Genomic DNA, 46,380 nt, shown 5'->3' on the forward strand with positions numbered 1-46,380 from the left:
TCATCAAAGGAAAGTAATGACGCATTTTTTAGATCTTCATGGAATTTATTTTTTACTTCTTGTATGAAGTGTTTATCGTACAAAAGGCAGTTGATTTCATGATTAATATATAAACTTCTCATATCAAAATTAGCAGTTCCAATATCACAAATATGATCGTCTACTATAATGATTTTTGCGTGAAAAAATCCTTGTTGAAAAGCGTAAATATTACAACCAGCTTGTATTAACTTTCGGCAATATGGGAATTTTGCTTCTCTAACGAGGGCGTGATCGGCCTTTTGTGGAACGAGAATAGTTATTTGAACCCCACGTTTTCGTGCGTTTAATAATGCGTTCATAATTTTTTTTCCAGGAATGAAATAGGGTGTACCGATAAAGATTTCTTTTTTCGCGCTTTCGATTAATTGTAAAAATGTATTTTGTAAATAGGCACCATCAGTAGGGATAAAACGATGTAGAACGGTCCCTGGTTGTTGCTTAGGAAAATAAAGAGATGCATCTAATAAATTTTGGCCTGTATCGTCGAGCCAATCATGTAAAAATTGTTTTTGTAAATCTTGTATCCCTTCTCCTGTAAGACGTAAATGATAATCTCGCCATAATCCTAACTTTTGATTATGCCCTAAATATTCCTCGCCAATATTAAATCCACCAATATAGCCAATTTCCCCGTCAATAACTATAATTTTTCTATGATTTCTTTGATTTGCAGAAAAGAAAGGAAAAGGAAATTTTACTTTGTGACAAAATGAAAAAGAGACACCATGCTTTTGTAGCGAGTAAATCGCTTCTTTTGATAAATAATGACTGCCAAACCGGTCGAGTAAAAGTCTTACTTCAATTCCTTCTTGTGCTTTATCGATAAGTAACTTTAAAAACTTACGACTTATCTCATCATTTTTTACAATAAAAAATAAAACGTGCACATGGTGTTTAGCTTGTTTTATATCAGTAAATAGGGTGTCATACAAATCTTTTCCGTATGTATAAAGGTGAAAATCACTTTGACGTAAAGGGAAAGAACGAGAACGTACACGCTTTAAATGAACAACTCTCCCATATGAAAGGTCGATTGTAATCCAGAGAGCGCTACCTATTAACAAGAGAGATAAGAAGAACATAAGTAAATTCCCTCCTTCACGGTCTTTTCACCATCAGTTTTTTACAAATCAAAATTTCACTTTACCCCGCTATTTGCGGGTAGTAAGCCTCCTACCTCAAAATTAGGCTTACTCAAAGGAGTCAGGCGGGAGGCAACAGCCCGTAAAAGCCCGATTGGTGTGGGCTAATAATCAGGAGGGCATAAACAGCTCCCTACTGATTAAAGTTTCACTTTATAGTTTCACCCAAATAAACAGCTTTATTAAAAAATATGTTGTTGTATAACAAAAAACTGTTGACTGAATGCTCACTCATTATATAATGAAGGTAGGGGATAAAATTCAGAAAATTATATGTTTTTGAAGATTCTAAAAAAGAAAGAGGGCTTACAAAGAGAGGGGTAGCATAAAAATGAATAGCTTACTGATCATTAATTGGCTGGCTGCCATTGCTGTTATTGCTTATGCGGGATATTTGTTTGTATATCTTATACGAACGAGGATGGCCTACATACAATTAGGAAAAAAGATTGAATTTGACCGTCGTTTTAAAGAGCGTTGGGATCTTCTTAAGGTCAATGTTTTCGGTCAGAAAAAGCTGCTGAAAGATAAAAAGAGCGGCATCATTCACGTTATGTTCTTTTACGGATTTATTCTTGTCCAATTTGGAGCAATTGACTTCGTTTGGAAAGGGCTCGCACCAGGATCACATCTTCCACTTGGACCACTATACCCTGCATTTACATTCTTCCAGGAAATTGTCACACTTGTTATTTTAATTGCAGTCTTTTGGGCTTTCCATAGACGCTATGTTGAAAAGCTTGTTCGTTTAAAACGTAATTTCAAATCAGGTCTTGTTCTTATCTTTATTGGTGGCTTAATGATTTCTGTGCTACTTGGTAATGGGATGGGAATTATATGGCACGGTGAGGAGCTTTCATGGAGTGAACCAATCGCTTCTGCAATCGCTTACGTTTTCTCAGGGATAAATGAAACCGTAGCCATTTCTGTGTTCTATTTCTCTTGGTGGGTGCATTTACTAATCTTGTTAACATTTTTAGTGTATGTTCCACAATCAAAACATGCGCATTTAATTGCTGGACCAGTTAACGTGTTTTTTGGTCGTCTTTCAAATCCGGGAAAACTTGAAAAAATCGATTTTGAAGATGAAACACAAGAAACATTCGGTGTTGGTAAAATTGAAGACTTTAGACAAAATCAGCTCGTTGATTTATATGCTTGCGTAGAATGTGGCCGTTGTACAAATATGTGTCCGGCAACAGGAACAGGCAAAATGTTATCACCGATGGATTTAATTTTAAAACTTCGTGATCATTTAACTGATAAAGGAGCAGCGGTAACATCAAAAGCACCGTGGGTTCCAGTTGTTGCTTTTAATAATACACAAGGAAATCAGTTAGCGATGATGGCAGCTGGAAAAGGACAACAAGAATCAGCAGCTACAGCACTCGCTTACGATCCGAGCTTAATCGGAGATGTTATTACAGAAGAAGAGATTTGGGCATGTACAACGTGCCGTAACTGTGAAGATCAGTGTCCAGTTATGAATGAACATGTTGATAAAATTATTGATTTACGCCGCTATCTCGTTTTAACAGAAGGGAAAATGGATGCAGAGGCGCAGCGTGCAATGACTAATATCGAGCGTCAAGGTAATCCGTGGGGACTGAATCGTAAAGAGCGTGAAACATGGCGTCAAGGTGATGATGAAGTAACAGTTCCAACTGTAAAAGAGAAATCAAAAGCAGGCGAAGAGTTTGAATACTTATTCTGGGTTGGATCAATGGGTTCGTATGACAACCGCAGTCAGAAGATTGCGATATCATTTGCGAAGCTAATGAACGAAGCAGACATTTCATTCGCAATTCTTGGTAATAAGGAAAAGAACTCTGGTGATACACCGCGCCGCCTCGGAAACGAATTTGTATTCCAAGAGATGGCAACGAAAAACATTGAAGAATTTGAAAAAGCAGGAGTGAAGAAAATCGTTACGATTGACCCTCATGCTTATAACACTTTTAAAAATGAGTACCCGGACTTCGGCTTACAAGCAGAAGTCTATCATCATACAGAATTACTAGCCCAGTGGGTGAAGGAAGGACGTTTAAAACCTGTCCATTCTATTGAAGAAACAGTTACGTACCATGATTCCTGTTACTTAGGAAGATACAACGAAGTATATGAGGCACCGCGCGATATTCTAAAAGCAATTCCAGGTGTAAACTTTGTAGAAATGGCGCGTAACCGTGAAACGGGAATGTGCTGTGGTGCAGGTGGCGGCTTAATGTGGATGGAAGAAACGGCTGGTTCTCGTATTAACGTTGCTCGTACAGAACAAGCGCTGGCTGTACAACCGTCAATTATCGGTACAGGATGCCCATATTGCTTAACGATGATTAGTGACGGTACGAAAGCGAAAGAAGTTGAAGAAACGGTTCAAACTCTGGACGTAACAGAGATTTTAGAACGCTCAGTTATCGGACAGAAGAAAGAAGCAATCTAGTTTGTGGGAATGTATACAACTTTAGAAAGAGGTGCAATTATTGCACCTCTTCTCAACGTAGGAATACCGAGCGAGCGCTCGGCGTTAAAAAAAGAAATGGGGGAAAGAAACATGAGTAAAACAGTTATTTTAAGTGCTGCAAGAACACCGGTTGGGAAATTTGGAGGGACTTTAAAAGACGTGAAAGCAACGGAACTTGGAGGAATCGCAATTAAGGCAGCGCTTGAAAGGGCGAATATTTCCGCGAGTGATGTTGAAGAAGTTATATTTGGAACGGTTATCCAAGGAGGACAAGGACAAATTCCATCACGCCAAGCAGCAAGAGCGGCTGGAATTCCTTGGGAAGTGCAGACAGAAACAGTGAATAAAGTTTGTGCATCAGGGCTTCGCGCAGTTACTTTAGCGGATCAAATTATTCGTACTGGTGACCAATCACTGATTGTAGCTGGTGGAATGGAATCGATGAGTAACAGTCCTTACATTTTACGAGGAGCAAGATGGGGATACAGAATGGGTAATAACGAAGTTATCGATTTAAACGTTGCAGACGGTTTAACATGCGCATTTTCAGGTATACACATGGGTGTTTATGGAGGGGAAGTTGCAAAAGAAGACGGGATCTCTCGCGAAGCACAAGATGAATGGGCATATCGTAGCCATCAACGTGCGGTTTCAGCACATAAGGAAGGTCGTTTTGAAGAGGAGATTGTACCAGTAACAATTCAGCAAAGAAAAAGCGATCCTATCGTCGTGGCTAAGGATGAGGCGCCACGCGAGGATACAACGATTGAAAAATTAGCAAAATTAAAGCCTGTATTTGATAAGACGTCAGCGGTGACAGCTGGTAATGCTCCTGGACTAAATGATGGCGGTGCGGCGCTTGTATTAATGAGCGAGGACAGAGCGAAGCAAGAGGGAAGAAAGCCATTAGCGACAATTTTGGCGCATACAGCAATTGCGGTAGAATCGAAGGATTTCCCAAGAACGCCAGGTTATGCAATTAATGAATTGCTGAAAAAGACAGGTAAGACAATTGAAGAAATTGATCTATTTGAAATCAATGAGGCATTTGCGGCGGTAGCAATTGCAAGTACTGAAATTGCAGGGATTGATCCGGAAAAATTGAATGTAAATGGCGGTGCTGTAGCAATGGGGCATCCAATTGGAGCGAGCGGAGCACGTATTATCGTTACACTTATCCATGCACTGAAGCAGCGCGGCGGCGGAATTGGAATTGCTTCTATTTGTAGCGGTGGCGGTCAAGGTGATGCAGTGATGATTGAGGTTCATTAATTTACGTTCAGGAAATTTTGGGTTTATTAACAACTTATATTAAGGGGGAAGAAAGAATGGGTGTACAAAAAATAGTTGTAATTGGTGCAGGACAAATGGGTTCAGGTATCGCACAAGTGTGTGCAATGGCAGGCTATGATGTGAAAGTGCAAGATTTAAAGCAAGAGCAGTTAGACCGAGGGCTAGCTGTTATTTCGAAAAATTTAGCCCGTCAAGTAGAAAAAGGCCGTATGAAGGAAGAAGAGAAAGAAGCGACTTTAAATCGTCTTACATGGACGCTCGATCTAAATAGTGTCAAAGAAGCGGATCTTGTTATTGAAGCAGCTGTTGAGAAAATGGATATTAAAAAGAAAATTTTTGCGAATCTAGATGAAATCGCTCCAGAACACGCAATTTTAGCGACGAATACGTCATCGTTACCAATTACGGAAATTGCAGCGGTAACGAAACGTCCTGAGAAAGTAATCGGCATGCACTTTATGAATCCAGTTCCAGTTATGAAACTCGTTGAAATTATTCGTGGTTTAGCTACAGATGATGCAGTGTACGAAACGATTGAGGATATTACGAAAAAAATCGGGAAAGTGCCAGTGGAAGTAAATGATTTCCCAGGGTTTGTATCGAACCGTATTTTATTACCAATGATTAACGAAGCAATCTATACGTTATATGAAGGTGTAGCAACGAAAGAAGCGATTGATGAAGTAATGAAGCTCGGTATGAATCATCCGATGGGGCCTTTGACACTCGCTGATTTTATCGGTTTAGATACGTGTTTATACATTATGGAAGTGTTGCATGAAGGATTAGGAGATAGTAAATATCGCCCATGTCCATTATTACGCAAGTATGTGAATGCAGGATGGTTAGGACGTAAAACGGGTCGTGGTTTCTACGTTTACGAATAAAGTCCTCCCTTTATTAAAATAGTGGTCTTACCAGATTGTTAAAAAGATATATAGCAAACGGAGGCGAAGTACATGAATTTTCACTTTACTGAAGAGCAACAAATGATGAGGAAAATGGTTCGAGATTTTGCGCAGAAGGAAATAGCTCCCTTTGTTCCTAGTATGGAACAAGGGGTGTTCCCGAAAGAGATTTTGCAAAAGATGGGTGAGCTTGGACTAATGGGTATTCCAGCGCCTGCAAAATATGGCGGGGCAGAAATGGATTTTATTTCTTACATTCTAGCAATTGAGGAAATTTCAAAGGTAAGTGCAACGGTTGGTGTAATTTTAGCTGTACATACGTCAGTTGGAATGAATCCGATTTTATACTTCGGAACAGAAGAACAGAAGCAGAAATATGTTTCTAAATTGGCGACTGGTGAGTATTTAGGCGCATTTGCTCTAACAGAACCAAATGCAGGATCAGATGCAGGTAGTTTGAAATCAAGAGCTGTAAAAAAAGACGATCACTACATCATTAATGGATCGAAAGTATTTATTACGAATGGCGGCGAAGCAAGTACATACATTGTATTCGCTTCTACAAATCCAGAGGCGGGGAAAAGTGGCATTTCTGCATTTATAGTAGAGAAAGATACGCCAGGCTTAATCATCGGAAAAGATGAGCATAAGATGGGTCTTCTTGGTTCTCGTACAGTGCAACTTACGTTTGAAGATATGAAAGTACCGGCCGAGAATTTACTTGGTGAAGAAGGACAAGGATTTAAGGTGGCGATGGCGAATTTAGATGTTGGGCGAATTGGAATCGGAGCGCAGGCATTAGGAATCGCGGAAGCGGCGCTTGCATGTGCGATTGATTATGCGAAAGAGCGCGAGCAATTCGGTAAGCCAATTGCGGCGCAGCAAGGAATCGGATTCAAACTTGCAGATATGGCGACTAGCGTAGAAGCAGCGCGATTACTTGTATACAGAGCGGCATCGCTAAGAGCGCAAGGATTACCATGCGGTAAAGAAGCTTCTATTGCGAAATTATTTGCTTCTAAGACGGCTGTTGAAGTTGCAATTGAAGCGGTGCAAGTATTTGGCGGTTACGGTTATACAAAAGATTATCCAGTAGAAAGATTTTTCCGTGATGCGAAGATCACGCAAATATATGAAGGAACGAGCGAAATACAAAAGCTTGTAATTAGTCGAGCTTTATAAAAAGACGAGGGGGAGACGGGAATGCATTTTAAATTATCAGAAGAACATGAAATGATAAGAAAAATGGTTCGGGATTTTGCAAGAAATGAAGTAGCACCGACGGCGGCAGAGCGTGATGAGGAAGAGCGATTTGATCGCGCTTTATTTGATCAAATGGCAGAGCTTGGTTTAACCGGCATTCCGTGGCCTGAAGAGTATGGTGGAATTGGAAGCGATTACTTAGCGTATGTAATTGCCATTGAAGAATTATCTCGCGTATGTGCTTCTACAGGCGTAACATTGTCTGCACATACTTCACTTGCTGGTTGGCCAATTTTTAAATTTGGAACGGAAGAGCAAAAGCAAAAGTTTTTACGACCAATGGCAGAAGGAAAGAAAATTGGCGCATACGGTTTAACGGAACCAAGTTCCGGTTCAGATGCTGGCGGAATGAGGACAACTGCGAAACGAGATGGAGACCATTACATTTTAAATGGATCGAAAATCTTTATTACAAATGGTGGCATTGCTGATATTTATGTTGTTTTTGCATTAACAGACCCTGAATCGAAGCAGCGCGGTACGAGCGCATTCATCGTGGAGAGCGATACGCCGGGATTTTCAGTTGGGAAAAAAGAGAGCAAGCTAGGGATTCGCTCTTCGCCGACTACTGAAATTATGTTTGAAGACTGCCGCATTCCTGTAGAGAATTTACTAGGGGAAGAGGGGCAAGGATTTAAGGTAGCGATGCAAACGTTAGACGGCGGTCGTAATGGTATTGCGGCGCAAGCGGTTGGTATTGCACAATCAGCCTTAGATGCTTCTGTAGAATATGCAAGAGAGCGTCATCAGTTCGGTAAGCCAATTGCGGCGCAGCAAGGGATTGGCTTTAAACTTGCAGATATGGCAACGGATGTAGAGGCGGCGCGTCTTTTAACATATCAAGCGGCTTGGCTTGAATCTGAAGGGCTTCCGTACGGGAAAGAGTCAGCGATGTCAAAAGTATTTGCAGGTGATACAGCGATGAAGGTAACGACTGAAGCAGTACAAGTATTTGGTGGTTATGGTTATACGAAAGATTATCCAGTAGAGCGTTACATGCGCGATGCAAAGATTACACAGATATATGAGGGAACGCAAGAGATTCAAAGACTTGTAATTTCTCGTATGTTAACGAAATAGGAACGAAAGCGTAGGTATTTTCCTACGCTTTTTCCTTCCAAAAATAATAGAGAGAGGTGAAGGGGATGGTTAAACATAATGTACATGCATCAGTGAAAGATGAAAAATTAGTTGCGTTAAGGCGTGAACAAATGATTAAAGGTGCGGTGCAACTGTTTAAGCAAAAAGGGTTCCCACGTACAACAACGAGAGAAATTGCGAAGGCGGCTGGGTTTAGTATTGGAACACTTTATGAGTACATTCGTACAAAAGATGATGTTTTATATTTAGTTTGTGATAGTATATATGAACATGTAAAAGAGCGGTTAGAGGAAGTAGTGTGTACAGAGAAGGGAAGTATAGAAAGTTTAAAGATAGCAATAACGAATTATTTTAAAGTGATGGATGAATTGCAAGAAGAAGTATTAATTATGTATCAAGAGGTACGTTTTTTACCGAAAGAATCACTCCCATATGTATTAGAAAAAGAGTTTCAAATGGTAGGAATGTTCGAGAATATTTTAGAACAGTGTACGGAAAATGGAACATTTACATTAAATAAAAAAGAAATACAGCTTCTTGCACATAATATTTTCATACAAGGACAAATGTGGGGATTTAGACGTTGGGCCCTGCAAAAACTGTATACGCTTGAAGAATATACAGAAATGCAAATTAGGTATGTATTGCAAGGGGCGCATATGCTTCCGAAATAAGGAATGGACAAATTATAATTTTATTACCATATTAAAGTTTCCCGTTTTTTTTGTAGCATATTTGTGCGACTTTTGTTTATAATGAATAGTATGGATTTTTTTAAGCAGACCGTTATATATAAGGTTATATTTGAAGAAAGGAAGTGCCGCATAAGTGAATTTTAAGCAATATTCACCAGAAGAGCTAAAAGAATGTTCAATGATTGAAGTTGTACATAGCGTTTTAGGGGATAAAAGACAAGCAACGACATTCAACGAGTTGGTTCAAGAAATCGCTCAAGTGCTGGGACTATCTCAAGAGCAAGTTAATGCGAAACTCGCACAATTTTATACAGATTTAAACATCGATGGACGTTTCATTAATTTAGGAGAAAATCGTTGGGGACTACGCAGCTGGTACCCATATGAGCAAATTGATGAAGAAATCTTACCTCAGCCAAAGCCGAAGAAGAAACGTAAAGTTGAAGAGGACGGTTTTGACGACTACATCGAAGAAGATGAAGATGAATTCGACGATGCAGACGGAAATGCAGACGAAGAAGATGATGTAGAAGATTTGGACAAGGTTCTTGAAGAAGAAGACGCAGATGACGAAGATGATGATCTTGATGATTTAGAAGAAGATGATGAAGAATTCGCAGAAGAAGAAATTGAGTACGATGAAGCTGAAGAAGAAGAGGAAGAGCTGTAGTTCTTGACTTTTCATTATCGTCCATGTAGAATCATTTTTGGGCTCTTTAAAACAGGACGATAATACTTTTAAAGTGTAAATATAAAAGAAAATTGCTCCCTACTTATTACTTTATGTGATGAGGGGAGCAATTTTCTTTTTTGTTTTTTGTTTAGAAAATAAAAAGAGTCTAACAATAAGATAGGTACAGTGTTATCTACATACGTTGCGCTTTGCAACGGTGATTATATAACAACAAGGTAGAAGGGAGTATTTTCATGACTAAGTATATTTTTGTAACAGGCGGTGTAGTATCGTCTTTAGGTAAAGGTATTACAGCAGCATCTCTTGGAAGACTTTTAAAAAATCGTGGTTTAAACGTAACTATTCAAAAGTTTGATCCATACATTAACGTAGACCCGGGGACTATGAGCCCATACCAACACGGTGAGGTATTCGTAACAGATGATGGTGCAGAAACGGACTTAGACCTTGGTCACTATGAGCGTTTTATCGACATCAACTTAAATAAATACAGCAACGTAACAACAGGTAAAATTTACTCTTCAGTTCTTCAAAAAGAGCGTCGTGGTGAATACTTAGGAGGAACAGTTCAGGTTATTCCTCACATTACTAACGAAATTAAAGAACGTGTATATCGTTCTGGTCGCGAAACAAACGCGGACGTTGTTATTACAGAAATCGGTGGAACTGTTGGTGATATCGAGTCTCTACCATTCTTAGAAGCAATTCGTCAAATTAAGAGCGACATCGGTCGTGACAATGTAATGTACATTCACTGTACGTTAATCCCGTACTTAAAAGCTGCGGGTGAAATGAAAACAAAACCAACACAACATAGCGTTAAAGAGCTTCGTAGCTTAGGTATTCAACCAAATATTATCGTTGTTCGTACAGAACTACCTGTTTCTCAGGACATGAAAGATAAGCTTGCATTATTCTGTGACATCGATACAAAAGCAGTTATCGAAGCACGCGATGCAGATACTTTATATGCGGTTCCATTATCTCTTCAAGAGCAAAACATGGATCAAATCGTTTGCGATCACTTGAAATTAGACAATCCTGCTGCAGATATGACAGAGTGGACTGCGCTAGTTAATAAAGTACGTAACCTTTCTAAGAAAACAAAAATCGCTCTTGTTGGTAAATACGTAGAACTTCAAGATGCATACATTTCTGTTGTAGAAGCACTTCGTCATGCAGGTTATTCATTCGACACAGATGTAGAAGTAAAATGGGTAAATGCTGAGCACGTAACAGCAGAGAACGTGAAAGAATTAGTTGGCGATACAGATGGTATCCTTGTACCAGGTGGCTTTGGCGATCGTGGTGTAGAAGGTAAAATCGTTGCAATTCAATATGCTCGTGAAAACAAAGTTCCGTTCTTAGGAATTTGCCTAGGTATGCAACTTGCATCAATCGAATTCGCACGTAACGTATTAGGATTAGAAGGAGCTAACTCTTCTGAAATTAATCCTGACACACCTTATGCAATTATCGATTTATTACCAGAACAAAAAGATGTAGAAGACTTAGGTGGTACACTTCGTCTTGGTCTATACCCATGTAAGCTTGCTGAAGAAACAAATGCTTACAATGCTTACAACGAGCCGGTTGTATATGAGCGTCATCGTCATCGTTATGAGTTCAACAATCAATTCCGTCCGGATATGGAAAAAGCAGGATTTGTATTCTCTGGTACAAGCCCAGACGGTCGTCTAGTTGAAATCATTGAATTAAAAGACCACCCTTGGTTCGTGGCAGCACAGTTCCATCCAGAACTTGTATCTCGTCCAAACCGTCCACAACCATTGTTCCATGACTTCGTAAGTGCTTCTATTACGAATAAAGAGAGCAAGTAATAAAAAAAAGCGCCTGAAATAGGGCGCTTTTTTTAATATTCGTTTAACATTTCATCAATTGTAAATTTCAATCCGTGATAAGCAAATAAAGCTACAATTAAACTTGGGAACCCGTAGCGGTTACCTTCATCATCTGGAATAAGGCCTTTTAACAGTTTTGTATCGATATGTACATCTGTGTATTGTTCCAGTGATTCCGTACCTTCTTGAATAGCCGAGATTCCAACAATAGATTGACCTTCTTCTTGAAATTTTTTTGCGATTTTTACAATTTCCTCATCCGTCGAAAAACGACTAATAAGAAGCACGCGGTCCGCAGAGGTTACAGCCGCTAGTTCGCCGTCTTCTATTAAACGTTTTGCTTGTTTCATTGGTTCAGCACCAAATAGTGCTTCAGCAACAACGCCCTCCATTTCATTTGTACCATGTAAATAAATGAAACCATCGCCAACTAGTGCTTGAGCAAGTAGACGAGCGCTATCTTCTATATTCATTTCCTCTTTTTGAGAAACTCTGGAGAAATAACCACTTAATTGAGTTGAAAAAATTTTTAACATAATGTTACTCCCTTCGTACGTGTTTGCCGGCTTTCATTATAATTTATTTTTTTAGAAAGGTGAAATCGTAGGTAGCGTAACGAAATAGTAAACGGTAAAATAAGAAAGAATAGGAAGGAATTTGGCAAAGAATAGCGAAAATAAATCGATAAGATATAAGAAGCTGTAAATCTTGTACTTACACAGAAAGGTTGGGAGTTATGGAAGGTAAAATTTTAATCGTTGATGATCAATATGGCATTCGTGTGTTATTACATGAAGTGTTCCAAAAAGAAGGTTATCAGACGTTCCAAGCAGCGAATGGATTTCAAGCTTTAGATATCGTGAAAAAAGATAATCCAGATTTAGTAGTGTTAGATATGAAAATCCCAGGTATGGATGGTATAGAGATTTTAAAACATGTAAAAGAAATTGATGAGAGTATTAAAGTGATTTTAATGACTGCTTATGGAGAATTGGATATGATTCAAGAAGCGAAAGATTTAGGAGCTTTAATGCACTTTGCTAAACCGTTTGATATTGATGAGATTCGTCAAGCAGTGAGAGATCAACTTGCTGTAGAGGCGTAAAAAATGAATTTTTTATAAAAAATATGGAAAAAAGCGTTTACATGGACTATTGAGCAGGTGAATACGGTTGAGTTTTTTAGTACAAGTTGTTATCCTAATGAGTGTAGAAAAAAGTCCGGTATACAGATATACATATTTTACCTTATTCTGGTCATACTACCAGCGATAAGAACTTATCGGATACAAAAAACGTTTTTTAGGAGGATTCACCATGCCTTTAGTTTCTATGAAAGAAATGCTAAACACAGCACTAGAAGGAAAATACGCAGTTGGTCAATTCAACATGAACAACTTAGAGTGGACTCAAGCTATCTTAGCTGCTGCGGAAGAAGAAAAATCTCCTGTAATCCTAGGTGTATCTGAGGGTGCAGCTCGTCATATGACTGGTTTCAAAACAGTTGTAGCTATGGTTAAAGCTTTAATCGAAGAAATGAACATCACTGTTCCTGTAGCGATTCACCTTGACCATGGTTCAAGCTTCGAAAAATGTAAAGAAGCAATCGATGCAGGTTTCACATCTGTAATGATCGACGCTTCTCACCACCCATTCGAAGAAAACGTTGAAACTACTAAAAAAGTAGTAGAATACGCACACGCTCGTAACGTATCTGTTGAAGCTGAGCTTGGAACAGTTGGCGGACAAGAAGACGACATCATCGCTGAAGGCGTAATTTACGCTGATCCAGCAGAGTGTAAACACCTTGTTGAAGCAACAGGTATCGATTGCCTAGCTCCAGCTTTAGGTTCTGTACACGGTCCTTACAAAGGTGAGCCTAACTTAGGATTCGCTGAAATGGAACAAGTGCGTGACTTCACTGGCGTACCTTTAGTATTACACGGTGGTACTGGTATCCCAACTGCTGATATCGTAAAAGCTATTTCTTTAGGTACTTCAAAAATCAACGTAAACACTGAGAACCAAATTGAGTTTACAAAAGCTGTTCGTGAAGTATTAAACAAAGACCAAGAAGTTTACGATCCTCGTAAATTTATTGGACCTGGCCGCGACGCTATTAAAGCAACTGTTGCTGGTAAAATGCGTGAGTTCGGTTCTAACGGTAAAGCGTAAGAATAAAATTCCGTTTTGGAAACCGTCTAGTCTTTTAGACGGTTTCCTTTCGTTGTATAATGAAAGCGTGAACAAGTCTAAAGATTTTATAAAATGAATTTTTAGCCTGCAAATATAGAAAATAATGTGCATAGTCCTATTAATAAATGTGATGAGTATCTGAGTTGGGGAATTTGATTCGATGAATAGTTAATCTTCATCTATTTGTACAGCAGGGGAGCTACAGGTGATGGTTTTCTACTTATTGAGTTTTAGGGTGGAAAGAGTGGTTGAGATTCTTAAGGGGAACCTTTTACTTCTTTTTATAAAGCAGTAGAAGATAAATACATTCACGAGAAGGGAGCTCAATATGGAAAAGTTGCTAATTGAAGGCGGAAGAGCTTTAAATGGAACAATTCGTGTGAGTGGTGCAAAGAACAGTGCTGTTGCATTAATTCCAGCGACAATTTTAGCAGATACTCCAGTAACTATCGGTGGCGTTCCTAATATTTCGGACGTGAAAATGTTAGGAGACTTACTAGAGGAAATTGGAGGGAAAGTAACTTATGGGCAGGAAGAAGAGATGGTAGTCGATCCTTCTAACATGGTTGCGATGCCTTTACCAAATGGAAAAGTGAAAAAATTGCGCGCCTCTTATTATTTAATGGGTGCAATGCTTGGCCGTTTTAAAAAAGCTGTTATTGGGCTTCCAGGTGGATGTCATTTAGGGCCACGACCGATTGATCAGCATATTAAAGGGTTTGAAGCGTTAGGGGCACATGTTACAAATGAACAAGGTGCCATTTATTTAAGAGCCGATGAATTGCGCGGGGCACGTATTTATTTAGATGTTGTTAGTGTAGGAGCTACAATCAATATTATGCTAGCGGCTGTACGAGCGAAAGGTAGAACTGTTATTGAAAATGCAGCGAAAGAACCGGAGATTATTGATGTAGCCACATTATTAACAAGTATGGGAGCGCGCATTAAAGGTGCTGGTACAGATGTAATCCGAATTGATGGTGTGGACTCCCTGCATGGTTGTCACCATACTATCATTCCAGATCGTATTGAAGCTGGTACGTATATGATTTTAGGAGCTGCATCAGGAGGAGAAGTAACAGTTGATAATGTTATTCCTCAGCATTTAGAGTCAGTAACTGCGAAGCTAAGAGAAGCTGGTGTCCAAGTTGAAACGAACGATGACCAAATTACAGTGAACGGTAATAGAAGGTTAAAAGTAGTTGATATAAAAACGCTTGTATATCCAGGTTTCCCAACAGATTTACAACAGCCGTTTACGACGCTTTTAACAAAGGCGCACGGGACGGGAGTTGTCACGGATACAATTTACGGCGCACGTTTCAAACATATTGATGAATTGCGTCGTATGAATGCGCAAATTAAAGTAGAAGGTCGTTCGGCAATTGTAACTGGTCCTGTTTTATTGCAAGGTGCAAAAGTGAAGGCAAGTGACTTACGAGCTGGGGCTTCCCTTGTTATTGCAGGGTTAATGGCGGATGGAATTACAGAAGTAACCGGACTTGAACATATTGATCGAGGCTATGAAAATATAGTAGACAAGCTTAAAGGGCTTGGTGCAAACATTTGGCGGGAACAAATGACAAATCAAGAGATTGAAGAAATGAAGAACGCTTAAAGTGATGATACTTCCGCAAGTGGGGAGCGAAGAATCACCACTTGCGGAAGTACACTTTATAGAAAAACACGGTTCACAAAATACGGCAGAAATATAAAGACTTAAAGGAGAGGGATTATCGTGGAAAGAAGTTTATCTATGGAGTTAGTACGTGTAACGGAGGCTGCAGCATTATCATCAGCGCGTTGGATGGGGCGCGGGAAAAAAGATGAGGCAGACGGTGCAGCAACATCAGCTATGCGTGATGTATTTGATACAGTTCCGATGAAAGGGACAGTTGTAATTGGCGAAGGTGAAATGGATGAAGCACCAATGCTGTATATCGGAGAGAAATTAGGTACAGGATATGGACCACGTGTAGACGTTGCAGTTGATCCTTTAGAGGGGACTAACATCGTAGCAGCTGGCGGATGGAATGCACTTGCTGTTATTGCAATTGCAGATCATGGTAATTTGTTGCATGCTCCTGACATGTACATGGATAAAATTGCGGTTGGCCCAGAAGCAGTTGGGGCAGTTGATATTAACGCACCTATTATCGATAACCTACGTGCCGTTGCGAAAGCGAAGAATAAAGATATTGAAGATGTTGTAGCGACAGTTTTAAATCGTCCACGTCATCAAGCAATTATCGAAGAAATTCGTAAGGCTGGTGCACGTATTAAGTTAATTAATGATGGAGATGTAGCTGGAGCAATCAATACAGCATTTGACCGTACAGGTGTAGATATTTTATTCGGTTCTGGTGGGGCTCCTGAAGGTGTACTAGCTGCGGTTGCGCTAAAATGCTTAGGTGGAGAAATTCAAGGAAAGCTCTTACCACAAGACGAAGCTGAATTAGAACGTTGTAAAAAAATGGGCATTGAAGATATAAATCGCATCCTTCGTATGGAAGACTTAGTAAAAGGTGACGATGCAATCTTTGCTGCAACAGGTGTAACAGACGGAGAACTATTACGCGGCGTTCAATTTAAAGGTAGCGTAGGAACAACACAATCCCTTGTTATGCGTGCGAAGTCAGGTACAGTACGCTTCGTAGACGGACGTCATAGCTTAAATAAAAAACCGAACTTGGTTATTAAATAAAAAGTGGAGGCAGCTCGTTCAGAATGGGAGGAAGAAGCGAATCTACCGACCATTCTAGCCGCCGAAACTAGATTAAATAAAAGTAGAAATGCCTCATCTATTCTTCCTTAAAATCAGGTGAGTAGAAAAAAGAAAGAAATATAAAGTGAAACTTTAATCAGTGGGGGGAGCTTCATCCCCCGCTGATTATTAACCTTCACCAATCGTGCTTTTACGGGCGGTTGATCTCCCGCCTAAATTCTGTACTTTATAGCCAGATTTTGAGGTGGGAGTCTTACAGCCCGTTCATGCAAAAAGCGAAGACAAATTTTCTTGTCTTCGCTTCTTGTATTTGTGTTTCAACGTATTGATTAAAACTAGACAAAAGGGTTACAATAGTGAATATTACCCTACTTGAACTTATTGCCTTTCATTATTAATTATTTGCCTTCCGTATTTTTTCCCTTTACCCATTTGAAAAGAGAATAACGTTAAAGTGTGGTGTCTGAATGAATTTGTCAATTGCAGCATTAGAAAACATGAAATTAAAAGAGTTATACGAGCTTGCGAAAGAATTTAAGATTTCGTATTACAGCAAGTTAACGAAAAAAGAGCTAATCTTTGCTATCTTAAAAGCTCGAGCAGAAAAAGAAGGTTTCTTTTTCATGGAAGGCGTATTAGAAATTATTCAATCAGAAGGATTTGGATTCCTACGTCCTATCAACTATTCTCCAAGCTCAGAAGATATTTATATCTCAGCTTCGCAAATTCGTCGCTTCGATTTACGTAATGGAGATAAGGTTTCTGGTAAAGTACGACCTCCGAAAGAAAATGAACGCTATTTTGGATTATTACAAGTTGAAGCTGTAAACGGTGATGATCCAGAATCAGCAAAAGAGCGTGTGCATTTCCCTGCATTAACACCGTTATACCCAGATCGCCAAATGAAATTGGAAACGGAAACGAAAAAGTTACCGACACGCATCATGGATTTAATCGCACCAGTTGGATTTGGACAACGTGGTTTAATTGTTGCGCCTCCAAAGGCTGGTAAAACAAGTCTGTTAAAAGAAATTGCACACAGTGTCACAACAAATCATCCGGAAGCAGAATTAATTGTACTTTTAATTGATGAGCGTCCAGAGGAAGTAACAGATATTGAACGTTCTGTTAAAGGTGACGTTGTAAGCTCTACTTTTGATGAAGTACCAGAAAATCATATTAAAGTAGCCGAGCTTGTATTAGAGCGTGCAATGCGTCTTGTGGAACATAAAAAAGATGTTGTCATTTTAATGGATAGTATTACCCGTTTAGCGCGTGCTTACAACCTTGTTATTCCGCCAAGTGGTAGAACATTATCCGGTGGTATCGATCCAGCTGCCTTCCATAGACCGAAGCGCTTCTTCGGAGCTGCGCGTAATATTGAAGAAGGCGGTAGCTTAACAATTTTAGCAACAGCCCTTGTTGATACAGGGTCTCGTATGGACGATGTAATTTACGAGGAGTTTAAAGGAACTGGAAATATGGAACTTCACTTAGATCGCTCATTAGCTGAGCGTCGTATCTTCCCAGCGATTGATATTCGTCGCTCTGGTACGCGTAAAGAAGACCTCTTAATTCCGAAAGAACATTTAGACAAATTATGGGGTATTCGTAAAACGATGCGTGATACACCAGACTTTGTTGAAAGTTTCTTACGTAAACTTCGTCAAACAAAGACAAATGAAGAATTTTTACAAAACATTGTTGCAGACTCAAAAAGGTATGTAACAACTAAGTAAAGGGAAAAGATTGGGACTCGCTTATTTCGTAGTAAGCGAGTTTTTTATGTTTTTTAAGGGAATATTAGAGAGAGTAATATATGGGAATAATTATGTTTTTTGAGATGGAAATCATATTTTGTATTAGAGCTGGGCGAGTCATCTCCACTTTTGATTAATATCCAGTTCCGGGGGCTAGCTCTTCGCATCTAAGAACCTTCCGCCCGAAAGGTAAAAAGCACCTTTAGGGCGAAAGAACCTTAGCTGGTCAGAGCTGAACGAGCCACCTCCACTTTCAGGTGTTATCTAGCTCCAGCGGCGAGAATGGTCGGTGGCTTCGCGTCTTCCTACGAGGCAAAAAGCGCCTCTGCGTCAGAAGCTCCATCCACCTTCCATTCTGAGCGAGCCGCTTGCGCTTTTAATTAATATCCAGCTCCAGCGGCTAGAATCTCCGGTCATTTCGCTCTCTCGCCTGAAGCAAAAAGCGCTTCATGCGAGAGAGCTTGAAGTGTCCTGGATTCTGAACGAGCCGCTTGTGCTTTTAATTTTTAAAAAGACAAAAACAGGTAGTTGCAAAATGGAGTTAGCCTTGTTATAATTTCATCATATGTGTTTCATCAATATAGTTGTGTGAGCAGCTGAAGATGAAAAACTCTGTTTCGAAAATGATTCAGGGCGGAAGGAGATGAAAAGAATGAAAGCAGGAATCCATCCAAATTACAATAAAGTTGTATTTATGGACACGAACACAGGCTTCAAATTCTTAAGCGGGTCTACTAAAGGCTCTAGCGAAACTGTTGAGTGGGAAGATGGTAACACTTATCCATTACTAAAAATTGAGATCAGTTCTGATTCTCACCCATTCTACACTGGACGTCAGAAGTTTGCTACTGCAGACGGACGTGTTGACCGCTTCAATAAGAAATACGGCATCAAGTAATAAAGAACATAAAACAGGCAAGTGTATGTATTCGCTTGTCTGTTTTTTTTGCAAAAATATTAAACCTTTACCCTACTTTGGATTAGGAAAGTAGATGAAAGGAGAGCTCAATGTACTTAATGAATCAAAATGGTTGGATTGAAGTGATTTGCGGGAGTATGTTTTCTGGAAAATCAGAAGAGCTCATCCGCCGTATACGCCGTACACAATTTGCGAAACAACATGCAATTGTATTTAAACCATGTATTGATAATCGTTATAGTGAAGAAGATGTTGTATCACATAATGGATTAAAGGTTAAAGCAGTTCCTGTTTCAGCTTCAAAAGATATATTTAACCATGTAACAGAAGAAATGGATGTTATTGCAATCGATGAGGTACAATTTTTTGATGGGGACATTGTGGAAGTGGTGCAAGTATTGGCAAATCGTGGCTATCGTGTCATTGTAGCTGGATTAGACCAAGATTTCCGTGGTCTACCATTTGGACAAGTTCCTCAGCTGATGGCGATTGCTGAACATGTAACTAAATTGCAGGCAGTTTGTTCTGCATGTGGATCTCCTGCAAGTCGTACGCAACGTTTAATCGATGGAGAACCAGCGGCATTTGATGATCCAATTATTTTAGTTGGGGCTTCAGAATCGTATGAACCACGTTGTCGTCATTGTCATGCAGTACCTACAAAACAAAGATAAATGAAACTCGCTATGTAGAGCGGGTTTTTTTCGAAAATAGATGAAGATTGGTGGCCAGCTCTTCGCACAGCTAAGAACTTTAGGCAGTCAGAGTTGAGCAAGCCGCTTGCGCTTTTAAATATATTATCTAGCTCCAGCGGCTAGAATCTCCGGCCATTTCACTCTCTCGCTCGAAGCAAAAAGCGCTTCAAGGTCGAGAGCTGAAAGTGTCCTGCGATTCTGAGCGAGCCGCTTGCGCTTTTAAATATTATCTAGCTCCGCCTCCTAGGTCCTTGAGTCTAAGAACCTCCCGCACGAGAAGACAAAAAGCGTCTTCTGTGCGAGAGAACCTTAGCCACTGGACCTAAGCAGTCGGCTCCGCTTTTAAATATAATTTGCGTTTTTTTGATTAAGTACCATATACTATTTGTATTAGATACTAGGATGTAGAGGTGAATGGTGTGTTAGATCGTTTGCAAGCTGTAGAAGATCGTTATGAGAAGTTAAATGAATTGTTAAGTGACCCAGAGGTTATTAGCGATACAAATAAGCTTCGTGAGTATTCAAAGGAACAATCTGATATGCAGGAAACGGTAGAGGTGTACCGTGAGTATAAAGATGTTCGTGAGCAATTACGAGATGCAAAAGCAATGTTAGAAGATAAGTTAGACGCTGAGATGCGTGAAATGGTTAAGGAAGAAGTTTCTGAATTAGAAGGACAAGAGAAAACATTATCAGAACGTCTGAAAATTTTACTTGTTCCTAAAGACCCTAATGATGATAAAAACGTTATCGTTGAGGTTCGTGGTGCAGCTGGTGGTGACGAGGCGGCTTTATTTGCCGGTGACTTATACCGTATGTATAGTCGTTACGCTGAGGTACAAGGTTGGAAAACTGAAATTATTGAGGCTAGCTATACAGAATTAGGTGGATATAAAGAGATTATCTTTATGATCAACGGTAAAGGTGCTTTCGCGAAACTGAAATTCGAAAATGGCGCTCACCGTGTACAACGTGTTCCTGAAACGGAATCTGGTGGACGTATTCATACATCTACAGCAACGGTAGCTGTGTTACCAGAGGCGGAAGAAGTAGAAATTAATATTCATGAAAAAGATGTTCGTGTTGATACGTTCGCTTCTAGTGGTCCTGGTGGACAAAGCGTTAATACAACGATGTCAGCGGTACGTTTAACGCATTTACCGACTGGTGTAGTTGTATCTTGTCAGGATGAGAAATCACAGATTAAGAATAAAGAAAAAGCAATGAAAGTATTACGTGCACGTGTTTATGATAAATTTAGACAAGAAGCACAAGCTGAGTACGATCAAAACCGTAAACAAGCTGTTGGTACGGGAGATCGTTCAGAGCGTATTCGTACGTATAACTTCCCGCAAAACCGTGTTACTGACCATCGAATCGGCTTAACGATTCAAAAGCTAGATCAAATCCTACAAGGTAAGTTAGATGATTTCATCAATGCCTTAGTGATGGAAGATCAGGCGCAAAAGATGGAGGCAGCTGAGTAATGCGTGTCTATGAAGCCCTGAAATGGGCTTCTTCTTTTTTACAAGAAAATGGACGAGATGAGAATGCGGGAGAAATTGTCCTTTGTCATGTATTAAAGACGAACAGAACAGGAATGCTCATGAATATGCGTGAAGAAATAACTGCGGAACAAGAGACAAGCTTTACGGAGTTTATCCACAAGCATGTAGAAGGTATTCCTATTCAATATATGATTGGTTATGAAATGTTTTATGGACGATCGTTCTTTGTGAATGAAGAAGTATTAATACCAAGGCCAGAAACAGAGGAACTTATAGTTGGGGTCCTAGAGAGAATTGAGCGTCATTTCGGTAATGAGGAGCTTCATGTAGCGGATATTGGCACAGGTAGTGGAGCGATTTCTATTACGCTCGCTTTAGAAAATAAAAATCTTCATGTGTATACGGTAGATATTGCACAGGAGTCGATTGAAGTTGCAAAAGAAAATGCAAAGGCTTTAGGAGCGGAAGTAACTTTCTATCACGGTGATTTACTGTCTCCGTTTTATGAAACTGGTCAGAAGTTAGATGTCGTTGTTTCAAATCCTCCGTATATACCGGAGGAAGATTGGCGTGGTCTTTCTACTGTTGTGAAAGAGCATGAGCCGAAAAGGGCGCTTGTTGGCGGTGAAGATGGACTAGATTTCTATCGTCGTTTTATGGAGGAATTGCCGAACGTATTAAAGAAAAAGGCGATTGTGGCGTTTGAAATTGGTGTGGGGCAAGGTGAAGATGTAAAAGCATTATTACAGCAAACTTTCCCGCACGCTCACGTTGAAGTTGTCTTTGATATTAATGGAAAAGATCGCATGGTATTTGCAGAGATGGAGTAAGGTTAAAACCTTACTCTATTTTTTTGAAAAAATTTATATAGATTTTGAATTTAATAGTTTAGAAAGAAGTAACTCTGTCCACACTGTTTCTAGAGGGGACGGTGGAGGAAATGAAAAAACAAGTTATTGCTTATTTTCTTTTATTATTAATTGGTGCACAGTTACTTGTGCAGTTTGGATATATGAAAGCTGATGCAAAAGGGCCTACTGTTATTCCGAAAGAGGCCGTTCGATTACGTATTTTAGCTAATAGTGATTCCGATAAAGATCAGGCATTAAAACGTAAAGTACGTGATGAAGTGAAAGCGCAAATCGATGGATGGGTAGCGGATTTAACGTCATTTGAAGAAGCTCAAAAAGTAATTCAAAATCATATTCCTGAAATTGAAAAGACAGTGGCGAATACGCTGAAAGGGGAAGGAAGTAAAGAGACTTTTCAAGTGAAATTCGGTAAGAATGTGAAGTTTCCTACAAAGGTATATGGGAATTTTATTTATCCAGCAGGGGAATATGAAGCGGTACTTATTACAATTGGAAAAGGTGAAGGTGCAAACTGGTGGTGTGTATTATTTCCACCGATGTGTTTCTTAGATTTTTCGAGTGGTACAGCTGTAAGGAAAGAAGAACATGTTGTGAAAGCTGAATCTCCTGAAGAAGAGCAGGTGGAACAATCAGATGAGGAATTAATGGATGTACCGGAGAAGAAAGATGATAAGGTGAAAGAAAAGAAGGTAGTAAAGATGGAAAAAGCTGAAAAAGTAACAGCACCTGAAAAGAAAGTAGTGACAAATGAAACACAAGTAGAAGAACAGCCTGTAAAAAAAATAGAAACAAAATCTGTGGAAAAAGTGGAGAAATCTGTGGAGCAAAAACAAGAAAAGCAAAATGAGTATGTAAAAGTAGAAGAGGAAGAAGAAAAACCAGAGGTTAAATTATTTATCGTCGAAGCTTTTACATCTTTATTCTCTAAATAGTACTATTAGTAAATCCCTCCTCATATATAAAAATGAGGAGGGATTTACTATGAAGAACGTGTATTTTGCTACGAAAGCAGATGTGGAAAGATTGCATTCTTTTTTCGGACAAGCTAATAAAAAAGATGATAAAATAAATGAGTTGTACGCGCAATTTATGATTTTGGAAGAGGCGGGAGAAATACGAGCTGTAATTGGATATGAACAAAGTGAAGGAGATGCACTTATTCGTTCTTGTTTATTCACACCTAATGTGGATAAGCAGACTTTCTTATATTTTTTTGAAATGTTTTTGCAGTATATGAAAGAAAAAGATATTCGACAATTGTACTTACTCACAAACCATCCACAATCTGCGACAATCTTTCAGTTCTTTAACTTTGTCATTATAGAGAAAGAGAAAGTTCCAGAGGGAATTCGACAATTAGAACACTTTTGTAAAAATATAAAAGAGCCAAATGCAATAATACTAAATTGTCAGCTATTCACAAAGTTATCCACGGATTAACAAGGTTTATCCACATTTTGTGGATAAACCTTGTTTGTCTTTTGGATAAATCTCATAGTAAACTAAAAATAGACAAGTATTTCATGGTAGAAAAGGACGTGGGAAAAAATGCATACAAATATGTGGGTTGTGGATAATGTTGTGGAAAGAAAAAAATATTATCCACAGTTAAAAGAAGCAGCGAGATTATTAAGAGAAAATGAAGCGGTAGCCTTCCCGACAGAAACGGTATATGGGTTAGGAGCAAACGCAATGGACGACGAAGCGATAGCGAAAATTTTTGCAGCGAAAGGGAGACCGAGTGATAATCCACTGATTGTCCACATAGGAACAAAATCTCAGTTAGATGGTATTGTAAGAGAAATTCCACCGGTTGCAGAAAAGTTAATGGAGCATTTTTGGCCAGGTCCATTAACAATCATTTTACCGAGAAAAGAAGGGATTTCAGAGAGGGTTACGGCGGGACTTAATACAGTTGGAGTGAGGATGCCAGATCATCCAGTAGCGCTCGCTCTTATTGAAGAAGCAAACGTGCCTGTTGCAGCACCGAGTGCGAATCGTTCTGGACGCCCAAGTCCAACATTAGCTTCTCATGTGTATGAAGATTTAAACGGGAAAATTGCTGGTATCGTTGATGGCGGGGCCACAGGAGTAGGCGTTGAATCAACTGTAATTGATTGTACGAGCGAAGTTCCGACGATTTTACGTCCTGGTGGGATTACGAAGGAACAATTGGAAGTAGTAATAGGAAATGTTTCTTTAGATCCAGCTTTAAAGGATGAGAAAGAAAAACCGAAATCGCCGGGAATGAAATATACACATTATGCACCGAAAGCACCACTTAGTATTGTTGAAGGATCCCGTGAGTTTATTCAGCGTATTGTGGATGAGAAAAAGAAAGAAGGATTTAAAGTAGGTGTATTAACGACCGAAGAGTATCAACATGTATATAGTGCTGATGTTGTATTATCTTGTGGTATGCGAAGTGATTTAGCTAGCGTTGCGACTAAATTATATGATGTGCTTAGAACGTTTGATGCAAGTGAAGTAGATATTATCTTTAGTGAATCATTCCCGAATGAAGGAATAGGAAATGCAATTATGAATCGTTTAACAAAAGCAGCGGGACATCATATTATTACTGAATGATAATGTACCTTTAGCAAACAGAATATTTCTCCTCGGATAAGCATATTGTGAAGTAGCACGTCCGAGGGGGGACATGAATGACGCTTGAACAGCTAATACCTTTAATAATTATGGCATTCGCCCTAGGGATGGATGCATTTTCAGTGAGCCTCGGTATGGGGATGGTAACGTTAAAGTTAAGACAAATCCTTTATATCGGTATGACGATAGGGATATTTCATATTATTATGCCGTTTATTGGAATGGTACTAGGACGTTTTCTATCAGAGAGGTATGGGGATGTCGCGAATTTCGCGGGGGCTATTTTATTAATTGGACTAGGGTTCTATATTGTATATTCGTCTATTTTAGAAGGTGAAGAGACTAGAACTGCTCCAATTGGAATTAGTTTATTTGTATTTGCATTTGGTGTCAGTATAGATAGTTTTTCAGTAGGTCTTAGTCTTGGGATTTATGGTGCGCAGACGATTATTACGATATTACTATTTGGATTTGTAAGCATGTTATTGGCATGGATTGGCTTATTAATTGGTAGACATGCGAAAGGTATGCTTGGTACATATGGTGAAATAGTAGGTGGTATCATTCTAGTTGGATTTGGATTATATATCCTTTTTCCTATATAATTTTATGTAGGAAGGAATTATGAACAAGTTATGGGGATGGTATGTTAAGTTTTTAACCTTCTTTCCTCGATGGCTAAGAAGACTTATAATTTTGGGTATTATTTTGCGAATTTCGATGTTAGGTTGGATTAAATTAATTCGTGAATGGTAAGATGACTCCTTTCTGTGCATAGTTTTGTTTGTACTATATTGATCGCACTAAAAAATTGCAAATATAGAAAGGATGAGATGAATGACGAGATTGAAGCAAGTTTTTGGTATTATTATTAGTTTTTTTGTTTTTTGGTTTAGTATGCTCGGTGTACAAATGTTTGCCGAGTTTTTAGATATTGAGTCATTAAAATTTGTTGCAGGAAAAACGGAGGCAGCACGTACTTTTTATTCTCCATACCCGTTTTTAATTGTTTTTCTTATTACATTGCTTTCCTTATATTTCTTTGTAATAAAGCTTGGTAAATCTAAAAAAGAGAAATTACCTGCATTAGAGGAGAAGAAGGAAGAATTACAGTGAAAAAATCCCCCGCTAAAAGCGGGGGATTTTATATTTGGGTGATGGAGCTCTCTCGATCGAAGTGTCCTGCGATTCTGAGCGAGCCGCTTCTGCTTTTAGATATTATCTAGTTCCAGTGGCCAGCTCTTCGCATCTAAGAACCTCCCGCACTAAAGGTAAAAAGCACCTTTTGTGCGAGAGAACCTTAGCTGGTCAGAGCTAAACGGGCCCCTTCCACTTTTAGATGTATCCAGCTCCAGCGGCTAGAATGGTCGGTGGCTTCGCGTCTTCCTACGAGGCAAAAAGCGCCTCTACGTCAGAAGCTCCATCCCCCTCCCATTCTGAGCGAGCCGCTTCCGCTTTTAAACAGGCCTCACCAATTCAAATTGTTCTCCTAGTTTTGCGTAGTTGTGTCCTGCTAGGCGGCTTACTGGTTTTAGTCCTTCTGCGTGAATGCGACCGTTTTCGTATAAGTGTTCTGCGACGTGGAAGCGAACGACGCGGCCAATTAGTAGGTCGCAAGCTGGTGAGTCTTCAGTTCCGCCGAGTGGGATAGCACGTTCTAATACACATTCCATTCGAATGTTTGCTTCTTTCACCCCAGGTACTGAAATGACATCACTGTCGATCGGTGTTAGTTTTGCTAATTCGATTTCACTTTCATTAGGAGGTAGGTTAGCTGCTGTTTCGTTAATTGCTTCTACGTAAGATTCATCAGAAATATGTACGACAAATGCGCCTTTTTCGATTGCGTTTCGGGAAGTATCCTTTGGTTTTCCTTCTTTTCGTTGTACGGAAACTGAGATAAGTGGTGGATTGGCTGCGACGATATTGAAGTAGCTATAGGGTGCGCCGTTTAATACGCCGTCTTTTGTTACAGAAGTAACGAAAGCGACAGGGCGTGGAATGATACTTCCTGTAAGTAATTTGTAATTATCTTTTTCAGTTTGTTCGTTTGGATTAATTGATAGCATGTTTGTAATCCCCTTTCTGAATATGACGACTTATTGTTTGTTTACAAGATGTTAGTGGGAAACTCCTGCTGGAAATAATATTTTTTTAATGATGTAAAAAAGAGATTACCTCAATTATACTGAAGTAATCTCTTTTTAAGTAAACATCTTGAAATCGAGATAAATATTAAAGTAAAACGTATGCGCCAGGTCCGATTAAAGCTACTCCAATAGCGACAGCGATTAGCATTAAATTATACTCATATCCGTTTTGTGTTACCCAGTAACCATTTTTTCCGTGAACAGTGAAGATTGCCATTAACATCGTTCCAACGATAAATAGTGAACCAACTGCAGTGAAAATACCTGATGCGAATAAGAAACCACCTAATAATTCAGTTGCGCCAGCCATAAATGCCATGAATACACCAGGACGTAAACCGATTGACTCCATCCAGCCACCTGTTCCTTTTAAACCGTAACCACCGAACCAACCAAATAATTTTTGAGCACCATGACCCATGAATGTAATACCTATAATAAGACGAATAATAAGAAGACCGAAATCCATCATTTTTAAAAACCTCCTAAAAGTTATTAACTTATCTTATGTAAGTAATAATAAAATAGTTACTTACTTTAGTCAAGTGGATTTTGAAGAAATTATGAAAGAAATTTTACAAATTAACAACAAAAAATAAAATGTGGTAAAGACCTCTATACAAGTAAGTGAAAAAAAGAGAAAATATAAGTAGAAGTTAACTTCTTATTGTTATTCAGACAATCAGAATTGACTGGAATTTTGTGAGGCGCTACAATAAGAGTCTAGTAGTAATGGCATAATTTATTTCGAAAGCGTTTTTACAGTATAACATTCGAAGTATGAAGTCTTACGTGTATTTCGATCTTGAATAGAGATTGCCCTATAAACTTTTAGGTAAATTATAAGGAGGACTATCCTATGTTTAAAAAATTATTCGGTTTTGGTTCAAAAACAAATGAAGAAACAATCGTAGCTCCATTAACTGGAGCAGTGAAAAATATTGAAGAAGTACCAGATCCAGTATTCGCTGGTCGTATGATGGGTGACGGTGTTGCAATCGATCCTGCTGAAGGTGTAGTTGTATCTCCAGTTGATGGTGAAATCGTACAATTATTCCACACGAAACATGCTATTGGAATTAAAGCGAAAAACGGTACAGAAATTTTAATCCACGTTGGATTAGAAACTGTAAAAATGGAAGGTGAAGGTTTCGAAGCTCACGTTTCTGAAGGACAAGCTGTAAAAGCTGGAGATAAATTAATCTCATTCGACTTAGAATTAATTCGTGAAAAAGCGAAAAGTACAATTACTCCAATCGTTATTACAAACACAGATGCAGCTGAGTCTATTAAGACAACTGTAGGTGTAACAGCTACAAAAGGTTCAACAGAAGTAATGAAAGTTACAATGAAATAATTATTGTATGAAAGGAATCTGTTTCGTATGAAATGGATTCCTTATTTTGTTTTGTAGTGTGCTCATCATGTATGGTAAAATACTTTGGGCACTTGGAAATAGGGTTTCACATATATGTGGATAAGGCGCATTTTTCTTAGAAAAAATATAAGAGAAATGCGCCTTTCGTATATTCACATTTCTTTTGTTCTATTCTAATGTACGCTATGATAAATGGTAGGAAACAGAAAAAAAGGGGTGGGTTTAGATGAAACGAGTGTTATTTGTTTGCACTGGAAATACATGCCGTAGTCCGATGGCTGAGGCTTTGCTTCGTCATTACGGAGAAGGTAAATTTGAAGTGCAATCTGCTGGTGTTTTCGCCTATCCTGGAAGCGATGCGTCGGTACGTGCAAAGGAAGCTTTAGCTGAAAAGGGGATTGCAATCGATCATGCCGCGCAGCAGGTAAATGAAACTTTGGTTGATTGGGCGGATATTGTAGTAACAATGACGGAAAACCATAAGCAAATTGTACTTGGGCATTATCCGAGTGTTGAAAAGAAATTGGATACATTATATGGATTAGCTGAGGGTATAAGTAAGGATATTTCAGATCCATTTGGCGGATCGCTTTCTATTTATAAAGAAACGCTAGAAGAGATGGAAAAACTTGTACAAACTTTCCTGAAAAAACATTCAGAAGGTTAATGTTTCGTGTATAATACGATATTGGAGATCACTTCGTTCCATTAAGGAAGTGAGTGTGAAATGAAGATAATTGATTGAAACTTTGGAGGGGTAAAAATGAAAGTAGTAGTAGCATCTGATCACGGCGGTATGAATATCCGTAAAGAACTTGTAAGTTTATTAGAAGAATTAAATATTGAATATATTGATTTAGGTTGTGAATGTGAAGCTGGTTCTGTTGATTACCCTGATTTTGCGTTTCCAGCAGCAGAAATGGTCGCAAATGGTGAAGTAGATCGTGGTATTTTAGTTTGTGGGACAGGCATTGGCATGTCAATCGCGGCAAACAAAGTAAACGGTATTCGTTGTGCGTTAGTTCATGATACTTTTAGTGCGAAAGCGACGAGAGAGCATAATGACACTAACATGCTAGCTATGGGCGAGCGTGTAATTGGGGCTGGTCTAGCGCGTGATATCGCAAAAATTTGGTTAACAACTGACTATGAAGGTGGCCGTCACGAAAACCGCGTAGGAAAAATTAAAACGTACGAAACAAAGTAATAGATTCTAACTATAAATAGTATGAAATATAATTTGGTGAACCAACCTGTGAAAGGAAGAGGCGTAATGACAGAAATCGTAAAGGTAAGAGAACAGCTACAAATGTCGCTTTCTGATTTCCAAGAACAAGCCACGCTGCAAAGTGGCCAAATTTTTGTAGTGGGATGTAGCACGAGTGAAGTGCTAGGTGAAAGAATTGGAACATCAGGAACGATGGAAGTGGCAGAGGCGATTTTTTCTGAATTAAAACAATTTCACGAGCGAACAGGTATTGAATTGGCGTTTCAATGTTGCGAGCATTTAAATCGTGCTTTAGTAGTTGAGAGAGATGTAGCGATGAAATATCAATTTGAAATTGTAACAGTTACGCCTGTTAGATCAGCAGGTGGTGCATTAGCGACGTATGCGTATCACAATTTTAAAGATCCGGTAGTAATTGAGTTTATTAAAGCAGATGCAGGAATGGATATCGGCGATACATTTATCGGTATGCATTTAAAACATGTAGCTGTTCCGGTTCGTACAAGTGTGAAGGAAATAGGAAATGCGCATGTAACAATGGCGAAAACACGTGGAAAACTAATAGGTGGAGCACGTGCTGTTTATGCGGCAAATGAAGAAGTTATTCCTTGCCGTTAAACGTGAAAAATTATAAAGTCGCATAATAGCTTTATATCGAAAGATAAAAGGTATGTAGTCTGACTTTATAATAGAAGAAAGAAAAGACCGATTTCGGTCTTTTTTTTTCTTTTATGATATAGAAAGTCATGTTAGAATGTAGTTGAAAACATGAAGGTTCGAAAGAATTACAACCTGAATTTTCGTTTTTTCTGAATAAATGAGAAAAAACTATTGGGAATCGATGTAATTCGTTCAGAAAAGGGGGATTTTGGTGGATCATTTAAAACGTCAAGATGAAAAGGTATTTGCTGCAATTGAGGCAGAACTAGGAAGACAGCGTTCAAAGATTGAGTTAATTGCTTCGGAAAACTTCGTAAGTGAAGCGGTAATGGAAGCGCAAGGTTCTGTTTTAACGAATAAGTATGCTGAAGGATATCCTGGAAAACGTTACTATGGTGGCTGTGAGCACGTAGACGTAGTTGAAGATATCGCACGTGATCGCGCGAAAGAAATTTTTGGTGCAGAGCATGTAAATGTTCAACCACATTCTGGTGCACAAGCGAATATGGCAGTATACTTCACAATTTTAGAGCAAGGCGATACAGTACTTGGTATGAATTTATCTCATGGTGGTCACTTAACACACGGAAGCCCTGTTAACTTCAGTGGAGTACAATATAATTTCGTAGAATATGGCGTGGATGCTGAATCTCACCGTATTAATTACGATGATGTATTAGCAAAAGCGAAAGAACATAAACCAAAATTAATCGTTGCAGGTGCAAGTGCATATCCTCGTGTTATCGATTTCAAACGATTCCGCGAGATTGCAGATGAAGTGGGTGCATACTTTATGGTTGATATGGCACATATCGCTGGTTTAGTAGCTGCTGGTTTACATCCAAACCCAGTACCACATGCACATTTCGTTACAACGACAACACATAAAACATTACGTGGTCCACGTGGTGGTATGATTTTATGTGAAGAGCAATTTGCAAAACAAATTGATAAATCAATCTTCCCTGGTATCCAAGGTGGTCCACTTATGCACGTAATTGCTGCAAAAGCTGTTGCATTTGGTGAGACACTACAAGATGAGTTTAAAACATATGCACAAAATATCATTAATAATGCGAATCGCTTAGCTGAAGGCCTTCAAAAAGAAGGACTTACACTTGTTTCTGGTGGAACAGACAATCACTTAATCTTGATTGATGTTCGTAACTTAGAAATCACAGGTAAAGTAGCAGAGCACGTATTAGATGAAGTTGGTATTACAGTGAACAAAAATACAATTCCATTTGAAACAGCAAGCCCATTTGTAACAAGCGGCGTGCGTATCGGTACGGCAGCTGTAACATCTCGTGGTTTCGGTTTAGAAGAAATGGATGAAATTGCAGCACTAATTGCTTATACATTAAAAAATCATGAGAATGAAGTTGCATTAGAAGAAGCGCGTAAACGTGTAGAAGCGTTAACGAGCAAATTTCCAATGTATACAGATCTATAATAGATTGAAAAAGACTGCTGAAACGTAATTGTTTTAGTAGTCTTTTTTTGGACATATATTGTTTTTAAAGTATGTATACAAATGATGAATAAATTTTGGCGATATAATGAAGGATACACCTCCCATAATTGGTAAAGATACTAGATAGATTCATCACAAAATCATGATTTTTCCAAATTTGCCCTTGAATATTAGTAGCGTTTTCTTTACAATCGTAAATAGTGTAAAAAAGCGTGTAAACGCATGAATATCATCTAAAGGAGAGATTCACATGGGAAAACTGTATGTATTTGATCACCCGTTAATTCAACATAAGATTACATATATTCGCGATAAGAATACAGGTACGAAAGATTTTCGTGAATTAGTGGACGAAGTAGCAAGCTTAATGGCTTTCGAAATTACTCGCGACCTTCCACTTAAAGACATTGAAATTGAAACGCCTGTAAGCAAAGCGACAACAAAAGTGATCGCTGGTAAAAAACTTGGTTTAATTCCGATTTTACGTGCAGGTTTAGGAATGGTTGATGGAATTCTGAAATTAATTCCAGCAGCAAAAGTAGGACACGTTGGTTTATACCGTGACCCTGAAACATTGCAACCGGTAGAATACTATGTGAAACTTCCAACGGATGTAGAAGAGCGTGACTTTATCGTACTAGATCCAATGCTAGCAACAGGTGGTTCTGCAGCTGAAGCAATTAATTCTCTGAAAAAGCGCGGTGCAAAGCAAATTAAATTAATGTGTATCGTAGCTGCTCCAGAAGGAGTAAAAGTAGTACAAGAAGAGCATCCTGATGTTGATATTTATGTAGCGGCATTAGATGAGAAGCTAAATGACCATGGTTATGTAGTTCCAGGTCTTGGTGATGCTGGTGACCGTTTATTCGGAACGAAGTAAGACAACAGACGAGAGGGGAGTCCCCGCTCGTCTTTTTTTTTCGCCCTGAGTGTGCGGGGGAGGGGGAGATAAATATACAGGGTCTATACAACATAAGTTGCATACACATCACATATAATATAGAAGTCTTACGTCTTGGGAACACTATATTATGGAAGGAAAGCGCTATATCTTAAAAATATAATAGTGACAAACTTGTGAACATTTCCTTCTATTATAAAGAGAAAACTGTTAGAAATTGCATATCTCTAACCAGTATTTAGAAGGGGAACGTTTTCATTTTTGGGAGTAAATGACTAATACTCAAATTTTTTGATTTTTTACGATTTCTCGTTGACACTGTTAATACCCTATTGTATGCTAACAACGGGGATAGATGGTAGGGCTTTCAGTGACAAAAATACATCTATTCCGTGACGAAAATGTAAACTTTTTATTTTGTATAGAATTTATGCAGAAAAATGAGTTATTATTAACACATCGTGAATGAGGGCTACATATTGGAGGGATGAATCCTTGCAAAAAAACGATCGCAGCCATATAAAAGCATATGCTTTAATGTCAGGAATTCTTGCTCAGTTAGTCGGTTCTATTCTTATTGGAATCTTTGGTGGGCAATGGATTGATAATAAGGTTGGAACGTTTCCATTGTTTCTTATTATAGGGTTATTACTCGGTTTAGGAACAGGGATATACGCAATGATTCGACTCATTCGACATTACTATTCGGGAGAGCAATGATGATAGACGTACATGGACTTGTCCAAAGACAAAAGAAATATATGTACTACTTGCTTGCGCTTCTAGTGCTAGGATGGGGACTTACCTCTTACAAGGATGTATTTCTTGGGCTGATTATCGGAACGATTTTCAGTTTTCTTAGTTTGCGCATCATTGCACGTAGAACAGACAAGCTATTAGATCGCGTAACAAATGGAGAAAACGTGAAGTTTAAGGCAACAGCGGTAAGTACATATTCGAGATTCGCGACGATTGGGTTATTAATTTTATTTGCAGCCAAATATCAAGAGTTAATTGCGATGTGGGGCCTAGGTGTAGGATTGCTGACAGGATACCTTGTCATGATCATAGATTTTCTTTATTTAGAGTATAAGAGCAGGGAAGAGAGGTGAATTACTAGTGGAACACGGTAAATTAGTTAAATTTCTAGGTTTAACGTTCGATTTGTCATCAGTTATGATGGTTACTGTAGCAGCAGTTATTGTTTTCTTAATCGCTGTTATCGGAACTCGCAGTTTAGCTCTTCGCCCAACAGGAATGCAAAATTTCATGGAATGGGTATTTGACTTCGTGAAAGGGATTATCAATAGTACGATGGACTGGAAAACAGGTGGACGTTTCTTAACGCTTGGCGTTACGCTTATCATGTTTATCATCGTATCGAACTTCCTTGGTTTACCATTCATGTATTCAACAGTTGAGGCTGGCGAACATATTGCATGGTGGAGATCACCAACGTCTGATCCAGCAGTTACATTAACATTAGCCGTGATGGTAGTTACCCTCACCCATTATTATGGAATTAAGATGAAGGGTACGAAAGAATACGTTAAAGGTTATTTCCAACCTATGAAATTCTTATTCCCATTAAAGGTTATTGAGGAGTTTGCTAACACATTAACGTTAGGTCTTCGTTTGTTCGGTAACATTTATGCAGGTGAAATCCTGTTAGGATTACTTGCTAAGTTAGGCGGAGCATCATTCCTTGGAGCATTAGGTGCACTTGTACCAATGTTAGCATGGATGGGATTCAGCGTATTCGTTGGATCAATCCAGTCATTTATTTTCGTTATGTTAACGATGGTTTATATGGCTCATAAAGTAAGCCATGACCATTAATATAATTTAAGTAAGAAAAAATTTAATTTTTTATAATACAAAGGAGGACAAATTAAATGAGTTTAGGTGTAATCGCAGCTGCAATTGCAATTGGTTTATCAGCATTAGGTGCAGGTATTGGTAACGGTCTTATCGTATCACGTACAATCGAAGGTGTTGCTCGTCAACCAGAATTAAAAGGCGCACTTCAAACAATTATGTTCATCGGGGTTGCTTTAGTTGAGGCACTTCCAATCATCGGTGTAGTTATTGCTTTCATCGTAATGAACAAATAAGGGAGACTCCCCTTACATAGATGGCGAAGAGTGTTTTTTGAACTTTCTTCGCCATTGCTTTATGAACGAAACGTATGTCTTTTTTTTTCATATGATCAATTTAGATATTTTGAAGGGAGTGAATCCTTGTGCCAACTTTATTATTAGGGGCTGCCATTCCATTTGGAACGATTGCTTATACATTGTTCATTTTCTTACTTCTATTAGTAATGCTACGCAAATTTGCGTGGGGTCCTTTAATGGGAATTATGAAAGAACGTGAAGAGCATGTTACTAGTGAAATCGACGCTGCAGAAAGAAGTAACGCTGAAGCGAAGAAATTAGTAGAAGAACAACGTGAAATGTTAAAACAATCGCGTGTTGAAGCACAAGAGTTAATCGAAAGAGCGAAAAAACAAGCTGTAGATCAAAAAGATGTGATTGTTGCTGCTGCGAAAGAAGAAGCAGAATCAATTAAAGCATCTGCTGTACAAGAAATTCAACGCGAAAAAGAGCAAGCGATTGCTGCTTTACAAGAACAAGTCGCTTCTTTATCTGTTCAAATTGCTTCTAAAGTAATTGAAAAAGAGTTAAAAGAAGAAGATCAAGTGAAGTTAATTCGCGATTATATTAAAGAAGTAGGAGAAGCGCGATGAGCAATGGGATTGTAGCAAAACGTTATGCTGTCGCTCTTTTTAAAATTGCAAAAGAAAAACACGTATTAGAAATGTTTGAAGAGGAATTACGCCTTGTACAAAACGTTTATGTAAAGAACGGAGAACTACATAGCTTTTTAACGCAACCGAACATTTCAAAAGAGCAGAAGAAAACGTTTATTGCAAACGTATTCGGATCTGTTTCTGAATCTATTTTAAATACGTTATATATTTTAATTGATAACAAGCGCATTGAAATCTTACCTGAAATTGCAGATGAATATGTTGTTCTTGCTAATGAAGAACGTAACGTAGCGGATGCAACTGTATATTCTACTCGTCTTCTATCTGAAGAAGAGAAGCTTAACGTTGCAGAAGCATTTGCAAAGAGAACGGGAAAAGATGCAATTCGCGTGAAAAATGTTGTAGATGAAGATTTACTAGGCGGCATTAAAGTACGTATTGGAAATCGCATTTATGATGGAAGTTTACAAGGAAAATTAGCACGTATTCAACGTGAATTAATGAAGAATAGATAGGGGTGAAGCACATGAGCATCAGAGCTGAAGAAATTAGCGCACTGATAAAGCAACAAATCGAGAACTATCAGTCTGAAATCGAAGTTAGTGATGTTGGTACAGTTATCCAAGTTGGTGACGGTATCGCGCGTGCTCATGGTCTTGATAACGTTATGGCTGGTGAACTTGTAGAGTTCTCTAACGGCGTTATGGGGCTAGCACAAAACTTAGAAGAAAACAACGTAGGTATCATTATTTTAGGACCTTACACAGAAATTCGTGAAGGTGACGAAGTTCGTCGTACTGGTCGCATCATGCAAGTACCAGTAGGAAAAGAACTAATCGGTCGTGTTGTAAACCCATTAGGTCAACCAGTTGATGGTTTAGGCCCAATCAATACAACAAACACTCGTCCAATCGAAAGTCCAGCACCAGGTGTAATGGATCGTAAATCTGTTCATGAGCCACTTCAAACAGGTATTAAAGCGATCGATGCTCTTGTACCAATTGGCCGTGGTCAACGTGAGTTAATCATCGGTGACCGCCAAACAGGTAAAACAGCAGTTGCACTTGATACAATCATTAACCAAAAAGATGAAGATATGATTTGTATCTATGTAGCTATCGGACAAAAAGAATCAACTGTACGTAACGTAGTAGAAACACTACGTAAGCACGGTGCATTAGATTACACAATCGTTGTAACTGCATCAGCTTCTCAACCAGCTCCATTATTATACTTAGCTGCTTATGCTGGTGTAACAATGGGTGAAGAGTTCATGTACAATGGTAAACACGTATTAGTAGTATATGATGACTTATCAAAACAAGCAGCGGCTTACCGTGAGCTTTCATTACTATTACGTCGTCCTCCAGGTCGTGAAGCATATCCAGGGGATGTATTCTACTTACATTCTCGCTTATTAGAGCGTGCAGCAAAATTAAGTGATGCAAGAGGCGGCGGTTCTTTAACTGCACTACCTTTCATCGAAACACAAGCAGGGGACGTATCAGCTTACATCCCAACAAACGTAATCTCGATTACGGATGGACAAATCTTCTTACAATCTGACCTATTCTTCTCTGGCGTACGTCCAGCGATCGATGCGGGTACTTCTGTATCACGTGTAGGTGGATCTGCTCAGATTAAAGCGATGAGTAAAGTATCAGGTACACTTCGTCTTGACCTTGCATCTTACCGTGAGTTAGAAGCGTTCGCTCAGTTCGGTTCTGACCTTGATAAAGCAACACAAGCGAAACTAAACCGTGGTGCTCGTACAGTTGAGGTATTAAAACAAGGATTACACAAACCGTTACGTGTAGAGAAACAAGTTATCATTCTTTACGCTTTAACACGTGGATTCCTAGATGATATCCCAGTAGTAGATATCACTCGTTTCGAAGAAGAATTCCATGCTTGGTTAGATTCAAATGCGACTGACTTATTAGAAGAAATCCGCACAACTAAGAAACTTGCGGATGACGACAAATTTGCAGCAGCAATTAACGGATTTAAAAAAGTATTCGTAGCTTCTGAATAATAAAAGCGTAAGCGGCTCGTCAAGCTGCTGGAGCTAGATAATATATATAGGCATCTCAATTTCTGAGATTGCTGACGGTTATGTAAAGGAAAAGAGTAGGTGCACCTATTCTTTTCCTTCAATCATGAGCAAGAATATCTTGCAACGTAGATTAGGAAGAGGATTCTTACTAATCGTGCCAACTTCTGGAAAAAAGGTGGTGAAAACCTGTGGCATCTTTACGCGATATAAAAGCGAAGATTACCTCGACAAAGAAAACGAGCCAAATTACGAAAGCGATGGAGATGGTATCTGCATCTAAGTTAAACCGTGCAGAGCAAAATGCTAAATCTTTCGTTCCGTATATGGAAAAGATTCAAGAAGTAGTAGCGAGCATTGCGCAAGGAAGTAAAGGAATTAATCATCCAATGCTAAATGCGCGTCCTGTAAAGCGTACAGGATACATCGTTATTACATCTGATCGCGGACTAGCAGGTGGTTATAACAGTAACGTATTACGTACAGTTAGTAACGTGATTCGTGAACGTCATAATATGGATTCAAACCAATATTCAATTATTGTGCTTGGCCGACTAGGACGTGATTATTTAAAACGTCGCGGATTTAACATCATTGATGAAGTAGTTGGATTATCTGACCACCCATCATTTACTGATATTAAAGATCTTGCTTCTCGAGCAATTGCGATGTTCGCAGATGGTGCTTATGATGAGCTGTATATTTACTACAACCATTATGTAAGTAAAATTTCACAAGAAGTAACGGAAAATAAAATTTTACCGCTTACTGATGTGGCGTCTGACAAACCGACGACAGCTTATGAATTCGAACCTTCTGAAGAAGAAATTTTAAAAGTATTATTGCCACAATACGCAGAAAGCTTAGTGTACGGTGCATTACTAGACGGTAAAGCAAGTGAACACGCAGCGCGTATGACAGCAATGAAGAGTGCTACAGACAACGCAATGGAAGTTATCGATTCACTTACACTTTCATTCAACCGTGCACGTCAAGCAGCGATTACGCAAGAAATTACGGAAATCGTTGGTGGAGCAGCAGCGTTAGAATAGTAATAAAAAGCGTAGGTGGCTTGCTCAGAAGGGGTGAAATGACCGACCCTTCTAGCAACCGGAGCTAGATTCAATAAAAAGTGGAAGCGGCTCTTTTAGGAGAGTCGCGTACGCTATAAACTAATAAAAAATTAAAAGCCGACTTCTCTTAGAAAGCTGGCTAATTAAAAGAAAGCTAGGAGGGAACCCGATGAATAAAGGGCGCGTTACGCAAATCATGGGTCCGGTTGTAGACGTTAAGTTTGATGGCGGAAAGCTACCAGAAATCTACAACGCCCTTACGGTAAAACAAAGCAACGAAAACGGAGCAAGCATTAACTTAACATTTGAAGTTGCACTTCATTTAGGTGATGACACAGTTCGTACAGTTGCAATGTCTTCCACAGATGGACTTGTTCGTGGCACAGAAGTAGAAGATACTGGTAAAGCAATCTCTGTACCAGTTGGTGATGCAACACTTGGTCGTGTATTTAACGTATTAGGTGATGCAATTGACTTAGATGGTGAACTTCCTGCGGATGTACACCGTGATCCAATTCACCGTCAAGCACCTGCATTCGAAGAATTATCTACTAAAGTAGAAATTCTTGAAACTGGTATTAAAGTAGTAGACTTACTTGCTCCTTACATTAAGGGTGGTAAGATCGGTCTATTCGGTGGTGCCGGTGTAGGTAAAACAGTATTAATTCAGGAATTAATCAATAACATCGCACAAGAGCATGGTGGTATCTCTGTATTCGCTGGTGTAGGTGAGCGTACTCGTGAGGGTAATGACTTATACCATGAAATGAGCGATTCTGGCGTAATCAAGAAAACTGCGATGGTATTCGGACAAATGAATGAGCCACCTGGAGCACGTCAACGTGTTGCATTAACAGGTTTAACAATGGCTGAGCATTTCCGTGATGAGCAAGGACAAGACGTACTATTGTTCATCGATAACATCTTCCGTTTCACGCAAGCAGGTTCTGAAGTATCTGCCCTTCTTGGTCGTATGCCATCTGCGGTAGGTTACCAACCAACACTTGCAACAGAAATGGGTCAATTACAAGAGCGTATTACATCTACAAATAAAGGATCTATCACGTCTATCCAAGCGGTATATGTACCAGCCGATGACTATACGGATCCAGCACCAGCTACAACGTTCGCTCACTTAGATGCAACAACAAACTTAGAGCGTCGTTTAACACAAATGGGTATTTACCCAGCCGTAGATCCATTAGCATCTACATCTCGTGCACTTTCTCCAGAAATCGTAGGAGAAGAGCATTATGAAGTAGCTCGTCAAGTACAGCAAACTTTACAGCGTTATAAAGAGCTTCAAGATATCATCGCTATCTTAGGTATGGATGAGTTATCTGAAGAAGATAAGTTAGTTGTACATCGTGCTCGTCGTATTCAATTCTTCTTATCTCAAAACTTCCACGTAGCTGAGCAGTTTACAGGTCAAAAAGGTTCTTATGTACCTGTAAAAAATACAGTTAGTGGCTTCAAAGAAATTCTAGAAGGAAAATATGATGACCTTCCAGAAGATGCATTCCGCTTAGTAGGTAGCATTGAAGAAGTTATTGAAAACGCGAAGAAAATGATGGCGTAAGGCCTTAGGAGGGACGAATTATGAAGACATTTCCAGTCAGTATTGTAACTCCTGATGGACCGGTTTACGAAAAAGAAGTAGAAATGGTAAGCGTAAAAGCAGAGAGTGGGGAAATGGGGATCTTACCAGGTCACATTCCAACTGTTGCACCATTAAAAATTAGTGCGGTTCGTCTGAAAAATGGTGGGCACACTGATTATGTAGCAGTAAGTGGTGGCTTTATCGAAGTTCGTCCAGATAAAGTAACTATATTATCATCATCTGCTGAAGAAGCAAACCATATCGATATCCATCGTGCAAATGAATCGAAACGTCGCGCTGAGCAACGTATGCAAGATAAACAAGCACATGTTGACTTTAGACGTGCAGAAATGGCCTTGCAGCGTGCTGTGAACCGTTTAAACGTTTCCGATATGAAATAAAAATCCGTGAGGGCTTCGCCTTCACGGATTTTTTTGTTGTTTATGAATGAATTAACAAAAATGGTATAATTATGTTATTGCTTGTATAAGTAGAGAATATAGAGCAATTTATATTTTATAAAGGAGATGAACAAATGATCGGTGAAATGAAACAAGAAGCATTACATTCCTTGAAGGGGAAATGGGGCTTAGGTGTTGGATCGACGATTTTATATTTTATTTTAAGTTATGTTGTTTCAATGGCTGCAATGTTTATACTTTTAATTCCAGGACTTATTATATTTTTTTTAATTGTTAGCTTCGCTGGTTCAATTGAAAGGGAAACAATATCAATTGGAGCAGGTATTACCTTTGGGGTATTTTATTGTATCATGATACTTTTGAGTAACGCATCGTCTGGTATTACATCATACGGTTATACGAATGTATGTCTACAGATTAGTAAACGAGAAGGTGCTACAGTAGATCACTTATTCGAAGGATTTCGTGGTTTTAAAAGAATGATGAAAACAATGTGGGCAATGCTTGCGATTTTGTTATATACAGGTACATGGATTCCGATGTTGTTATTAGGCCTATTCGCATTTTTAGGTGAAGAAGGGAATACATCGTTTGCGATTGCTTTCTTCGTACTATTAGCTATTTCCATCGTTGGTATGACTGTGATGTATTTTTCATATTCGATGACGTATTATGTGATGGTTGAAAAACCAGAATATAGTGTTTCACAGGCGATGAAAGAAAGTAAGAACCTTATGAAGGGGCATAAACTAGATTTATTTCTTTTATGGCTTAGCTTCATAGGATGGGCTATCTTAGCGATTTTTACTCTTGGAATAGGATTTCTTTGGCTTAGTCCGTATATGGGTACAACGACATCTCATTTTTATCGCTATATTTCAAAAGATGAATTGCGGTAAGAACATGCTATACTAATAGAATTGTTACGTATAGGAGGCCAAGTATGATTAGTGATTTAAAAGGAGAAGCGCTGGACTCACTAGAAGGAAAATGGGGATTAGCTGTTGGGGCAACATTACTTATTTCGATTCTTATGTCAGCTTTTAGTTTTAGTATTGATTTCATTTTCTCTCAGGTTTGGGATTGGAAAGAAGTAAATAACTCACTTACAGTAGACGTTATTACAATATTTCTGGTAGGTCCATTAACGCTAGGTGGCTATTATTTAGCGCTACATTTTATTCGTGAAAAAGAAGCGCGTATTGGGCATATATTCAGATGGTTTACAGAAGGAAGTAAGTTTATAAAGTCATTTTTATTATATATAGTAGTAAACATTTATATTTTCTTATGGTGCTTACTATTTATTATTCCAGGTATTATTAAATCATTTTCTTATGCAATGACGTACTTTATAATAAATGATCATCCGGAGTATTCCATAAATCAAGCTATTACAGAAAGCCGTCGTATGATGGACGGACATAAAATGGAGTATTTCATTTTATGTTTAAGTTTTATTGGTTGGTTTATATTGAGTTGTATTACATTAGGGATTGGATTTTTATGGTTAATTCCATATTTTTATACTACGTCAGCAGCTTTTTACGAAGAGATTGCAGAAGAATATTACGAGAAAAAAATTCCAACACTATAAAGTGAAACTTTAATCAGTGGGGGGTATCCCACTGATTATTAGTTGAACCAATCGGGCATTTACGGGCAGTTGATCTCCCACCTAACTTCTTCGCTCCAGTCTAATTTTGAGGTGGGAATCTTACTGCCCGCAAATAGCGAGATAAAAACACCCAGTGAACTATTGGTTCATACTGGGTGTTTTTTGTAGAAATCTTATAAATTCTTTACTTGTTAGAGGTTTACTGAAATAGTAACCTTGCATGTATTTACAGTTATTTTTTTTCAAAAATTTAAGCTGTTTTTCTGTTTCAATTCCTTCAGCAACGACGGAGAGATTTAAAGTATTTGCCAGAGAAAGGATAGTGGAAACGATGGCTCTTTCTTCAGGTCGATGATCGGCTAGTTGTGTAAATTCTTTTGGTACTTTTAATGTATCGATAGGGAAAATTGATAAATAAGCAAGAGAAGAATAGCCGGTACCGAAGTCATCGATGGACGTTTGAATACCATATTCTTTTAATTGCTTTAGTCTAGATAATGTTTCTTTTTCATCAATCATCGCAATTCGTTCTGTTAGTTCAAGTGTTACATCTTTCGGGTCAATCTCAACGTCCTTTAGTATTCGTGAAATATTTTCGATTAATTGATTTTGTTGAAATTCTCTCGCTGATAAATTGACACTCATTTTTAAGTTTGTGTATCCAAAACTTTTCCATATTTTTAGTTGACGACAAGATTCTCTTAACACCCAATGTCCAAGCGGAACGACTTGTGGTGTCTCTTCTACAATTGGAATGAACTCGCATGGTGAAATGTCACCTAATAGTGGATGTTTCCAACGTATTAATGCTTCAGCACCGATAATTGTATTTGTTGTCGTATCAATTTGGGGTTGATAGACGAGATAAAATTCGTTGTTTACTAAAGCGAGTGGCAAGTCTTTTTCGATTCGAGCTTTTCGTTCCATTTTCTTATATAGTTCTTTCGTGTAAAGAGAGCTACGATTTTTCCCTTTATTTTTTGCTTCGTACATGGCCATATCGGCATGTTGCAAAATAGACAGTGGGTCTTCGCCTGCTTCAGGGTATATGGCAATCCCGATACTCGGTGAGATGTGTAAATGTTGATTTTCGATTTCAAATGGTTCGTTCATGGTCACTACAATCATATCAGCTATCCTTTGTACATCTGTTCTTTTGTTATAATTTTCGATAAGGATTGTGAACTCATCCCCAGCTAGTCGAGCAAGTTTCATATTCTGTGTCGATATTCGTTCGAGCCTTTTTGCTACTGCAATTAATAGGAGATCCCCTACTCGGTGACCGAGGGTATCATTAATAACTTTAAAGCGATCTAGGTCGATAAACATAACAGCAAAAGGTCTTTTCGATATTTTTGCTTGTGCAATCGCTTTTTCTAAATGTTGATGAAATGAACGACGATTTGCAAGCTCCGTTAAAGTATCATGATATGCTAGGAAGTTAATTTGTTCTTGTTGTTGTTTACTTTCCGTAATATCTTTAATCATTAAATAGACCCCAGAAATATGCTCCTTTAGAAAGATGGGAACAGCCGTAACATGCAAATAGTAAATATCTTTATTTTTATGATATGCCCGTATTTCTAAAGAAATAGAGTTCCCTTTTTTTACGTGATGGAAGGCATTAATGATTTCTTCCAAATCTTCTTCATACATAAGTGAATAGTATGGTTGGTTTAATAATTCATTCGTTTGATAACCGAGTAAAGTAGTTCCAGCGTTGTTCACATTTAGAAAATTACCATACAAATCTAATGTGAAAATTGGATCTGGATGATGCTCGTATAAAGATTTAAACATTTGTTGGTTATGATATAACTCATTTTTTTGTTCTACTAAATCTTCTGTACGTAGTTCAATTTGTTTCTCGAGTTCCGAGTTGAATTGCATTTGTGCTAGCAATAATATTTTATTTTGTCTTCGGACTAACATATGGCGTATGAGAACGAAGGCGAAGGTTACCATCAGTCCAATTACTAAGATAGGTGCAAAAACATTTTCGACCAATATAAAAACAATAAGCATCACTACAGAAATATAAGGTAATGATAATCGGATGGATTCACCCAATCGAGGTGTTAGTAATACTTGTTCTTGTTTTTCGGGCTCTTTTGTGTGAAGTATACAAGCGATTGCTACCAATACTAAAGTTACTTGATAGAATGGAGCAACTGTGAACATAGAGTGCTCAGGCTGGAAGTATTTTATATAAGCATAAATAGCATCCGTAGTAGCATACAAAATTAAAGCACTACCAAGAAGAGCACCAACTTGTTTTGGTAGTAAGAATAATGGTCTAAATAAAAGATTGATTCCTATTAAAAGAAAGAGTAAATCAGCCATTGGATACGTGAGTTGAACAAACATGTCGATATATGATGTTGTGAAAATATGAATGGTTCTTTCGATAAGTAAATAGTAGCTTAAAGTAAATTGAGCTGTAACAATAATACAAATATCACATATTGTAGAAAGCTGTTCCAATAAGTTTCGGCCATAAATAATTTCATATAGAAAGGCAAATGCAAAGCTAATTAAAAATAATAAGTAAAAAAAGTCTGATGGATCAACGAATGTATAGTAGTCATGCAGAATTAAGCGTTGATAAGCAACTACTATATCGCCGATAAAATAAGAGAAGGATCCGATAGTTAATGTTATCCAAAACAAACGAGATAACCCTTGTTTTACATTTGAAAAATAAAATATATAACTGCAAATTGTAATATCAATTAATATGGTACTGATGCCAGTTAATATTTGAAATGGGAGTGCGTACTCATATAAAAAGGACATTGATACGTAATGAATAGCTATATACAATAATGAAATGCTTATAAGAATACTTACGTGTGCTTGTTTTGTCATTTATATCACCCACTGTATATACATAAGAACCACCTTTTGTAGTTTATGTTTTTTAGGATTGTTTGAAAAATATATAGAATTTCTATATTTATTTTACACATTTATAATGAGTTGTAAAAATAGATTTGTTTAGCAAGTATTAATTGTTGTTTCTGTTCCCAATATATCGACATAGGAATTTGAAGTTTGCTATAATGATTAAAATAGTTGTATTATTTAGAAAAATTTAAAAATAATAAATGATGCAAGTAAGACATATTGTTTACTATGTGAACTTGTTCTTAATTCAGGGGGGAGGGTTTCACAATGGCAAGTGTATATGAAAATAGTTATATGATTGTTTTGATTTTCTTGCTATTAGGTATATTGCTGCCGGTAGTGGCTCTTACATTAGGGAAAATGCTGCGTCCAAATAAACCGAGTGCAGCGAAAGCAACGACGTATGAGAGTGGAATTGAGCCTTTTCATGATGCAAATATTCGGTTTCATGCTCGTTATTATATTTTTGCTTTATTGTTCGTCATCTTTGATGTAGAAACTTTATTTTTATATCCATGGGCTGTTGCATATGACAAGCTGGGTTTATTTGCACTGATTGAAATGCTCATTTTTGTTGTGATGTTGTTGGTTGGATTAGCGTATGCTTGGAAAAAGAAGGTGTTACAATGGTTATAAATTTTGAGGAATTACACCCACAGGAGCGAGCGGAATTAGAAAGGAATATCTTTTTTTCTACACTGGAACAGCTCAAGGGATGGGCGCGGAGCAACTCTTTATGGCCGATGACATTTGGACTGGCATGCTGTGCGATTGAAATGATGGGAGTAGGTTCATCACATTACGATTTAGATCGATTTGGGTCATTTTTTCGGACGTCACCAAGACAATCGGATGTCATGATTGTGTCAGGAACGGTAACGAAGAAAATGGCGCCTATTGTTCGGCGCTTATATGATCAAATGCCTGAACCAAAGTGGGTAATTGCGATGGGATCTTGTGCAACAGCTGGTGGTCCGTATGTGAATTCGTATGCGGTTGTGAAAGGTGTAGATCAAATTGTACCAGTTGATGTATATATTCCTGGATGCCCACCAAACCCTGCCGCTTTAATTTATGGAATTAATAAATTAAAAGAAAAAATTCGTTACGAGGCGAAGACAGGGAAGCAGGTGACGAATAAATGAGTGATCCAAATAAAGACTTAGAAAGTATGAAGAGAGAAGCAGCCCGTCATGCGAAAGAGGAAGCGCGAAAACGTCTTGCCGCGAAACATGAGGCGGAAATGTCTAAACTTGAAGGAGAACATCGAGAAAAAGAGAAAGCGCTACCAAAAGATAAAAAAGTTAATGTAGAAGAAGCAAAAGAAGAAGTAACGGACGAAGAAAAAGCAAAAGCGAAGGCAAAGGCCGCAGCAGCCGCAAAGGCAAAAGCGGC

49 protein-coding genes and 1 pseudogene (1 of these 50 cut by a window edge) are annotated in these 46,380 nt (G+C 38.5%); 45 read left to right on the plus strand and 5 right to left on the minus strand.

Annotated features, from left to right (window positions below; translation table 11 throughout):
- Positions 1-1,124, minus strand: the 5' portion of a protein-coding gene (cls, locus tag BAQ49_RS02345; RefSeq protein ID WP_071744050.1) for a cardiolipin synthase. 70 nt of this gene lie to the left of the window's left edge; the window shows 1,124 of its 1,194 coding nt (coding positions 1-1,124); the start codon lies at positions 1,122-1,124; its stop codon lies off the left edge, out of view.
- A 391-nt stretch (positions 1,125-1,515) separates the two neighbouring features.
- Between cls and BAQ49_RS02350 the strand changes: the two genes are divergently transcribed.
- From BAQ49_RS02350 to pyrG, 8 genes are all read left to right on the plus strand, one after another.
- Positions 1,516-3,627: a (Fe-S)-binding protein gene (locus BAQ49_RS02350; RefSeq protein WP_071744051.1), complete on the plus strand. Its 2,112-nt coding sequence runs from the start codon at positions 1,516-1,518 to the stop codon at positions 3,625-3,627.
- A 9-nt stretch (positions 3,628-3,636) separates the two neighbouring features.
- Complete coding sequence (locus tag BAQ49_RS02355) at positions 3,637-4,920, plus strand: acetyl-CoA C-acetyltransferase (protein WP_116733422.1); 1,284 nt, start codon at positions 3,637-3,639, stop codon at positions 4,918-4,920.
- 56 nt (positions 4,921-4,976) lie between these two features.
- A complete protein-coding gene (locus BAQ49_RS02360) occupies positions 4,977-5,828 on the plus strand; it encodes a 3-hydroxybutyryl-CoA dehydrogenase (protein WP_071744052.1) in 852 nt (283 codons plus the stop codon).
- 72 nt (positions 5,829-5,900) lie between these two features.
- Positions 5,901-7,031, plus strand: a complete 1,131-nt coding sequence (locus tag BAQ49_RS02365) for an acyl-CoA dehydrogenase (RefSeq protein ID WP_001009064.1) — start codon at positions 5,901-5,903, stop codon at positions 7,029-7,031.
- Between the two features lie 21 nt (positions 7,032-7,052).
- Positions 7,053-8,192: an acyl-CoA dehydrogenase AcdA gene (acdA, locus tag BAQ49_RS02370; RefSeq protein WP_071744053.1), complete on the plus strand. Its 1,140-nt coding sequence runs from the start codon at positions 7,053-7,055 to the stop codon at positions 8,190-8,192.
- A 65-nt stretch (positions 8,193-8,257) separates the two neighbouring features.
- Positions 8,258-8,887, plus strand: coding sequence for a TetR/AcrR family transcriptional regulator (locus BAQ49_RS02375; protein WP_000238599.1), 630 nt, complete (start codon positions 8,258-8,260; stop codon positions 8,885-8,887).
- 154 nt (positions 8,888-9,041) lie between these two features.
- Positions 9,042-9,578, plus strand: coding sequence for a DNA-directed RNA polymerase subunit delta (rpoE, locus tag BAQ49_RS02380; protein WP_071744054.1), 537 nt, complete (start codon positions 9,042-9,044; stop codon positions 9,576-9,578).
- A gap of 257 nt (positions 9,579-9,835) precedes the next feature.
- On the plus strand, positions 9,836-11,443 hold the full coding sequence (gene pyrG / locus BAQ49_RS02385; RefSeq protein WP_000170445.1) for a CTP synthase: 1,608 nt from the start codon (positions 9,836-9,838) through the stop codon (positions 11,441-11,443).
- A 32-nt stretch (positions 11,444-11,475) separates the two neighbouring features.
- Here the strand turns inward: pyrG and BAQ49_RS02390 are convergent, their stop codons facing one another.
- Positions 11,476-12,000 carry a DUF2529 domain-containing protein gene (locus tag BAQ49_RS02390; protein ID WP_071744055.1) on the minus strand — a complete coding sequence of 175 codons (525 nt, stop codon included), beginning with the start codon at positions 11,998-12,000 and terminating at the stop codon, positions 11,476-11,478.
- Between the two features lie 200 nt (positions 12,001-12,200).
- Here BAQ49_RS02390 and spo0F point away from each other — a divergent pair, with 200 nt between their 5' ends.
- The 15 genes from spo0F (at position 12,201) to BAQ49_RS02460 (ending at position 25,864) form a co-directional block, all read left to right on the plus strand.
- The gene (gene spo0F / locus BAQ49_RS02395) at positions 12,201-12,569 is read left to right on the plus strand and encodes a sporulation initiation phosphotransferase Spo0F (protein ID WP_000398592.1); all 369 of its coding nucleotides are present in this window, start codon (positions 12,201-12,203) and stop codon (positions 12,567-12,569) included.
- 211 nt (positions 12,570-12,780) lie between these two features.
- Complete coding sequence (locus BAQ49_RS02400; RefSeq protein ID WP_001131859.1) at positions 12,781-13,638, plus strand: class II fructose-bisphosphate aldolase; 858 nt, start codon at positions 12,781-12,783, stop codon at positions 13,636-13,638.
- 349 nt (positions 13,639-13,987) lie between these two features.
- Positions 13,988-15,277 (plus strand): UDP-N-acetylglucosamine 1-carboxyvinyltransferase, encoded by a 1,290-nt coding sequence (gene murA / locus BAQ49_RS02405; RefSeq protein WP_071744056.1) that lies wholly within the window; start codon positions 13,988-13,990, stop codon positions 15,275-15,277.
- A 120-nt stretch (positions 15,278-15,397) separates the two neighbouring features.
- A complete protein-coding gene (glpX, locus tag BAQ49_RS02410; RefSeq protein WP_071744057.1) occupies positions 15,398-16,363 on the plus strand; it encodes a class II fructose-bisphosphatase in 966 nt (321 codons plus the stop codon).
- 488 nt (positions 16,364-16,851) lie between these two features.
- Positions 16,852-18,123, plus strand: a complete 1,272-nt coding sequence (rho, locus tag BAQ49_RS02415; protein WP_002174368.1) for a transcription termination factor Rho — start codon at positions 16,852-16,854, stop codon at positions 18,121-18,123.
- Positions 18,124-18,433: 310 nt separating this feature from the next.
- Complete coding sequence (locus BAQ49_RS32720; protein ID WP_165616018.1) at positions 18,434-18,700, plus strand: hypothetical protein; 267 nt, start codon at positions 18,434-18,436, stop codon at positions 18,698-18,700.
- Between the two features lie 96 nt (positions 18,701-18,796).
- Positions 18,797-19,042 carry a type B 50S ribosomal protein L31 gene (locus BAQ49_RS02420; protein ID WP_000643447.1) on the plus strand — a complete coding sequence of 82 codons (246 nt, stop codon included), beginning with the start codon at positions 18,797-18,799 and terminating at the stop codon, positions 19,040-19,042.
- A 110-nt stretch (positions 19,043-19,152) separates the two neighbouring features.
- Positions 19,153-19,737: a thymidine kinase gene (locus tag BAQ49_RS02425; protein ID WP_000281086.1), complete on the plus strand. Its 585-nt coding sequence runs from the start codon at positions 19,153-19,155 to the stop codon at positions 19,735-19,737.
- A gap of 440 nt (positions 19,738-20,177) precedes the next feature.
- Complete coding sequence (prfA, locus tag BAQ49_RS02430) at positions 20,178-21,245, plus strand: peptide chain release factor 1 (protein ID WP_002094338.1); 1,068 nt, start codon at positions 20,178-20,180, stop codon at positions 21,243-21,245.
- Entirely contained in the window at positions 21,245-22,096 is an 852-nt protein-coding gene (gene prmC / locus BAQ49_RS02435; protein ID WP_071744058.1) for a peptide chain release factor N(5)-glutamine methyltransferase, read from the plus strand. The genes prfA and prmC overlap by 1 nt, the downstream gene beginning before the upstream one ends.
- A 101-nt stretch (positions 22,097-22,197) precedes the next feature.
- Entirely contained in the window at positions 22,198-23,070 is an 873-nt protein-coding gene (gene spoIIR, locus BAQ49_RS02440; RefSeq protein WP_116733420.1) for a stage II sporulation protein R, read from the plus strand.
- A gap of 49 nt (positions 23,071-23,119) precedes the next feature.
- Positions 23,120-23,578 carry a GNAT family N-acetyltransferase gene (locus BAQ49_RS02445; protein WP_071744060.1) on the plus strand — a complete coding sequence of 153 codons (459 nt, stop codon included), beginning with the start codon at positions 23,120-23,122 and terminating at the stop codon, positions 23,576-23,578.
- A gap of 108 nt (positions 23,579-23,686) precedes the next feature.
- Entirely contained in the window at positions 23,687-24,727 is a 1,041-nt protein-coding gene (locus BAQ49_RS02450) for an L-threonylcarbamoyladenylate synthase (protein ID WP_071744061.1), read from the plus strand.
- A gap of 77 nt (positions 24,728-24,804) precedes the next feature.
- A complete protein-coding gene (locus BAQ49_RS02455) occupies positions 24,805-25,353 on the plus strand; it encodes a manganese efflux pump MntP (protein WP_071744062.1) in 549 nt (182 codons plus the stop codon).
- A 232-nt stretch (positions 25,354-25,585) separates the two neighbouring features.
- Positions 25,586-25,864, plus strand: a complete 279-nt coding sequence (locus tag BAQ49_RS02460; protein WP_000197479.1) for a DUF3935 domain-containing protein — start codon at positions 25,586-25,588, stop codon at positions 25,862-25,864.
- 341 nt (positions 25,865-26,205) lie between these two features.
- Here BAQ49_RS02460 and BAQ49_RS02465 read toward each other — a convergent pair whose 3' ends face one another.
- Both BAQ49_RS02465 and BAQ49_RS02470 read right to left on the minus strand, forming a co-directional pair.
- Entirely contained in the window at positions 26,206-26,817 is a 612-nt protein-coding gene (locus BAQ49_RS02465) for a flavin reductase family protein (protein WP_071744063.1), read from the minus strand.
- A gap of 166 nt (positions 26,818-26,983) precedes the next feature.
- A complete protein-coding gene (locus BAQ49_RS02470) occupies positions 26,984-27,370 on the minus strand; it encodes a DoxX family protein (RefSeq protein WP_061680023.1) in 387 nt (128 codons plus the stop codon).
- A gap of 387 nt (positions 27,371-27,757) precedes the next feature.
- Between BAQ49_RS02470 and BAQ49_RS02475 the strand changes: the two genes are divergently transcribed.
- From BAQ49_RS02475 to BAQ49_RS02565, 19 genes are all read left to right on the plus strand, one after another.
- The gene (locus BAQ49_RS02475) at positions 27,758-28,255 is read left to right on the plus strand and encodes a PTS sugar transporter subunit IIA (protein WP_071744064.1); all 498 of its coding nucleotides are present in this window, start codon (positions 27,758-27,760) and stop codon (positions 28,253-28,255) included.
- 247 nt (positions 28,256-28,502) lie between these two features.
- Positions 28,503-28,943 (plus strand): low molecular weight protein arginine phosphatase, encoded by a 441-nt coding sequence (locus tag BAQ49_RS02480; protein WP_071744065.1) that lies wholly within the window; start codon positions 28,503-28,505, stop codon positions 28,941-28,943.
- Positions 28,944-29,039: 96 nt separating this feature from the next.
- Complete coding sequence (gene rpiB, locus BAQ49_RS02485; protein ID WP_000869917.1) at positions 29,040-29,483, plus strand: ribose 5-phosphate isomerase B; 444 nt, start codon at positions 29,040-29,042, stop codon at positions 29,481-29,483.
- Between the two features lie 66 nt (positions 29,484-29,549).
- Complete coding sequence (locus BAQ49_RS02490) at positions 29,550-30,122, plus strand: TIGR01440 family protein (RefSeq protein WP_071744066.1); 573 nt, start codon at positions 29,550-29,552, stop codon at positions 30,120-30,122.
- Between the two features lie 253 nt (positions 30,123-30,375).
- The gene (gene glyA, locus BAQ49_RS02495) at positions 30,376-31,617 is read left to right on the plus strand and encodes a serine hydroxymethyltransferase (RefSeq protein WP_071744067.1); all 1,242 of its coding nucleotides are present in this window, start codon (positions 30,376-30,378) and stop codon (positions 31,615-31,617) included.
- 271 nt (positions 31,618-31,888) lie between these two features.
- Positions 31,889-32,518 carry a uracil phosphoribosyltransferase gene (gene upp, locus BAQ49_RS02500; protein WP_000517536.1) on the plus strand — a complete coding sequence of 210 codons (630 nt, stop codon included), beginning with the start codon at positions 31,889-31,891 and terminating at the stop codon, positions 32,516-32,518.
- A 376-nt stretch (positions 32,519-32,894) separates the two neighbouring features.
- Positions 32,895-33,008, plus strand: coding sequence for a DUF4024 domain-containing protein (locus BAQ49_RS02505; RefSeq protein WP_033712414.1), 114 nt, complete (start codon positions 32,895-32,897; stop codon positions 33,006-33,008).
- Positions 33,009-33,034: 26 nt separating this feature from the next.
- On the plus strand, positions 33,035-33,259 hold the full coding sequence (locus tag BAQ49_RS02510) for an AtpZ/AtpI family protein (RefSeq protein ID WP_001171218.1): 225 nt from the start codon (positions 33,035-33,037) through the stop codon (positions 33,257-33,259).
- Positions 33,259-33,651 carry an ATP synthase subunit I gene (locus BAQ49_RS02515; protein ID WP_071744068.1) on the plus strand — a complete coding sequence of 131 codons (393 nt, stop codon included), beginning with the start codon at positions 33,259-33,261 and terminating at the stop codon, positions 33,649-33,651. Before BAQ49_RS02510 ends, BAQ49_RS02515 begins: the two co-directional genes overlap by 1 nt.
- Positions 33,652-33,658: 7 nt before the next feature.
- Complete coding sequence (gene atpB, locus BAQ49_RS02520) at positions 33,659-34,378, plus strand: F0F1 ATP synthase subunit A (RefSeq protein ID WP_048542682.1); 720 nt, start codon at positions 33,659-33,661, stop codon at positions 34,376-34,378.
- A 56-nt stretch (positions 34,379-34,434) separates the two neighbouring features.
- The gene (gene atpE / locus BAQ49_RS02525; protein WP_000052064.1) at positions 34,435-34,653 is read left to right on the plus strand and encodes a F0F1 ATP synthase subunit C; all 219 of its coding nucleotides are present in this window, start codon (positions 34,435-34,437) and stop codon (positions 34,651-34,653) included.
- 128 nt (positions 34,654-34,781) lie between these two features.
- Entirely contained in the window at positions 34,782-35,288 is a 507-nt protein-coding gene (gene atpF, locus BAQ49_RS02530; protein WP_001142619.1) for a F0F1 ATP synthase subunit B, read from the plus strand.
- On the plus strand, positions 35,285-35,827 hold the full coding sequence (atpH, locus tag BAQ49_RS02535) for a F0F1 ATP synthase subunit delta (protein WP_071744069.1): 543 nt from the start codon (positions 35,285-35,287) through the stop codon (positions 35,825-35,827). Before atpF ends, atpH begins: the two co-directional genes overlap by 4 nt.
- Before the next feature lie 11 nt (positions 35,828-35,838).
- Positions 35,839-37,347 carry a F0F1 ATP synthase subunit alpha gene (gene atpA / locus BAQ49_RS02540; protein ID WP_000027511.1) on the plus strand — a complete coding sequence of 503 codons (1,509 nt, stop codon included), beginning with the start codon at positions 35,839-35,841 and terminating at the stop codon, positions 37,345-37,347.
- A gap of 209 nt (positions 37,348-37,556) precedes the next feature.
- Positions 37,557-38,417 carry a F0F1 ATP synthase subunit gamma gene (atpG, locus tag BAQ49_RS02545; protein ID WP_000157703.1) on the plus strand — a complete coding sequence of 287 codons (861 nt, stop codon included), beginning with the start codon at positions 37,557-37,559 and terminating at the stop codon, positions 38,415-38,417.
- Between the two features lie 190 nt (positions 38,418-38,607).
- Positions 38,608-40,017 (plus strand): F0F1 ATP synthase subunit beta, encoded by a 1,410-nt coding sequence (gene atpD, locus BAQ49_RS02550; protein ID WP_002123794.1) that lies wholly within the window; start codon positions 38,608-38,610, stop codon positions 40,015-40,017.
- Between the two features lie 20 nt (positions 40,018-40,037).
- A complete protein-coding gene (gene atpC, locus BAQ49_RS02555; protein WP_002123795.1) occupies positions 40,038-40,439 on the plus strand; it encodes a F0F1 ATP synthase subunit epsilon in 402 nt (133 codons plus the stop codon).
- A gap of 134 nt (positions 40,440-40,573) precedes the next feature.
- Positions 40,574-41,359 carry a DUF975 family protein gene (locus BAQ49_RS02560; protein ID WP_071744070.1) on the plus strand — a complete coding sequence of 262 codons (786 nt, stop codon included), beginning with the start codon at positions 40,574-40,576 and terminating at the stop codon, positions 41,357-41,359.
- A 44-nt stretch (positions 41,360-41,403) separates the two neighbouring features.
- The gene (locus BAQ49_RS02565; RefSeq protein ID WP_071744071.1) at positions 41,404-42,057 is read left to right on the plus strand and encodes a DUF975 family protein; all 654 of its coding nucleotides are present in this window, start codon (positions 41,404-41,406) and stop codon (positions 42,055-42,057) included.
- Positions 42,058-42,216: 159 nt separating this feature from the next.
- On the opposite strand, the gene BAQ49_RS02570 is transcribed toward BAQ49_RS02565, so the two are convergent.
- On the minus strand, positions 42,217-44,946 hold the full coding sequence (locus BAQ49_RS02570) for a putative bifunctional diguanylate cyclase/phosphodiesterase (RefSeq protein WP_071744072.1): 2,730 nt from the start codon (positions 44,944-44,946) through the stop codon (positions 42,217-42,219).
- A gap of 306 nt (positions 44,947-45,252) precedes the next feature.
- Between BAQ49_RS02570 and nuoA the strand changes: the two genes are divergently transcribed.
- The 3 genes and pseudogenes from nuoA to BAQ49_RS02585 all read left to right on the plus strand — a co-directional run.
- Complete coding sequence (gene nuoA / locus BAQ49_RS02575; protein WP_000179270.1) at positions 45,253-45,621, plus strand: NADH-quinone oxidoreductase subunit NuoA; 369 nt, start codon at positions 45,253-45,255, stop codon at positions 45,619-45,621.
- The gene (gene nuoB, locus BAQ49_RS02580; RefSeq protein ID WP_000236333.1) at positions 45,612-46,130 is read left to right on the plus strand and encodes an NADH-quinone oxidoreductase subunit NuoB; all 519 of its coding nucleotides are present in this window, start codon (positions 45,612-45,614) and stop codon (positions 46,128-46,130) included. The genes nuoA and nuoB overlap by 10 nt, the downstream gene beginning before the upstream one ends.
- A pseudogene (locus BAQ49_RS02585) lies at positions 46,127-46,380 on the plus strand (NADH-quinone oxidoreductase subunit C); the annotation flags it as partial. The gene nuoB and the pseudogene BAQ49_RS02585, both read left to right, overlap by 4 nt.

The sequence above is a fragment of the Bacillus proteolyticus genome (genome assembly GCF_001884065.1).
Lineage (GTDB): Bacteria > Bacillota > Bacilli > Bacillales > Bacillaceae_G > Bacillus_A > Bacillus_A proteolyticus.

Coding starts and splice junctions, on each gene's coding strand:
- BAQ49_RS02355 (WP_116733422.1), top strand. CDS start 3,637: ATGTATACAACTTTAGAAAGAGGTGCAATTATTGCACCTCTTCTCAAC.
- BAQ49_RS02360 (WP_071744052.1), top strand. CDS start 4,977: ATGGGTGTACAAAAAATAGTTGTAATTGGTGCAGGACAAATGGGTTCA.
- BAQ49_RS02450 (WP_071744061.1), top strand. CDS start 23,687: ATGCATACAAATATGTGGGTTGTGGATAATGTTGTGGAAAGAAAAAAA.
- BAQ49_RS02375 (WP_000238599.1), top strand. CDS start 8,258: ATGGTTAAACATAATGTACATGCATCAGTGAAAGATGAAAAATTAGTT.
- BAQ49_RS02400 (WP_001131859.1), top strand. CDS start 12,781: ATGCCTTTAGTTTCTATGAAAGAAATGCTAAACACAGCACTAGAAGGA.
- BAQ49_RS02470 (WP_061680023.1), bottom strand. CDS start 27,370: ATGATGGATTTCGGTCTTCTTATTATTCGTCTTATTATAGGTATTACA.
- murA (WP_071744056.1), top strand. CDS start 13,988: ATGGAAAAGTTGCTAATTGAAGGCGGAAGAGCTTTAAATGGAACAATT.
- BAQ49_RS02570 (WP_071744072.1), bottom strand. CDS start 44,946: ATGACAAAACAAGCACACGTAAGTATTCTTATAAGCATTTCATTATTG.
- spo0F (WP_000398592.1), top strand. CDS start 12,201: ATGGAAGGTAAAATTTTAATCGTTGATGATCAATATGGCATTCGTGTG.
- rho (WP_002174368.1), top strand. CDS start 16,852: ATGAATTTGTCAATTGCAGCATTAGAAAACATGAAATTAAAAGAGTTA.
- BAQ49_RS02365 (WP_001009064.1), top strand. CDS start 5,901: ATGAATTTTCACTTTACTGAAGAGCAACAAATGATGAGGAAAATGGTT.
- atpC (WP_002123795.1), top strand. CDS start 40,038: ATGAAGACATTTCCAGTCAGTATTGTAACTCCTGATGGACCGGTTTAC.
- atpD (WP_002123794.1), top strand. CDS start 38,608: ATGAATAAAGGGCGCGTTACGCAAATCATGGGTCCGGTTGTAGACGTT.
- BAQ49_RS02505 (WP_033712414.1), top strand. CDS start 32,895: ATGGTAGGGCTTTCAGTGACAAAAATACATCTATTCCGTGACGAAAAT.
- prmC (WP_071744058.1), top strand. CDS start 21,245: ATGCGTGTCTATGAAGCCCTGAAATGGGCTTCTTCTTTTTTACAAGAA.
- atpE (WP_000052064.1), top strand. CDS start 34,435: ATGAGTTTAGGTGTAATCGCAGCTGCAATTGCAATTGGTTTATCAGCA.
- BAQ49_RS02350 (WP_071744051.1), top strand. CDS start 1,516: ATGAATAGCTTACTGATCATTAATTGGCTGGCTGCCATTGCTGTTATT.
- upp (WP_000517536.1), top strand. CDS start 31,889: ATGGGAAAACTGTATGTATTTGATCACCCGTTAATTCAACATAAGATT.
- BAQ49_RS02465 (WP_071744063.1), bottom strand. CDS start 26,817: ATGCTATCAATTAATCCAAACGAACAAACTGAAAAAGATAATTACAAA.
- acdA (WP_071744053.1), top strand. CDS start 7,053: ATGCATTTTAAATTATCAGAAGAACATGAAATGATAAGAAAAATGGTT.
- BAQ49_RS02515 (WP_071744068.1), top strand. CDS start 33,259: ATGATAGACGTACATGGACTTGTCCAAAGACAAAAGAAATATATGTAC.
- atpA (WP_000027511.1), top strand. CDS start 35,839: ATGAGCATCAGAGCTGAAGAAATTAGCGCACTGATAAAGCAACAAATC.
- BAQ49_RS02390 (WP_071744055.1), bottom strand. CDS start 12,000: ATGTTAAAAATTTTTTCAACTCAATTAAGTGGTTATTTCTCCAGAGTT.
- BAQ49_RS02455 (WP_071744062.1), top strand. CDS start 24,805: ATGACGCTTGAACAGCTAATACCTTTAATAATTATGGCATTCGCCCTA.
- rpiB (WP_000869917.1), top strand. CDS start 29,040: ATGAAAGTAGTAGTAGCATCTGATCACGGCGGTATGAATATCCGTAAA.
- BAQ49_RS02475 (WP_071744064.1), top strand. CDS start 27,758: ATGTTTAAAAAATTATTCGGTTTTGGTTCAAAAACAAATGAAGAAACA.
- BAQ49_RS02460 (WP_000197479.1), top strand. CDS start 25,586: ATGACGAGATTGAAGCAAGTTTTTGGTATTATTATTAGTTTTTTTGTT.
- BAQ49_RS02480 (WP_071744065.1), top strand. CDS start 28,503: ATGAAACGAGTGTTATTTGTTTGCACTGGAAATACATGCCGTAGTCCG.
- BAQ49_RS02420 (WP_000643447.1), top strand. CDS start 18,797: ATGAAAGCAGGAATCCATCCAAATTACAATAAAGTTGTATTTATGGAC.
- BAQ49_RS02490 (WP_071744066.1), top strand. CDS start 29,550: ATGACAGAAATCGTAAAGGTAAGAGAACAGCTACAAATGTCGCTTTCT.
- BAQ49_RS02445 (WP_071744060.1), top strand. CDS start 23,120: ATGAAGAACGTGTATTTTGCTACGAAAGCAGATGTGGAAAGATTGCAT.
- BAQ49_RS02560 (WP_071744070.1), top strand. CDS start 40,574: ATGATCGGTGAAATGAAACAAGAAGCATTACATTCCTTGAAGGGGAAA.
- BAQ49_RS02425 (WP_000281086.1), top strand. CDS start 19,153: ATGTACTTAATGAATCAAAATGGTTGGATTGAAGTGATTTGCGGGAGT.
- nuoA (WP_000179270.1), top strand. CDS start 45,253: ATGGCAAGTGTATATGAAAATAGTTATATGATTGTTTTGATTTTCTTG.
- nuoB (WP_000236333.1), top strand. CDS start 45,612: ATGGTTATAAATTTTGAGGAATTACACCCACAGGAGCGAGCGGAATTA.
- BAQ49_RS02565 (WP_071744071.1), top strand. CDS start 41,404: ATGATTAGTGATTTAAAAGGAGAAGCGCTGGACTCACTAGAAGGAAAA.
- pyrG (WP_000170445.1), top strand. CDS start 9,836: ATGACTAAGTATATTTTTGTAACAGGCGGTGTAGTATCGTCTTTAGGT.
- atpH (WP_071744069.1), top strand. CDS start 35,285: ATGAGCAATGGGATTGTAGCAAAACGTTATGCTGTCGCTCTTTTTAAA.